A 57671-nucleotide genomic window follows, 5' to 3' on the forward strand; every position below is an offset into this window, starting at 1 on the left:
AACGCCTGCCACTGCTCATCAGTCAGCTCATGCCTGCGCACCACGGCACAAGATCAAAGCACGTCAGACGAACCAGCTTTGAGGACGGGCCCTAGCGCCGAGCCGCGGGGGAGCGCATCGTCAGCTTTCGCGCGCGGCCCGCGGTGAAGCTTCGCGACCATGGGGGCGATCCAGGCGGGATCGGAGTCGTATGCCACGTCGGACTCCGGCTCCTGGCGTGTTGCCTGCTCAACAGGAATTACCGACACTGGCCCGGGCTACAGGCTGGCTGGCGGGTCAAGACAGAATTGACGCATGGCCGGGTTCGACGTGATCTTCGAGTTCCGCTCACCGGACGAGCCTTTGGTGCAGGCGTGGATGGCTGCCGCTCGCCGCCGAGCCAAGCAGCTGGGCATCTGGCGCTTCAGGTCGGAGATCTCTACCGACAGCAGCACCTGCTATCTCGCACTCGATGGTCAGACCTACGGACTGGACATCTATCTGGATCGCCTGCGCCGAGATTTGCCAACGATTGGCGAGGCCACACCGTGTGCTCGAACTCCAGGCCATCGCCGTCGGCTTGCGATGGGACTAATCGACATCCTGACCCGAGCTCGTCTGGGGATGTACGACCGCTACGGGGAGGGGTGGCGGCCGACGCTGAGAGCACGCTCCGAACCCGCCTACCTTCGGCCGCACGAGCTCTACGCTGACAAGGCACCTCGTCTGCAAGCGCGCTTGGACGTCACGATGGGGTTGATGGCCGACTGGCACTTCGGAGAGGTTGCACCGGAGACACTTCTCGAAGAGCTCCACGCTGCGGTCGAACTGATCTTGGAGTCGACCGTCAACCGACGGTCCAAGCGCCTGAGCTTCGCGCAACTGGTTGAAAAGGCATACGAGGACGGCGTGCTGAACCCGCTCGCGCGGTATCCGGAGATGCAACGACTGCACGAGTCGTCCGAGTACTGGAGCGAGTACCGGGACAAGGCGCGAGAGCTGCTGCTGGCGCTCAAGGACACACGTAAGAACGTCCGCCATCGAGGAGCGGATGGTGCAAGGGCCTGGCTCAATGAGAACTTTTGGGGAATGGCGGAAGTGCTTGAAAGCCTTGCCCCCTTGGCGCTTGACCCAGATGAGGCACCAGACAACGCTCCACCGAGCATCACTTCGGTGAGACGGTTGTCGTAGGGGTCGGTGGCACGCAGACGGCGAACGTCCGCTCGGCGCGCAAGTCCACCTTCGTGAAGTTCTCCGCGAACTTGTGCGGTGCGTGCAACAACACCCGAAGCCAGCCCTTCGACATGGCGTACGACAGGTTCGCTTCGTATGTGTGGGAGCACCTGGACAGCCTGTGGAGGCGGCGCTACCTGGACCTGTCCAAGGTGTACGGCGCTCAGTGGGAGGACGGGGCGACGAATCTCGCCCGCTACGTCGCCAAGCACATGGGATGCCGCATGGCCCACGAGAACTATCGCGTTCCGACGGTGCTCAAGCCGTTCCTGGACGGTGGTTCGAAGGCGGACAGTGTGCACATGGTTCTGTACAAGCATCCCGCGCTGAGGGCACTCCGCCAGCTGGGTAAGCGCGACGGTGTCGACGCGACGGGACTGTGGATCGAGCCGGCCACAGGCACGGCCAGCCGAAGTCGAAACCGACTCACCAGGTACACCAGCGGACTCACGATCGGCACCATCGGCGTGATGTACGTCTGGGACGACGACGTCGTCGACACCGACCCGTTCTACGTGTACCGGCGCGCCCGGCTGCACCGCCGCGACGACCTCCCGTCGGCGTAGCACCGAGCTGCCGATCAACCGCCAGGCGTCTGCGAGGCGCGGTTTCGGGTGGCGACGAGGCTCCTGAAGATCACTTCACAGGAGTTGCGTGCGTGCGTGGGAACGGCTTACCGGACGGCCACTGCGCTGGAAGACCGATCACGGTGTGAGCTTTCGCCGCGGCGGGTTCGCGCTCGATCCGGCCGTCCACCATCCGCACCGAATCCCAGGTCGGGAGCACCGGCGTGCTGATCGAGTTCGGGCTCGCGCTGTGCCACAGAGTCGGGGTGTTGGTCGCCCACGTCCAGGGCGCAGGGTTATCGACGATGAGGACGCCGCTCACCCGCTCATGGCCGTGGTCGTGGTCGTGTGGAAGCGTCCAATAGCCGTCCCGCAACCGGCCATAGGTAGACGCCTTGCCTCGCTCGACATACTCCACAGTGGTTCCGTACAGCGCGGTCTCGACGTCCTCGTTGCGGGGGAAGAAGACTGCGAACCCGACCGCCACGACGAACGGCAAGTCGAGGTCGCCGTACCTGCTGCCCTTCTTCTTGACGGCGCTGTGCATCAAGTCGCTCTCACCGCCGAACCACGGCAACGCCGGGTAGAAGCCGATTGTCGACGCGGAGAGACCTCGGTTGCCGAGACTTCTGAGGATGGCCTGGAACGAGAAAGACCAGTCGCCCTCCTCCCAGGTGTGACTGAACTTCGCCGGGTTGTCCTGAGCGCCGTCAAACTCGTCCGGATCCAGGCCTTCGAGCCAACGCACCAGACCTGCCTTGAGCCGCTTCTCAGACGGTTTCGCCGTGCCGGTCTTGTTGATCGTGACGGCCAGGCTGAAGTTCGGGCTGGGGACCGCGTTGATCGCATCGAACAGTGACAGGGTCAACGTGCTGTAGGCGGTGCCTTTCAAGCGCTGCGCCGTCCAGATCGCCTCCAGGACGAACTGCCCTTCCGCATGACTCACAAGGAAGTCCGGGCGCTTGCCTCGGTCGCCGGCAGCTTGCTCGATCTCGACGGTGCAGCCGGAGCCGATCAGCATCTCGTGCAGGTACAACTCCCACAACGTCGAGCTGACGTTCGTGTCGGAGTTTCGGTCTCGAAGCCGACTGCGGAAGCCCGGCTGCACGTCCGCAGGAAGGTGCGACCACCACTCGTTGATCACCTCGCGCACCTGATCCCAGTACGGCCCGGCGACCCGGTCATAGAACTCGGCCCTGGATTCGCTCTCACGCTGGAAAGACGAGTCCGTCCGGCCTTGGTCCGCGTAGATCGCCATGAACTGATGTTAGGCGTGGGAGAAAATCGGGATCGATCGTGTCTTCGGCGAGGTATCGCTTCGATCCTCGCGCACTGCCCGGCCGGGATGATCGACGGACTTGGCCTGACACCGATCACCCCGCGGTCGCCAGCCACCCGCGAACAGCTCGATGAAGACCTGCGCGAGATCCGCGCTATCGGGCGCGCGATCGCTGAGAGCGATGCGCATCCGGACGCCTACGCATCGCCCCCTACCTCACCGGTGACAAGATGGCGGGATCGCTCACCATCACCATCCCGCGGTTCCGATCGGCAGAGGTCAATGTGCCCGCACTCCCTGGACCGACTTGATCAGGCTCGTTGGTGTGTCAGGCGTTTCGGTCAGCTTGTGATTGAGTCTCATCGGCGCCGGGGTCGGTGTTCTTCTGGGTGTGGAGCACGTCTGGTTCGAGGTAGATGACACGTGCGATCGGGACGGCGGTCCGCACTCGTTGTTCGGCGGCGTCGATCGCCGTCGCGATGTCGGCTCCGGTGGCCGATTCGGGCAGCTCGGCTTCTCGTTCCGCGGCGCGGACGTCGAGGCCGGCCGCATCCACGGCGTGCACCAGGAGCTCGGCTTCTACCAGGAGATCGAGTTCTTCCCGCCCGCCCAGTACGCGGGCAGGATCAGCCAGGTCGAACTGACCTTCGTCGCCAGCCCGCACGAGCTCTACGTGGTGCTCGAGGCCGACAAGCGCGGCGGCATGTTCTCCTCCGGCGGCGATGCGTTCGGCCACTTCCGGGTGTCGCACCAGGAAGCTCAAGCCACCGACTGGGCCTCGGCGATCAACGGCTGGCTCGCCCAGATCGCCGAGCGCGGCCACGCCAACCCGGCCTTCGGCGGCCAGCCCGCGTACGGCCAGCCCATGCACGGTCATCATGGCTACGACCAGCACAGGCATCACGGTCACCGCAGCGGTCCGGGCATCGGCGGCATGGTTGCCGCAGGCGCGGCAGGCGTCGTCGGCGGCATGATCATTGGCGAAGTCGTGGAAGACGTCTTCGAGGACGACGGTGGCGACTTCGCGTTCGAAGAGTGACGTCCTGTTGATCACCTGAAAGCCGACGCGGCAGCAGGTAGCCACTCCCAAAGCACGGCCCGCCGCGCCACCCTCGGAAACCTCAAGCGTCTCCCGAATGAGCTGTGCGGACGGTTACACCGTCCCTGACCTTGGTACATGAGGCTGTTGCTGTGGTTCATGCTGGCGTGCATGTGCGCGCTCAGCTGTGACCACTTGCTCGCCGTCGTCACAGCAACGTTGCTCGTCGCGTGCGCGACTGATTGCGCTACTGAGGGCTTCCAGTGCGCCCACAGCGGCATCGGGACGTCATCATCTCGAGCCACAGCCGCCGGAACTTGAACGCATTCAGAGGCTTGCGACCAAGTAGTACAGCGCCGTGAGCGTGAGTGCGACGGCGATGACGATCGCCGTCGCTCTTATCCACCGCTGGCTCACGTCCGCCTCCGTCTTCAGTCGTGGTCGGGCCTGCTCATCAGGTGATGATCGCCGCGTTGACCGACTCGAACAAGTGCCTGTGCTCTGGGTTCTTCCTGCGAACGGATCGCGCCGCCAGGACAGGCTTAGGCCGAGAGCGAGGTTCCAGGCGGTGCTCTCGTTGAACAGGTGGCTGCTGTCGACACCGGTGGTGTGGGAGCCGTGCGTGGACGTGCCGGTGCCCAGTACCTGGGCGAGACCGAGGGGGCAGCTGGGCGATCGCGACACCGCCCAGCAACGTCCGGGGCAGCCAGCCTCGGGGCGAGGTCGGGGTGCCGCGTCGAGGATGGCCGCGGTCAGATCCGGCACCGGGCCGGTCGCGTTGTTCGCGGTGCAACGTCGAACCCGGATTTGCCGAGAGCGTTGTGCTCAACGAGATGGTCTGCTCGTTCGACCACGAGCGGCGCACGGCGTTCGTCCTCACTCAGTCGCTCGGTCTGTCCTACGCCGACGCCGCCCAGGTGCGCGACTGCCCGGTCGGTGCCATCCGGTCACGCGTGGCGCGAGCGCGCGAGGACCTGGTGGCCATGGTGCGCGATGGCACGCAGTCGGGCGGGTTTCCTAGTCGGTGAGGGCGGACAGCGCCTGACGGCACTGGTCCGCACAACGCCGGGCCGCCTTCGAGCTGTGCGCTGCTCCTGGAATGGTCAGCCGGCAAGGATGAACGACAAGAAGAAGCCCCCCGCTGTGGCGAACGCGTTGAGCGGCCGGCCGTGCTCGAACGCCTCGGGCATCAGTGTGTCGGCCAGCGACGCGATCACCGCCCCACCGGCGAAGGACAGCGCCACAGCCAGTACGGCATCGCTCAGCCCGCCCGCGACCAGCCTGCCGAGCACCACCGCACCTGCCAGCAGCAGCGCACACGTCGCCCACGTCGTGATCACGGTTCGCCTGCTTTGCCCCGACTCGCGCATCGCGACGGCGCCGACCAGCGACTCCGGAAGATTGGAGAAGAAGATCGCCACGAGCAAGGTCAACGACACCCCGCTGGCCAAGGACACCCCGAGTGCGAGGTTCTCCGGTATCCCGTCCAGGGTCACCGCGGCAAGCAGCGCGAAGCCGACGCCGCCGCGTGCACCGGCCTTCGCCACCTCCCGCTGCTCGGGCCCGGGGTGGCCGGCGATATAGCGGTCCAGAGCGGAGTCCACCAACACGAACGTGGCCGCCCCTGCCAGCAGACCAAGCCCGGACCGCACCGCGCCGCCGAGGTGAAACGCCTCCTCGAACAGCTCGAAGGCCAGGGCTGAGATCAGTGCCCCACTGGCGAAGGCCAGTAGCACTCCGGTAAGCCATCGCGGCGGCCGCCACAGCGAGCCGGCGATGGAGCCGACCACCAGCGCGCTTGATGCGGCCAGGCCGTACAGCACCGCGGTCAGCATGCCGATCATTCTGACGTCAACGGGTCACCCGCGCCAGCCGACGTAGGCACAACAGCAGAGGCTCGCAGGCACCAAGCGGCACGGCAAGATCAGCGAGCACGATATCTCTCTTAAGCCGATCAGGACGTGGTGCCACGCCGACCGCGGATGCCGCGGTCGAAGATCATGTGAATGGGGATCACGGTGCCGTCGTCGTTGAACCGGCCAAGAGCCCATCCGCACAACCGCGCGGTGGCCTCGTCTTGGTGGTCGTTCACGGCATGCTGGAGCATCTCCCGCGAGCTCTTGTCGTCGTCCCGCGCGGTGACCGCGACGGTGTACGCGGCCGCTCGGCCGATGCGGGTCAACGACTCGTTGGTGCTGCTGAGTTCCAACAACTCGCGCAACATCGGGTCGAGGTGACGCCGAAGGCGGCGAGCGTCGGCCTCGCTGCCCACGGTGCCGTAGCAGTCGCCCACTGCGAAGAGCGCAGCGTGCATTTCTGCCGCGAGCGAGAGGGGCAGGTGCGGCGACTCGCGCAAGGCGAGGTCGACTTTCTTCTTGGCGCGTTCGCAGGCCTCGCGCATCACCCGCTCGACGTCGCGCGAACGTTCCTGCAGGAAGCTCAGAGCGAACAGAGCACGACACCGCAGCCAGGTGCGCGACTCCTCGTGCCGGAGCACGTGCTCAAGCGCCGGAACCAGCGGTGCGGTCCAGCTGCCTGAGGCCAAGGTGTCGACGGCATGGCGGCGGTGCACGCCCGCGTTCTGCAGCAAGGCGTGCCGGAACAGTTCCTGGGTCGCTGTGCGAATGTTCTCCGGCAGGGTCACCCGTTGCTCGATGATCACCTGGGCGGCTTCGTCCACGATCCGGAGTGCGGGGTCTCCGGTCTTGGGCCAGTTGTTGTCGCACACCGCGATGTTCCGGTCGAGGATGTGTTCCAGCGTGTCCGCAACCCAGCGCAATCCGCTGCCATGGTCGGTATCCGTCGCCTCGGCGCGGAATTTCTCGATGACCCCGCGCAGGTAGACCTCCGTCGCTTTGCGGTGCAGTTCGTTCTCCTGTGCACAGGCGCGCTCCCACAGCCCGGTGGCGGCGGTGCCGCGTTCACGTACCGAAGCCTTCGTGTTGTCGATACGGCGACGTAGAGCGTCGGCCGCCCAGTCTTCCTCGCCAGGTGGTGACCAGGACTCGGGGATGGCGATGGCCAGCTCGAGGTCCAGGCACCGTGCGGGGAACAGGCTGTCGATCCGCCGGTCCTCCGCAGCTTTGAGCTGGTCTTGCACCCACGGCCTGATCGAGTTCTCAGCCGCCGGGTCGGTCTCATTGAGCTTCACCACCGCCGTCACCGCCCGCCACACGCGGAACCCCAGCGGGTTCGCCTCCAGCGCTTCCTCCAGCTGCCCGTCGACCATCTCGAACGCGCTGGGCACCCCTGCCAGCGAACCCAGCAACAGCAGCGCTTCGACGTTGTGCGGAGTGGGTGGTGCCGCCCCGATGAGGATGAGACGGGCGATGATGTCGTGCAGCACGTCCCTGTTGCGGTCCAGCACGTGACGCGCGTTGTCGCGGACGGCGAGCATCTTCTGCACGATCTTCGCCGCAGCATTCAGAACGTCGACCTCGTCGCGCAGTTCGCGGCGGGTTATCTCCCTGCCCCATGCGGCCGGCAGTACCGGGATCAACGCCTCGGTCGGGCCTTTCCGTCGCAACCGGACGGCAAGCGCGGTCAGTCCACCGGTGCGGCCGAGGTCGGGGAGGAGGGAGAGGATGACGTTGTCGAGCAACGCGAGCAGGTTGTCCTTCGGGTCCTTCAGAGCCCTGTTGAGGCCGCCCTTCTTGTTGTACATCGGCATGTTGGCGGCGACACGCTGCTGCCGGTATCCAGTTGCCTCCTTTACCGCTTCCAACTGCGCAATCGCCGCGTAGCGGAGCAGTTGACGGGGGTCGTCGACGCCTGTGATGCGAACCACCTCTTGCATCAGACGATGCAACGTGATGGTCGGCACGCGGGTCAATCAACCGTTTGAGTGCAACAGATCGATTAATTGCCGCAGGTAGAAGCGTTGCAGGGAACGACGTCGGATTTGAGTTGATGTCACAACACCTGGTGGTTGTCGCAGGAGCGCAGAAATGGGCACTCCACTGCGCGAATTAGGTTGCGCTCAGCTGTCGCCAGAGGAAGGTGAACATCACCCGAAAGAGCTTCATGATGCTTCTGAGCTGCGAATACACATGAACGACTAGGGAAAAACCTGCGTAACGTTGGAGCTTGAAATAAGTCAGGGCCGAACCGTTGCACCGGTCGGCCCTGATCGTTCACCGACTTCGTGCCCGGGAGCTCCGAATGTCGACACCTGAGGGTAGCCAAATGAACGTGCCACGTCACGAGTTCAGTGTCTTGCAGACCTGGGTTGCCACCTCGGGATGTTGGACGGCGGCAAGTGTGCTGCTGCCGGACGAGCGACTGGCGGTGTACGCCGCGCCGGTGCTCGGCGTGCTGCTCGTCGTCGCCACGATGCTTGCGCATCGCAGGCTGAACGTGCCGGAGAGGCAGCGGCCGACGCTGCTCACGTTCGTCAGCACCTTCCCCACGTTGTTCGGTCTGGCGGCGGCCGCCGTCGCCACCCACGGGGCGGTCTCGCAGGGCATGCCGCTGGAGGCCGTTGTCAGCTCGCTGCTCGACCTGTACGCGGACAAGCTGCTGATCATCAAGCTGTTCCTCGCGGCCTACCTGGCGGAGCAGAGCATTCCACTGCTCAAGCTGCTGGGACGCAAGGTGAAGCGCTGGTTCATTGCGGCCGGACGCTGCTGGCTTCGCGCCCTCAAACCGGAACTTGAGGATCTCGTGGATGCCCTGAACGAGGGCGACCAGCCGCCGGGATCAAAGAAGCGGTAGCTGCGGCCAGGAGGCGAGCTGCGTGCAGCTGGAACCAGTCGAGTGGCCCGACCCCGCGTTCGAGCGCAGGGTCGGGCCACTCGACCTTGCGGCTAGCCACGCCCTGTACGAGCTGTTCTACCGCCTGTGCGTCGAAGGTGGCGTCGACTTGGGCATCGGAACGATCGCTGCCCGCGGATGCTGGTGGACCTGGCTCGCCACCACACCCAGCGATCCACACGTTGCCGAAGTCGTCGCCCGCCTTGCGTTGCGCACGCTGACACCGGCCGAGGAGGAGCATGCCGTTGTTGCGGTCATGCGGGAGATGACCAGCTCCCACATAGAACACGTGGCTGGCGTTGTGGTCGCGCGCCGCTACGGCTTGCGGTATGCGGTGCCGCTGGAGAGGTTCTACGTTCTCGGCACGATGATCTCCTGCGCGATAGATGTGTTGGAACGGCAAGGACATTGAGGACGTTGGCCAGCTTCTCCCCTTGTGCTGCTGTGCGGCGGCGCCGCTTGACGAGGTCGTCATAACCAGCGGATCTGGGGTCGCATTGGCCAGCTTCCGGTTGCGCTACAAGACTCTCGATGGCGCATCGAAGGATTGATCTTTGATGGCGGCGGTTACAGCGGCCTGGGCTCTTACTCATCAGCTTGAAGTGGCCGTAAGCTTGGATCGTTCGGCGCACTCCCGCGTCACTGAACTCCGGAAACGTGGTGCCTTGGGGACATCGCCTTAGCTCTCAAGCGCGAGTAGGTACTTGGTCACGAAACCTAAGCACTCAGGGGCTCGACCGGAGGTAGGACGCCGATGCTCCGCCGACCTTTGGAAGCACGACTTCCGCAGTCAGTGAAGCTCCGTTCAGGTCCATTGAGGACTGTTCTGGCACATTCAGGGCGCCGTGCTGCTCTCCGTTTGCTCTCAGAGCGTGCCCCGCAGCCGCAGGCCGCGGCGTAGACGATCAAGCTTCCGGCTGGTGCAACATCCGTTGCCATCGGATTCTCACCGCTTCGGGGCACGCTTGAGTGGGCAGGCGATGAGTTTGAATCGCCTGCCCACTCAGGATCAGTCCGTGGTGCTGTGCCGCCTGCGACGCCTCGTCGTCACGAACAACAAGACACCGCAGCCAAGCAGAACGGAGCCGAGGCCGATCATCGCGCCGAGCCCAGCGATTCCGGTCAAGGCGAGACCGCCGGTCGCCGGGGGATTCGGTGCCGGTGCCGGGGTGGAGGACGGCCCCGGCGTCGGTGACTGGGGAGTGCTCGGCCCCATGCTCGGAGCCGGTTCGCCGTAGTGCAGCGACTCCAGGGCACGGACATCGATGTCCACCAGGGCCTCGGACGAACGGCCGCGGCTGTCGGTCACGACCAGTCGTGCTTTCACGCCACCGGTCGCCGTGTAGGTGTGCGCCACGGTCGCGTCAGAGCCGGTCAGATCGATCGTGCCGTCGGTGTCGAAGTCGAACGCGAAGGTGGCGTCGCCGACATAGCTGGAAGCGAGGCCGCTGAGCGTTGTCTTGTTGCCGGCGAGCACGGTGCCCGCCGCCTTGAGCCGCGCTGTCGGCGCGGTGCTCGCGTCCTCGACTGCACGCACGACGCTCTTGGTCACCTCGTCCGGAGAACCGATCGGGAACGTGGAGCCACCGGTGGCGGTCGTGATCGGAACCATCTGCGCGCTGAGCTCGTCGTTGGCGGACAACGCGTAAATGGGCACCGCGGGAATCTTCTCACCGGGTGTGGCGGCGATCTTGGCCTCAGGAACGGCGGTCTGCGTCTCCTCCTCACGTTCCTGGGCGGGAGCGTCGGGTTCGGCAGCAGTGCGTGCGACAGCGGTACCGACGGTTGGCGGCAGGGCTGGCATCGGAGCGACGCCCTTGGCGATGTCGGTCACCGCCGCGGCGGTCAGTCCTGTCACCGGCTCGGGGTCGTGTGCGCGAGCGTCGCCGAGCACGATGAGCGCACGCGTGGCGGATCGGTTCCAGTCCGCGCCGAGTGCCGTGACGAGCCCGGTGTAGACGGCCTCAGGCGTGTCACCGCCGCCGGCCGCGCCAAGACCACGCAGACCGGACTCGAAGGCGGCGAAGTCCTCCGTCAACGGCACGACGGTGCGCGCCACATAGCTGTCGCCGTGGTCTCGGTACTCGACCAACCCGACCCTGGCCTTCGAGCTCACCGCGTGCAGCGCGTCGGCGGTGCTCTTGGCGCTCGCGACTGCGGCGGTGAGATAGGGCGACATGGATCCGGTCGTGTCGATCGCGAACATCAGGTCCGCGGGTCCGGTGCCGGAACCGTCCGGGGGTGCAGGAGTGGTCTCCGCGGCCTCGGCCATGCCACGCAGTTGGCCGGCGAGTTCGCCGAGCTCCGCGTCCGTGCCGCCGTAGTTGCTGTGCGGTCCGAAGTCCGCCGGGGGCCACCAGAACCTGAGGGTGATGTCGCAAACTGGGTCGTTGTCGTGGCAGAACAGGAAAGTCGGCACCAACAGGTCGTAGAACGAGTCGCTACTCGCCGTGCCGTCGTCCTTCTCAATCAGCTTCCGGTATATCCCGGTGCCGTTCGCGCCACCGCCGGTGACACCACGGGCGTTGGCCTTCTGCGCGGGATCTCCCAACCCGAAGACCCCGGCGATCCAGCTCTCCGGAACGTCCTGGGCGACCTCGCGCGCGGCGATGACACCCTGCGAATACCCGGCGAGAATGAATCGCGTCCCGGTCGACTCGCATTCCTTGTGACGCTTCTGCAGGTATCCGCTGCCGAACAGGCGACCGTACTCGATCGAGTCGAAGAGGTCCTGGTCCTTTTCGTTGTACTCCTCGGCCGGAATGGCGGGGTAGGGCACGCCGTAGACCTTGACGTCGGCCAAGGTGTAGCCGGTCGCCGATGGGAGTGTGCGAGCCTTGTCGATGATCTTTTGCAGCGTCGGGCCGGAAAGTCCGTTCGACCGGTCTCCGTCGTCGACGCTGTTCTCACCGCTGCCGCGGAACGTTACGACCTCGACTTTCCCGCATGCAGTGGACTGCGCCTGAGCCGTCGGTGCGCTCACAGCGGCAGGTGCCAGTGCGAGGAAAGCGACCAGCAGGGCGGAAGCGAGCCGATTCGGTCCGGTCATCGAAGATCTTCGTCTGGGCGGCGTCATGCACGGCACATAGCTCGCGTGGCGCCGGTTGTTACAAGTCCGCCATTCGCATCTTCGATGCTGGTTCTATTCCACGTCGACTGGCGCCTCTGACGTGCTGACACACCTGCGCCTGGACCTCGGAGAACTGCAATTCGACCTCCACGCCGTCCCGGAACCAGAATCATCCCGCTGAAGAGAGTCGAGATCTTTCCGCTCGGCAGCAACGCACGGGTCATCAACTGCTGCACGACGACCTCGCCCGTGCCGCCACGCAGGGACTCGGACAGCGTGTCGTCGGCGTACAAGGCTGAACAGCCGGAATGACAGCTGCGCTGTAGTCCCGTTGACCGGCCTCGCACATGCGTTCGGTTGAGCGTGTGCGGCGGTTGCCGTTAACCCGGCAGAGCGGCAGGAACTGATCTCGTCGGGCTCGCTGCCTCGAACGCATCCCACAACAGGTTGAGCGGATGGTCTGCGGCGTAGCGGTCACGCTCGCCGCGGCGGGCGAAGATTCCGGTGACGATTTCAAGTGCGGGCTTGTAGTCGTTGGCGAGGTCGATCTTGCGTAGGGCGCGGCCGGGCAGGCGTCCTTCCAGGACGGCGTCGGCGACTCGTTCCGTGGTGAGCATGCATCCGTGCATCAGCTCGGTGTTGAGCAGGTTGAGGCCGTAGTTGAGTGAGTCGATGTCGGCAATGACGTCGAGCGTGCCGCGGTAGTCGGGGCCGTACCAGCGGCCGAGGAACTGGGCGAGCAGGCCGGCGGTCGGTGCGAGCAGCGGCAGGCTAGGCAGCTTGGCTGAGGTCACCGGGGTGTCCGGCAGTTCGCGGGTGGTGAGGTTGGTGAGCAGTGCAACGCGTTCGCGATGCCATTCCAGGAAGTCGTAGTCGAGTTCGGGCGGCCGGCCTGGCTGGGCGGCGAAACTGCCGCAGACCATGTCGACCTTTTTGGCGTCGAGTTTGCGCCATAGGTCGCGGGTGCGGACGTGCTCGATGTTGAGGTGGATGTCGCGACGCTCGAAGTCCTCACGCAGCGACGGCCAGACGGCGCCAAGGAACTCGACGGTGAACTCGGTGGTGCCGAAGGTGACGGTGGAGCCGAGTCGTCGCCGGCTGCGGTGCAGGCTGTCGGTCCACGAGCCCAAGGTCTGGATTGCCAGCGCGACGACCTCCTCGCCGGACGGGGTGAAGAGGAAGTCCTTGCCTCGTCCCTGTTTTAGTACCAGCGCCTCGCCGACGAGGCGGGTTGCGACCCGGTTGAGGTTGTCGAGCTGCTTCTGCACGCTGGACTGTTCACGGCCCAAGACGCGAGCCGCGCGCTGTGCGGTGCCCGCAGTGTGCACGACGGCGAGGGTGCGGAGCTGATCGAGGCTGACGTCGAGCATCTCCGGCGGGCAGCCCAGCAGGGTCGCCAGCAGTTCCTCCGCGTCAACCTCGTCTGCGATGCCGGGCACCGTCGCCTCCTAGTTCCAGCTTGTCGGCGGACACACCCTGACATGCGAGTTGTTCGCGTGGACAGTTGGGTTGTCGATGATCGCAGTTGTACCCGTACTGTCCGAAAGATGTCCACTCGGACATCTAAAGTCGCGCTACTGTACTTCCGAACATCTAGTCGGGGTGCTCGATCCGGCACTCGATCATCGGCGGCATCGGCGTCCTGCCTGTCGCGGACGGGGAGGCTCACGATGACCAGTGCTCGCAGCATCGCCGAAGAGGCGCTCGCAACCTCTTGCTACTTCCGGACCACAGTGGACACTCCATATCGCAAAGCTCTCGTGCAGATCAACGAGGACTGCAACCTGCGCTGCGCCCACTGCTTCGTGTCGGCCACCCGCATCGGTAGGCAGATGCCTCTGGCTGACATCGTCGGCAAGGTGATCCCGCGGCTGAGCGAGGCACGAGTTCGGCGGATCACCATCACCGGCGGCGAGCCCACGATCCACCCCGACTTCATGGCCATCGTGCGCGCCTTCCTCACGGCCGACATGGACGTCGGAATCTGCACGAACGCCACCAACTTGAGCGACCAGCAGATCGACGAACTTTCGAGTCTCGGCGTGCACTGCAACGTGTCGCTCGACGGTTTCGCCGCAGACTCGCACGGCAAGTTCCGCGGCGACCGGGTGAGTTTCGACGTCACGGTCGCCACGGTGAGGAAACTCGGCGCCGCCGGGATCTTGCAGGGCTTGTTGTGCACACCGAACTCGTTGGCGCAGAACGAGGAGTACGTCGAGCTGTGCACGTTCGCCCGTGATCACGGGGCGCGCTACGTGTTGCTCAACCCGCTGGGCAGCATGGGACGCGGAGTCAAGTCGCAGGGCCGGCTCGCGAAGACCACCCTGCACATGCAGGAGATCCACGCGTTGACCGCGCCCTTCGACGGGCCGGACCTCGACATCGCCCACATCCGCTTCCCCAACACCGTCGGCAAGCCGTTGTCCGGCTGCGAAGCGGGAACGATCATCTACGTGTTCACACCCGGCGATGTCACCGTCTGCCCGTACTTGGTGTTCGCCGCCCGCACGCCGGCATCCCAGCACGCCGACACCGAGTTCATCGTCGGGAACATCTTCACCGACACGGACATCGCGCAACGTCTGGACGACTACCGGTTCCACGACCGCTACCAAGTCGGCACCAACAGCACCTGCGGGTCCTGCTCGATGAGCACGGAATGTGGCAAGGGCTGCCCCGCCGCCGTGGTCGCGTCCGGCGGGCGGATCGGCGATGTCGACGCCGAGCAGTGCCCGATCACGACCGATCATGCCGCTGGAGAACGTCGGCTGCTGCCGCTGATGCCCGTATGACCGTCGTCTTCGACGAACCCCGACGTCTGCCGGGCACGCTGATCACGTTGGACGGCCCTGGCGGCGTCGGCAAGTCGACCGCGGCGAAGCTGGTCGCCGACACGTTGATCGCGGCGGGCGTGCCGGTGCTCGCGACAGCCCAGCCGTCCCGAGCGCCGCTGGGCGAGCTGGCACGGCACGGCACCGACACCTACAAAGGCATGGCCCTGGCGTGCCTGTGCGCAGCCGACCGACACCACCAGCTCGACGCCGAGATCAAACCCGCACTGCGCGAAGGCCAAGTGGTCATCTGCGACCGCTACGTTGCGTCCTCGCTCGTACTGCAGGGCCTTGATGGCCTGTCGGCCGAGACGGTGTGGCAGCTCAACCACGGCGTCTACCGACCAGACCTCTCTGTCATCCTCAACGGCGACCCCGCCGTAATCGACCACCGACTCCGCACACGCGGCGGGCACAGCCGTTTCGAACGCGCCGAGGACAACAGTGACATGGAGTCTGGGCTCTACGTCCACGTCGTGGCGGACCTGCAGAGCAAGGGTTGGCCGGTGGAAACGCTGGACTGCACCACCGACGACGACGCCACGAACGCCGCCGGGATCGTGTCGCTGATCCACCGAGTACTCGAGGAGAAGACGCCGGTATGCCACTGAGCCTGCTCACCGTCAACGTCGGCGCACCGTCGATCGACCGCGCTCGCCGGCAGCTGCGATGGCTCGCCGCTCGCCCGGAGCAAGTCCTGGTGCTGACCGAAACCAAGGCCACGGCGGGCAGCATGTTCCTGGCCGAGGCCTTCACGTCCGCCGGATACTCGGTCACCTACCCCGAGCACGCGCCGGGCGAGCTCGGCGTGATGATCGTCAGCAAGCTCGCCGCCACGATGGACCCCCTCGGCGCCGCCTTGGATTACCTGCATGCACGTGCTGCCGGCGTCGTGGTCGACACCGATGAAGGACCGCTTCGCGTTGTGGGCGTTTACGTGCCGTCCCGCGACTCCACCCTGGAGAAGACCGAGCGGAAGAAGACGTGGCTCGTCCGGTTTTCCGACGCCCTGAAGCGGACGGCTTCCGACGAGTCGTTGGTGGTGCTCGGCGACCTGAACGTGCTCGAGCCCAGCCACCAGCCCGCCCACCGCGGCCAGTTCGCCCAGTTCGAGTACGACTTCTACACCGGCTTGACCGAGCTGCACGATCTCACCGACCTGTTCCGGCACCTGCACCCCGAACTGGTCGAACACAGCTGGGCCCGCCGCCCAGAACTCGGCTACCGCTACGACCATGCCCACGGCTCACCGGCGGTCGTCCAGCGGCTCATGGCCTGCAAATACGTGCACGAGACCAGGGAACTCTCGCCGGACGGCTCGCGGCTCACCGATCATTCGGGACTCGCCGTCCGGTTGTCGCTAACCGCAAACCGGACGCTGCTAACGTCGGACCCCACCACGGCGGTCAACGCGCAAAACGAGCCGGAGCCGACTCTGTTCTGAACTCCGGCATCACTCGCGCAGGCTGCCGCCCAGTCCGCCGACCGCGAGGAACGCCCGCCGGATGTCCACCACCCTCACCCCACGCATCGGCGCTCGGGTGCTGCTGCTCGACGCCCACGACCGCGTGCTGCTCATCCACGCCTGCGATCCGCACGACCGCGGCCACGACTGGTGGGAGTTGCCCGGCGGAGGTTTGGACGAGGACGAGGAGCCGGTCGACGGCGCTCGCCGCGAAGTAGCGGAGGAGACCGGAATCGTTCTTCCCTCGCTGGGCCGCAAGCTGTGGATCCGGGAATCCCGCTTCCACTACAAGGGGCGCGACCATCACCGCATCGATCACGTCTTTCTGGCTCGTGCCACGGACACAGCTCCGAAGGTCGCGCTCAAGCCCACTGAGAACGAGAAGGCTGGGCTGATCGAACGGCGCTGGTGGTCAGCCGCCGAACTCCATCAGACGACGGCCAAACTCCTTCCCGCCAGTCTCCCCAGGTTGGTCGAGGACCTTCTGGCAGGCACGTTGAGCACGACGCCGCTCAACCTCTTCGATTGACCACACCGGTTCGCTGAGTCTGCTGGCGGTAGGTGCACGTGGTCGGCGCGACATCGCGTGTTGCGCTGGACACTCTGATCCAGGACGTGCTTGCCCGCGTCGGAAACCTCAAGCGGCGGTAGAAGCGGCAGCGGTCCCCTGCGGCGCCTGCCCGCCGGGGACCGCTGCGGTGAGCTCAGGAGCTGAAGGCGCCTGCCTTCACGGCTGCGATGAACCGAGGTAGGTCAACCTTGATCGCCGCCGTCGGGTTCTTGCTGTCGCGGGCTGCGCCGTGAGGTGCGAGCTCGACGCACTGGCCGTTGTTGTCACCGCTGCTGTAGCTGGACTTGCGCCATCGGGCGCGGGTGAGGTCGTGCATGCCTCAACCCCTCTCGTTACTGCTTCCACAGGTCGTTTCTCAGCGTAACGAGCAGGTCGCGTGACTTCTCCGGCGAGAGCGCCCGCTGCCGGATCTGTAGAAAACGCTTCTCGTAGAACGCTCGTCGTGCACGAATGTGGTAGGTCGCTGACTCGCCGTGCTGGGTGTATGCGTAGGTCTTGCCGGGCTGCGCGTCGAACCGCACAATCGTGAAGTCTTGCCCCATCAATGGGTAGGCGCCTGCCGAGCGCGGAATGATCTCGATCCGGTGCCTGTGGGACTCTTCGATGAGCCGGTCGATCTGCTCCCTCATGACCGCGGCACCACCGATGTTGCGCCGCAGAACGTCCTCGTCGTAGATCACGTTCAGACGGAGCGGGTTGTCACGCGCGAGGCACTTCTGCCGGTCCAGGCGGAGTGCCTCTGATCGGTCGAGATCGGCCTCGGTCAGCTCCGGGTCGACTTCGGCGCGGACGCTGCGGACGTAGCTCGCCACCTGATGCAGACCGAAGACGTACTTACCGTGGTAGACGTCGAGTTCCGACGCGCGTTGCTCATCGGCGAAGTAGTCGCTGGCGAAGCCGGGCACTGTGTCGCCATGGGTGACAAGGATGCTGTCACCGTCAGGCCTCTCGAGCTGCCGGACCAACTCGTCGATCTCGTGCTCAGCGACGCCGTACACCTGTCCGAGGTGGCGAATGTGGCGTGACGTGATCTCGCGATCAGCTTGTTCAAGCCGGCGATCCCGGCGGTGCGGGTAACGAGGCCGTCCTTCTCCCAGCGGGTGAGGATCTTGGGTGCGGTCGACTTGCCGATTCCGGCGGCGGTGGACAGGGCGGTGGCGGTGCTGCCGGGGTTGTCCCGGAGTGCCTGCCACAGCTTCTCCTCGGTCTCCGTGCGCGGCTTCGCCGTGTCGGTCGCCGGAGCTGGGACGGCTCGAAGGGTACGGTTGGTGGACATGACTACCTCGCAGTGGTGACGTTTCGGATTGGGTGGTCATGCCCCGGCCGGAGCTGGTGCGGCCCCTGGTGCGCATCCGGTGGTGTGTCGGGCCGCACGACTATGGACGCTTCCTTCGGCGCATGAAGTCAAGCGGTACATCGAAAAACCCCTTGTCTCCTGTGGACATACGCCGCTGTGACGACCAGCGATATCTGTCACTTGCCAGGGGTACTTGTCACCAGGGCGTTTCGCTGCGGTCGATGGCGGCGAGCTCGTCGGGCGAGGTTGTCGAGACGCTGCTGAACGGCGGTGTAGTGGTGACTGTGGTGCCCAAAGGGACATGCTGGACGGCACGTTGATTCGGAGGTGGCGCACCAGGTTGCGGGCTGGAATGCAGATCCATCGCCGCGAGACCTTTGCCCGGTCTGCGAGCACCGCTCCGCGCCCTGCTTGCCAGCGTTGGCCAGTTCGGTGAGCCCCCGTTGGGACGCGTTGCAGTGTCTTATGGTGGCGCTGGCGAACGTGCTCGGCGAGGAACTGCGGGTGGTCAGCACGCATGAGATCCGTCTTCCCGGTGCAAGCGCAGGACTCTTCCACCGCCGCAGCGGTCGTCTGATGTGGTCAGTCCACCGATGATGGCGAGCAGATCCTTCTCGACGGTGCAGTTCATCTCGACCAGGCGATGACGTCCGTTGTGGCCAACTTCTGCTGCAGCAAGAAGGCGGCGGGATTACTCCATTCGGACTCTATGGTGTGTGGTCAGTGTTAATTAGCGTTCCTTCGGGTACGCCGGGTAACTCTGCGATCACCGGGTGGTGATCATCGCTCGGCGGTGGGCTTGAGGGGGGTCATGCTGATGTCGCGCGCCAAGCAGCCGCTTCGCAGGTCGATGTTCACGTCGTTCTCGCCCGACTTGCCAACAGTGCGTTGTGCTGGCCTTCGCTGGTTATCCGTGACCTGCTGACAATCGAGGTTTCGTTGTTGGTGGGGGTTCACAGCGCAGTTGTTCCCCCGTACCGGCGCGCACCGCGGCACAGTGCGCTCTCAGGTTGACGCGGAGTTGTGCTGGTGACAGTTGCCGTGCCGATGGATTCCTGTTGTTCCTCGTTTCCCTGGGAGTGCGGATGAGTCTGCTTGGTGTCAGACGGACAAAGCGGCCATACAGACCTGGAGGTAGATCGCCGGTTGCCGCCATGCTCGTGGCGGCATTGGTCGCCTCCGTAGTACCGGCGGTACCGGCGGTCGCGGTCGCGACTTCACCTGCGGCGTATCACGATCCGCGTGAGTTGTCGTCGTGGCCGAATCCGAAGCAGGAGGGCCGCAAGCACGACTTGCCGAAGGCGGCGGGTGATTTCCGGCCGTTGATGGGCGCGGATGCCGGCAAGGCCGCATCGAAGTTCGATGCGAAGTCCTCGAAGGAGGTCGGCCGGGCGGAGAAGTCTGTCGATTACGTCAACTCGGACGGCACCAGGACGACGGTGTTGTCGAAGGTGCCGGTCAGTGTCCGTGATGACAAGGGCGCCTGGCGACCGGTCGATACCCGGCTGACCGAGGATCGCGGTTCCAAGCGCGCGAAGACCGGTCTGCACCAGTTGAAGCCGGAGTTCGCCGCGTCCGCTGAGGACCGTAGTCTGGTCACCCTGGGGCCGGTGAGCCTGGGTGAGTCGGGTCAGCGGATCTCGGTCGCGCTCGAGGGCGCGCGCCGGGTTGGCCGTCAGATCAAGGACTCGAAGGCGACCTACGTCAACGTGCTGCCGGACACCGATCTGGAGTACGAGGTCGAGCCGGGCAGTGTCAAGGAATCCATCATCCTCAAGAAGCCCACGCAGACGAGCAGCTGGGTGTTCCGGATGGACACCGGGTCGCTGACTCCGTCGCTCAAGGACGACAGTGTGCTGATCTCCGACGCCAAGGGCAAGGTCGTGGCGTCGTTGCCGCCGATCGTGACCTGGGACTCCTCGGGCAGTGCCAAGGACAACAAGGCTCCCGCGCAGACCGGTGGCACCTACGGGCTCAAGCAGGACGGCAAGACCTGGCTGCTGACTGTCTCGGTCGACCCCACGTGGCTGAACGACAAGGCGCGGGTGTTCCCGGTGATCGTGGACCCGACCTACACCTACGGGTTCAACAACGACGACGAGTCGAGGGCCTACAAGTCCGACGGCTACCAGTGCACCAACTGCGGTATCGCGGTCGGCAACTCGAAGTCCGGGCCCGGCGGCGGTGACTCGATCTGGCGCACGGCGTTCCGGCACGACTTCACGCCGTTGTTCGGCAAGAACATCATCGGCGCCCGCTACGACTTCTGGCGCAACGCCCAGACCGGGTCGAACTTGTCGTGGCAGTCGAACCTGCACCACGCGACCTCCTTGGACATCAACGGGATCGGCCAGCACCTGGCGTCGGGGCCGATCGGTGACCGGGGCTCGATCCAGTCCAAGACGCTGACCGACTTCATCGCGGGCAAGGTCAACGCGCGGGACAACAGCACCTGGTTCATGCTCACCGGTTCGGAGGGCAGCGACTGGTCGTACAAGAACATGCAGGTCAACCTCATCGTCGACCACGGCACCGCGCCGCCCGCGACGTCACTGGTGAGCCCGGCCGACGGCAGTGTGCTGACGAGCCTGACGCCGACGTTGTCGGTGAGTCCGGTGAGCAACCCGTCCGGGGACGGCACGCTCTACTGCTTCAAAGTCGCCACCGGCGCGGACGGCCAGTCCGGCATCGTCGTCGACTCCGGCTGCATCACCGGCAACACCTGGACAGTGCCGCAAGGTGTGCTCACCGACGGCACGAACTACACCTGGACAGTGCTGACCGCGCTCGCCGGTGGGGTGACCACGACGCATCCGGGATGGACAGGGCACTTCAAGGTCGACCAGCGCATCGGTGACACCGGCCCTGCACCGAAGGACACGGTGGGTCCGGTGACGGTGAACCTGGCCAACGGCAACGTCCACCTTGAGGACGCCGGGCCGACGTTCAACACGGTAGCCGGTTCGTCCGGGCTGACGTTCAGCTACAACTCCCAGGCTAGCGAACCCTTTGGGTTGCGCGCCTCGTACTTCAACGACTCCACCCGCTCCGGGACGCCTGATGCGAACCCGGTGCTGGTGCGCAACGAGCCTCAGGTCAACTCCGACTGGGGCACCGAGTCGGTGTTCGCGCCGGCGTTGGCGCAGGATTGGTTCGTGGGCCGCTGGGAGGGTTTCTTCCAGGTCCCGGTGACCGGCACGTACCACTTCGGTGGTGTGCACGCGAACGGCGCGAAGATCTGGGTCAACAACACGTTGGTGTACAACAACAAGAACGCCTCGGACGTCAACTTCGCACTGACGAGCCAGAACGGCCCCGTGACCGAGATCGCGCTGACGGCAGGCCAGCGAGTACCGATCAAGGCCGAGCTGTACCACTCCAGTGGTCCTGGCCGGATGAAGCTGTTCGTGCAGACCAACGAGGCCTCGAACAAGGCGGTGCCGCCGCAGATCATCCCGGCGTCGTGGCTGTACACCCAGGACCTGCCCGCATTGCCGTTCGGCTGGCAGCTGGGCGCCAACCTGACCGGTGACGGCTCCACCTACACCAAGGCCCAGGTACAGGACCAGACGATCGTCCTCACCGACGGAACCGGCACCAAGCACACCTGGACCAAGACCACGACCGGCACCTACACCCCGCCCGCGGGTCAGGACGGTGTCCTCGGCCTGGACACCGGCGGCAAGATCACGCTGCACGAGGGCGGCAACGTCTACAACTTCAACGCCGACGGCACTCTCGCCTCGGAGTCGTCTGTTCTGGACAGTCGCAAGCCCGCGGCGAACGCGATGAGCTGGAACGGCACCCCGTCCCGCCTGTCGCAGATCACCGACCCGGTCTCGCAGCGCTCGCACAAGTTGTTCTACAACCGGCCAGGGGACGACTGCTACGCCGGCCGCACACCCCCGCCAGAGGGGGACACGCTGCCGCCGTCGCAGATGCTGTGCCGCATCCAGTACTGGGACGGCTCGCAAACCTACCTGTGGTACCGGGGTGGCATGTTCTCGCGCATTGAGAACCCCGGTAACGACTTCACCGACTACGGCTTCAACGCCGACGGCACGATCGTCGCGACCCGCGACTCCAAGGCGGTGGACTGGGCTGCACAGGACCCGGCCACCCGCAACATCATCGAGACGTACACGGTCGTCAACTACGGCACGGTCGGCACCCGCAAGGGCGCCACCAGCGTGCAGACCCCGGTGCCCAACGGACAGGCCGGGCAGCCCGGTGGTGGGCGTCCCGCGCACGCCTACCGCTACGACCCTGCCAATCGGCAGACCTTCATGGATATCTCGTGGCACTACCCGGCGTCCGGCTACGCGATGAAGGTGACCTATGACGACGCCGACCGTCAGCTGACCTCGACCGATGCGACGGGCAAGACGACGTCGACGACGTGGAACAGTAAGGACAAACAGCTCACGTCGACTGATGCCGCAGGGCGGATGTCCTCGACGGTCTATGACCACAACGACCGGCCCATCGACCAGTGGGGGCCGGCACCGGCGAGCTGTTTCACCGGGCAGCACCCCACCGCGGCCTGCGCGGCGACGATGCCGCACACCCGCACCAACTACGACGAAGGCATGCAGGGCCTGGCCGTTTCGTGGTGGAACAACACCAGCATGACCGGCACCGTGAAGACGTACGTGACGGGCGGCCTGGGCGCTGGCGGTGCGGTCGACGCGCACTTCGACGGCACCACAGCACCAGCCGCCGGTCTGGGTGGCGCGGGATACTCAGCGCGCCTCACCGGCGAAATCACCTTCCCGGACGCGGGTCAGTACACCCTGAAGGTCGTGGGCGACGACGGGGTGCGGCTGTGGATCGACGACAGGCTTGTCGCCGACGGTTGGCGCGACCAGGGGCCAACCCCTTACACCGCCAGCTACACGCCGCCGGCCGCGGGCGCGATCAAGCGCATCCGCATCGACTACAACAACACCGGCGGCCCTGGCGATCTGCACCTGCACTGGACTCGACCCGGTGGTGCCGAACAGATCGTGCCCGGCACCTACCTGCGGCCCAGCTATGGCTTGGTGACCTCTACTGCGAAGGGCGAGTCCGCCGGCGTACCGGACAAGGTCAGCTCGACCAGCTACACCGACAACGGACTTGACGCCGCGTACGGCCTACCGACAAGCACGCTGAACGCGGGCATCACGGTGCGGAACAGCCACGAGCCGGTCGGCAGCGGATATCTGCGCAGGACAGGCAAAACCATGCCAACCGGTGCGCAGAGCACGGATGTCCACTACGGCGACACCGAGACGCGGGACAACCCGTGCACCACAGAGGTCGAGTCGATCAACCAGGGAGGCTTGGTCAAGCTCACCCGCCTGCCCGCCCCGGCATCCGGCACCGCCCGGGAGGACGAGCAGATCTACGACGCCTCTGGCCGGATTGTCGCCAAAGGCACCAGCGGAGCCTGGACCTGTACTACCTACGACGGCCGGGACCGGGTGACCTCGGTGAAGTACCCGGCCACCTCCTCGGCACCCGAACGCACCATCACCACCAACTACGCCGTGAACGGCGATCCGTTGATCACCTCGGTGTCGGACTCCAACGGAACCATCACCACCAAGACGGACCTGCTGGGCAAGGTCATCGAGTACACCGACACCCAAGGTGTACGAACGCAGACCACCTACAACCTGGCAGGCCGCATCACCTCGGAGACGGTGACCCCGCCCAACGCGGCCGACGCGGCGCAGACCACCACCTACACCTACGACGATGCTGGTCGTGTGCTGACGGTGTCCCTCGGTGCAACGGTGCTCGCGTCAGCCGCCTACGACGCGGCGGGCGAGGTGGCCTCGGTCAGCTACACCGGTGGCAGTGCCCTGGCGTCCGTCGGCAAGGACTCTGCGGGCCGGACCGTGTCGCACGCGTGGCGAACCAGCGACAACGTCCAGGTCGACTCGACCGTGGTCCGCACCCGTGCGGGCACGATCATCGACGAGACACTGGGCGGAGCCGACGCGCGGCCAGGTGGCTCGAACTACGTCTACGACGCGGCCGGCCGGTTGACCGAAGCGTGGGTGCCGGGTCACCACTACACCTACGACTTCACCTCCAACGCGCCAACAGGCTGCCCGACCGGCACTCAGGGGAACGCGGGCCTGAACACCAACAGGGTCCGGCTGCTGGATGAGACCTCGTCCGGCGTAGCGGAGACCGGCTACTGCTACGACGCGGCGGATCGGCTGCTGACCACCATCGGCGCCAACGGGGTGAGCGACGTCCGCTACGACAGCAGCGGCAGCACCACCCAGTACACGCAGGGTGCGACCACGACGTACCTGTCCTGGGATGGCGCGGACCGCAACATCGCGGTACGAGTCACCGGCGCCGATCCGGCGAACGTCTCCTACGTCCGCGACGCGACCGACCGCGTCGTGCGCAGAACGGCCACCCTGGGCGACACCAGCACCGACGTGCGCTACGGCCACACCGGCGACGGGGACACGGCCGATCTCGCCCTCGGCCCGGACAACAGGATGCTGTCGCGCAGCATCAGCCTTCCCGGTGGCGTGCTGTACACCTGGAAGCCGGACACGTTCACGTTCGATCACCCGACAGTGCGTGGTGACCTGGCGCTGACGACCGGCGCGGACGGCAAGCAGGTCGGCGGGTTGCGCACGTTCACGCCATTCGGTGAGCCACTGCGTACCGACGGCACCATCGACCCGGACAACGTCCCGGACAACATGCCTGGCCAGATGGACCACGGCTGGCTCGGACAGCACCAGCGCCCCTACGAGCACGCCGGAGCGCTGTCGATCGTGCAGATGGGAGCCCGGCCCTACAGCCCGCTGCTCGGCCGTTTCCTGTCCGTCGACCCGGTCGAGGGCGGCAGCGCCAACGACTACGACTACGTCAACGCCGACCCGATCAACATCATGGACCTGGACGGCAAGGTCGTCTGGTTCGTGGTGGTCATCGGCGTGCGAATCGGTGTGCAGGTCGCGGCTCGGCAGGCGGCGAAGAAGGCGGCGCAGGCAGCTGCCCGCCAGTTTGTTCAGCGTGCGGCAAACAACCGAGCGTTCGTTCCCCACGTCGGCACACGCGCCCCCAAGGGCGCTGTGCGGGAGAAGTGGCTCAAGGACAACAACTGGCGTTGCGCCACCTGCGGTGTCAAGATGAGGCCTGGCCAGAAGAGCGTCAAGGGTCAAAAGCATTATCACAACGAAGCCACGGCGGGGCATGTCTTTCCGAAGGCGCGTGGAGGCCCCCACGTCTACTTCCCGCAATGTCGGGGGTGTAATATGCAGTGGGGTGACCGTTATCGCGGGATAGTCGCGTTTTAGGTCACCAGCTCGACGACCTGGAAGAGGCATAGCATGGCGGACGACGCGAAGCCCGAGAAGACTCAGAAGCCCAAGCGGCTCAAGTGGTTCTTCAAACAGCCGCGGCGTACCTCCTGCTATGCCTCTTTCTCGGTTGCCATGGGCGAAGCCGAGGTGCGTGCCGTAGTGCGTCATTTTGACGGTGACTGGCACTTCCTCTCGGAAGCTTCCGTAAACGGGACAGGCGACAGCCTCGCCATGGCCGAGCTCGGTTTTATCGCCGACACCCACCCTGAAGTGGTTCCGCTATACGGAATGGAGCCGGGATGGGTGGCGACCTGGGATGCATCGACCAACTTTTGGGAAATTGTTGAAATGGATGAATCCTGGACAAAAATTGCCGAGCGTCCCAGGGATTAGCGACGCAACAGCTGGCTCGCCAGATGGCTCCAAGGTGGTAAGCCGATTCGGAATTCCGGGCGACAGTCCAAGGGGCCGATCAACTCTTGCCTGTTCGCCTGTGAATGAGGGCGGTGGCACTCTCGTCAGCCGCACTGCCGCCGACAGTCGACCCACAGGGCACCACTTGCAGCCGGCCAGACGCCGGGTCCCGGAATCCCTGATCATCGCACTGTTCTTTCCCTCCCCGGCCACGACGGCACCCCGACATCGATGGCGGCGGAGAGCGTGTCGGCGAAGGCGTCGAGGCGTTGCCGGAGAGCGGTGTAGTGGCCTGCGGGCTGGTCTGCGCTGATGAATGGCCATCTCGTGTGGACGTGCCGGATGAGTGGTCCGCCTGGTCGAGGCTGGTCGAGGTTGGGGCGGATGGCGGGGGCGAGGAGGTGTTCGCCGTGGGTGATGCGGACCCAGACCCAGACGGATGCGAGGAGGCGTTTGCTGTCGCCCCAGTCGATGTAGGGGCGGGTCGGGCCGGAGTGGGGTTGTTCGGGCAGGCCGGCGATCAGGGTTTCCCATTCGTCGGGCGAGAGCGACCAGGTTTTGAGCGCGTCGCGTCGTTTGCCGTAGTCGGTCCGGGTGACTGTGGTGTCGAGGCGCTGGGCGATGTTGTGGATGGCGCGGCCGAAGGCGTCGGAGGCGTGGTCTCGGAGCTTCTGTTTGACGACGGCGAGTGCGTTTTCGCTGGCGTAGTAGGGAATCCCGAGTAGTTCTGCGGCCTCGGTGGCGTGGCCGCCGACGCAGATTTGCGCGAGGCGGGCGGCAGCGGCGCGGCGCAGTAGTTGGGGTTTGACGTCGGTGATGTGTGCGAGGTGTTCGGCGTGCCATCCCGGCAGTAGGTGTTGTGGGATGTGCTGGACGCCGAACTGGACCGGTTGCGGGCGTGGGGATCGTGGTCGGCAGCGGACTCCGAGTTCTTTCATCACGTTGCGGGCTCTGATCTCGAGGCCGAGTGCGGTGCGCAAGCCGGGCGAGCAGTGTCCGTCGCCGGCGAGGAACTGCCGGGTCCAGTGCGAGGTGTTGGCAGGCGCGGGGATCACGAGCGTGCGCAGCAGTGTGCGGACCTCATCGACGGAGGTGGTGCTGGTGATCTGGTGGGCCAGGGCGAGCAGATGCGCGCCGGCAGCGGAGTCCAGGGGTGGCTTGTCGTAGAAGGCGATTTCCCGGACGGTCCGGCCGGATCGGCGGATGGTGTCGATCTGCTCGCGGGTGTTGCGGACGTGTTCGTCGATCGCCTGTGCGGCGGATGCGGCGGGTGTGAGGAGGTCGCGGGCCGCCGGCCAGGATGACGCGATGAGGCAGCAGATCAGGCGTAGGTCGACGAAGTAGCGTGCTGGGTCGGTGGGCTGTCCGACGCTGGTGATCGTCTCCGCTGTGCCCGCGAGGAGCAGGCTGAGCAGGCGCGATTGAAAACGGAGGAGCTCGCTGTCGTCGGGGAGAGCTGGTCGGTGGTGTGATGGATCGTCGAGTCGGGTTCGGCAGACGCGCCCGCGGGTGTGGTCGTTGTGCGTGGTCGCGATGACGTTGCGGCAGTGGACAGGATGCAGATCGGCGTTGGTGGGTTGCGTCAGCAGTTGGACCTGGCCGGTGGCGCGGTGGTGGGCGGGCTGGTCGCATCCTGGGCAGAAGTGCTGGAGCTGCCGCCGGTGCAGCGGGCAGGCGAACACGACGGGTAGCCGCCAGATGAGTTGCCAGGCTCCGCCGTGCTGGTCTTGGATCGGGCTGCCGTCTCCGGCCAGGCAGTCTGGGCAGTAGCGGCTGGAGCGGGAGAACACCCAGTTCTCCTTGACGAGAATTCCGTGGTTTTGGCGCTGGCGGCCGGAGAACGCGGGATTCACCGGCGGGTAGCGGTCGGCGAAGCTGATCAGGGTCAGCGCGGTGGCTTCCTCGGCGGACAGGTGTGTGGCGCGAGCGAACGCCTCGGCGTGCTCGGGTGAGAGGGAGTGCAGTCGGCCGGCGGGAATCGTGGGCAGAAGCGGATTGGTCAGTCCGGTGAGAGTGGCGACCCTGGCAGGTGAGAGATCGAGCCTGTGAGCCAGCCGCAGGAGATAGCCGGGCAGGGACTCGCCGGGCAGAGGGCTGAGGCTGCGGGGAAGCGGCCGGATTCCGGTCATCGTGCGGTTTTCCATGGCTGGTGGTCGGCGTCACCGGTGAGGTCGATGTGGCCAGCGAGGTCGCGGGTGTAGGTGTCGAGGAGCTGCCGCAGCGCGGTGTTGTGCGGGCGTGTGCGGGGCTGGCGCAAGCGGGCCCAGAACGCGTAGTCGCTGAGCCTCCAGGCGTCGTGCTGGTGTGCGGGTTGCTGGTCGCGTAGCGGGTGCGGGGCGAAGACGTGTTCGGTGCCGGTGACGCGGGCCCAGACGTAGATCGACGCGCTCTGCCGTTTCCGGTCACCGAGCTGCGGTGTGGGACCGGGAATCCCTTCTGCCGAGGGAAGTTGGCTGGTGAGCCAGCTCCAGGTCGTCGGGTCGATGCACCAGTCGCCGCGCAAGGCGGTCCGGCGCTGGCCGTAGTCGATCAGATGCGGGGTGGTGTCGAGTTGGTCGACCAGCCGGTGCAGGGCGGTGTCGAACTCGTGCGGATCGTCGCGGGCGCGGGCCCAGCGGTGCAGTGCCTTGGTGCTGGAGTAGCACCGGGTGTGTGTGGCCGGGGTGTCGGGGAGGCCGAGTCGCTGGGCGGCCTGTTTGATCGAGCCGCCGGCCGCGAGCTGACACAGGTGTAGCGCCGCGCCGCGGCGGAGGTGGACTTCGGCGATGCCGGTGAAGTGTCCGAAATGCTGGTCGTACCAGTCTTGTTGCAGGAACTGGGCGATCTGCGCGGGACCGAACGGCGTGCGGCGGATGGGCGCGTGCAGTCCGCGGGGTCGTCGGGCGCGGGTGTAGGTCTGCAGGACGGGAGCGACAGCCAGCCGCATGCCCGGCGAGCAGGCCGGCCGGTCCTCCAGGAAGGTCCTGCTCCAGGCGGCCCGGCCGGGGCGGCGGTCGTCGTGGGCCAGCAGGCGCCGCAACACGGTGCTCAGCTCTGGGGGCGAGCTCAGCGTCAGCAAGCTGTCCGCGGTGGCCAGCAGTGTGGCGCAGGCAACCGCGTCCAGTGGCGGTGACTTGTGACGGTGCTGGATACCTTGGCTGCGGCCTCTGCTGGTCGCATAGTGAGCGGTGGACTCGTGCTGTTCGATCAGGTCGGACAGGTGCTCGTCGAAGGCGTCACCGAGGTCGCGTGTGGGAACGAGGTCGCGGCCGTAGGGCCAGGAAACGCGGATCAGGTAGGCGAGCATCTGCAGGTCGACGAAGTAGTGGCGGGCGAGAGTCTCGTGGCCGAGCACGTCGATGCGATCCGGTCGGTCGGTGTCGAGCGCGGCCAGGATGCGGTGCTGCAGGCCGAGCATCGCGGCGCAGGGCGTACTGGCCGGCCGGTCGCGTGCGGCAAGCCAGGCGGCGCAGGCGTTGCGTTTCACCCCGCGTGCGACGAGGCCGACGGTGGACCGGCATTGCGTGGGGTGCAGCCTGGTGGTGGTCCATCGGGAATGGCCGGTGCCGCGCTTGACGTGGACGGGCTGGCGGCAGGCCGGGCAGTGGTGATCGAGGAAGCGATGGTGCTCGGTGCAGGCGAACACCACGGGCAGCCGCCAGGTTCGGCGCCAGGCGCCGCCCAGTTCCCGGCCGAGCTGGGTGTCGTCACCTGCCAGGCAGTCCGGGCAGTAGCGAGTGGAACGGGTGAACAGCCACCGGTCGAAGTAGGTGGTGCTGCCCCACCGGTTCGGGCCGCGTGTGGGTTTGGCGGCCGGGTAGCGGTCACCCAGCGCGCTGAGGAACAGGGTGTCGGTCTCGGCCGGGGTCAGCTTGGTGGCGTGCGCGAAGGCGTCGCGTGCGGCGGGAACGACGTGGACGGTCAGGCCCAGGGCGGCGGCGTTGTTGTGGTGTCCGGTGTTCAGGCCGGTGAGCGTGACCACACGGGCGGGTGTGAGGTCCAGCCTGTAGGCCAGGCGCAGCACGAAACCGACGATCGACTCGTCGGGCAGCGGGTCGAGGCTGCGGGGAAGTGGCCGGCGGTGCGCGGTCATGCTCCCCGGCCGCTGTGCTGACTGCCGCTGGCGGGGATTCCGGTGTCGTCGAACACGGTGTTGCGTGCCTTGCGGCGGCCTTTGGTGTCCGACTTGACCGCCGGAACCCGCGGGATCTCGCCGGCGGTGGCGTCGCGGGTGGGATCGTTGCCGAGGTTGATCAGGATGCTGTCCAGCAGGTCCGCGGTCAGCTTCTCGGCTCCGGTGTCGACCGCCTCGGTGCAGCCGTCCTCGATGAGGCGTTCCAGCAGTCCGATCACGCCGCCGGTGCGGCGGAACAGGTACTCGGGCATCGTGCCACCGGTGAGCATTCCGGCGTGGGCGTGGAACAGGCGCAGGTGTTGCTCCAGCCCGGCCAGATGGGCGGTCCAGGCGGCGATGCCTTCCGCGGTGTCGTAGCGGAATGGCTCCAGGTGAACCAAGTCGAAGCGCCGTTCGGTCTGGGTGGCCGGGTCATCCCCGGCAGACGCGCTGGCGGGTGGCGGGAAGACCCACTGGCCGGTGCGCGGGTCGTGGCGTCCTTCGCGCAGCAGCCCGGAGCCGGGGATATTGACGCCGATGAGCACGAGCGTGGTGTGCATGCTCATGAAGGCGCGCATCAGATCGAGGGTGTCCTGGTCGTCGGCGCGGTGCATCTTCAGCCGGGTGATGTCGTCCAGGAGCAGCACCCGGTTGCCGTGGTCGCGCAGCGAGGTGCGGACCGCGCGGGTCAGCTGCGGCAGGGTCATTCCTTTGTGGTCGGCGCCGAAGAAGTCCAGGATCGCCTGGCAGGTGCTCTTGGGTTTGGCGGTCACCGGGGTCTGGACGTAGGCGACCGGGGCGTGCAGGTCGCGGGTGCCGGGGATCGCGGTGGGGTTGAGCTGGTGGTGCAGGTCCAGCCAGGCGTCCTCGAACGCGGCGGCGATCTCGCAGGCGGTCTCGGTCTTGCCCTGGTAGCCCCCTCCCGTGATCATCAGTTCGGGACGGGTGGTCGGCTTGTGCTTGAGCGCGTTGGTTTGCAGCCGGGACCGCATCAGCCGGGCGACCGCGGCGCTCATCGGTGTTTCCTGCAGCGGCAGGTTGGCGTGGCTGGCGGCGCGGTGCAAGTCGTGCAAGGCCCGCTTGCGAGGACTCAGCGCGCGGTAGTCGGCCAAGTTCAGCAGGTGCGGGCTGGAAGGTGTGCCGCGTCAGCCGCCACTGCCGCCAGCCCTCGACGGTCTCGCGGTCGGCGACAGGTCCGGGCAGGACGAACGGGATGGCCGTCTGATCATCGGGATGCTGGGTCATGAGGCGCTTTCCGAGTGTTGCGCGGATGATGCAGATGCAGATGCGGATGGTTCGGTGTCGGTGAGCAGGAACAGCGAGCCGCGGCGGAACGTCTCTCCCAACGGCGGTGGCGGGCTGACAGGCCCGACGGCCACGGCCTCTTCACGGCGGCGGCGCCGATCAGCGTCCACAGCCTGCTGACTCGTGCGGGCGCGCGTGACCCAGCCCTGCTCCGCGTCGTCTCGAGCAGGCTTGCGTGCTCGTGCAGGCCGGGGCTGCGGTGGTGCCCGCTGCCGACGTGGGCGCGGAGTGTCGTGATGGACGATCAGCGAGATGATGAGTCGCTGTCGGTCGCCGTGCGGACCCGACGCTGCGACGGCGTGCTCGTCACGGTCGCCAGAAGCGACATCGACGACGAGGCTGGTCTGCTGTACGACGAGGTCCACGCTCAACTCGGCCGGCGTCCGCCGTTCCTGGTCCTGGATCTCCGCAGGGTCACGTTTCTGGGGTCGACCGGGCTCCACGCGCTGGTCAACAGTCGTGGCTGAAGCCGTGGAATCGGGAACTCGGCTGCTGGTTGTCGATGACCCCGTGCCGTGCTCTGGCCACTGACGATGACCAATCTGGATCGGCTCGTCGAGCTGGCCGACGGCACCGCTCAGCTCGCCACATCTCGGCCTGGCGCGTCGAGCCCTGGTTCGGATGCTCCGGCGTACCGGCGACGAAGCGCTCGTTTGCCCGAGAGCAAGCACTACGGGAACGCCTGCACGAGCGGCTCACCTCGGCGCTACCCGGCCGAGTCCACCTCAACGGCCCCGAGACGGCCCGGTTGCCCAACACGCTCAACATCAGCATCGACGGCATCACAGGACAGGAACTGCTCGACGCCACAACAAGTGCCGCCTCCACCGGCTCGGCCTGCCACAGCGGCCACCACCAGCCCTCGCCCGTGCTCGCCGCCATGGGCACGCCCGCAGATCGCGGCCTCAGCCCAGGCTGGCTCGCGGCATTGCCGAGCAGCGCATGATCGTTGGGCCGTCCAGCCGGTTGACGTGCCTGCCCACGCTCGCCCTGGGGCGTTCGACTCTCGCGAGGCTTCGCGGGCGGGGCCAACGGCAGCGCAGCTCGGGCCTACCCGCGCAGGCGTCGTACGTGGAATGGCACCAACTGGTCTGTCAGGTAGCGCTGGTCACGGCGGCCGTCCGAGCGGCGCGGCGAACTGGTGGCCGCAAGCGGTGAGCGCCGCGCGTTAGGACACCTCAGCACGTCTCCTGCAGTGCTGGCGGGCCCGATTGCTCTGACATCGATGCTCGCAATCGCGTGCATCAAGCCGTCCAGACCTTCGCGTGAACTGATCCACATGGACGGCGAGTTATCCACAAGCTGTGGACGGCTCGCCTTTGCGCTGACAGGTTCGTGCTTCGTTCTTCGGGGTCGCGGTGCCGTCGGCCTTGTCTCGCCATCATGCGTCGACGAGGCCGCGGAACGCGGGGATCGGAGACAGTGAGAGGATTGCGAGGGTGTCGGCAACTACCAGTGACACCGAGAAGGCAGCCGGGGTGCTCCGGGCCGGAGGCCTGGTGGCCTTCCCCACCGAGACCGTCTACGGTCTGGGCGCGAACGCCGAGGACCCCGGCGCCGTGGCGCGTGTCTTCGAGGTCAAGGGGCGCCCGCCCTCACACCCGCTGATCGTCCACATCGGTGGCGCCGAGCAGCTGGGCAACTCGGTCGAAGACGTGCCCGAGACCGCGCGCCTGCTGGCTGAACGCTTCTGGCCGGGGCCGCTGACGCTGGTCCTTCGGCGCGGCCGTCGGGTGCCGCTCGAAGCGACGGGTGGTCTGGAGACGGTGGCCGTGCGCGTGCCGGACCACCCCGTCGCGCTCGCCTTGCTGTCAGCTTTCGGCGGTGGTGTGGCGGCTCCGTCCGCCAACCGGTTCGGCTCGGTCAGCCCCACCACGGCGAGCCACGTTCGTGTGGAACTCGGCGATGCCGTTGACTTTGTGCTGGACGGAGGCCCCTGCGAGGTCGGTGTCGAGTCGACCATCGTCGACGCCACGGGTGACGTCCCGAGCGTCCTGCGGCCCGGCGGTGTGACGCGGGAGGATCTCGAGGCGGTGCTGGGCTTTCCGCTTGCGGTTCCTTCGACGAGCCGCGTCCGGGTGCCCGGCCAGCATCCGTCGCACTACGCGCCGCGGGCGCGGGTCGTTCTCGTCGAGCTCGAGAAGCTCGTCGTCGAAGCAGAGCTCGCACAAGAGCTGGGCCATCGGGTGGGCGTGTTTCTTCCCCCGGCCATCGGCGGCGCCTCGGTGAAGGTGCATGCCGCGGTGGAGATCCCCGACTCGATGGCCGCCTACGCACGCGGGCTGTACGGATTCCTGCGCGAGCTCGACCAGCGGGGATGTGACCTCATCTTCGCGTCTTTGCCGATGGAGGCCGGGCTGGGACTCGCGATCGCCAACCGGCTCCGCCGCGCTTCGGGACCCCGGCCCTCCGACTGACGTCGCCGACGGTTTGAGGCCGTACCCGGCGCTGGCCGTCACGATGCGGAGACGGAAGCATCCAGCCCGCGGGACGCAACCAGGTGCGCACCGCCGTCGGCCAGGCGGTAGCACAGGCCGACCACGGCGGCCTGGCCGGCAGCCACCCGCTCGGCGAGCAGCCGGGAGCGATCCAGCAGCAGGTCGACGGTCCGGCTGATGTGCTCGACGAGGATCTCGTCGGCCTGCAGGCGCCCGGCAGCGCGCGCCGCCAACACGCTGGGCGTGACGCGCTCGACGACATCCCGGATGTACCCGGCCGGCACCGTGCCTTCGTCGAGCGCGGCGCACGCCGCACCGACCGCGCCACACGCGTCGTGACCGAGGACCACCACCAGCGGGCAGTCCAGCACGCCCACCGCGTACTCGACGCTGCCCAGGACCTCCGTGCCGATGACGTGGCCAGCGGTGCGTACCACGAACAGATCTCCCAGGCCGCGGTCAAAGATGATCTCGGCAGCCAGCCGGGAGTCAGAACACCCGAACAGCACGGCGAACGGGCGCTGGGCCGGTGCGATCTCGGCTCGGCGTGTCGCGTCCTGGTTCGGGTGCTCCGGGGTACCGGCGACGAAGCGCTCGTTGCCCGAGCGCAGCAGCTCGAAGGCTTCCTTGGGAGTCGGGGACGTGAGGTCGGCCATGGCGGCAGCCTAAGTCAAGCCGTTGGCTGTCGCGGCTACTCGGTGTGGTCGCTACCAGTCGACGGGTGGCTTCTCTCCAAAATGGACGCCCTGATCTGGTTTCCCTGATGAGCGGTCTTCCGTGCTGTCAGCGGTGTGGAGATCGAGGCGGATGCAGTGCCGCACATGAAATGACCAGCGCGGCCAATACCAGGATGGTCGTGGCGAGGTCGAGGAGCATCCCGATCAGGTAGTGGAAGAACATGGTCAGTCCTGCGATGAGTGTGCGTGTGGGGTGGGGCGCCGGGTACGCAGGCTGGTCAGGCTGACCGTTTCCAGGACGGCGATGATGACGGCGGGCGAGACCGGTGTCGGAATCTGCGGTACGGCGTACAACGAGCCGGAGCCGACTTTGTTCTGAGCTCCGGCGGCACTCGTGCAGGCTGCCGCCCAGTCAGCCGACCACGAGGAACGCCCGCCGGATGTCCGCCGCCGTCACCACGCCACGCGTCGGCGCTCGGGTGTTGTTGCTCGACGCCCACGACCGCGTGCTGCTCATCCACGCCTGCGATCCGCTCGACCGCGGCCGCGACTGGTGGGAATTGCCGGGCGGCGGCCTGGACGAGGGCGAGGAGCCGGTCGACGCGGCTCGCCGCGAAGTAGCGGAGGAGACCGGGATGATCGTGCGGCGTCTCGAGTTTCCGGCATGGATTCAAGATCATCTATCCGAGCCGACAGCCACGCTCAGCTCGAGCTACATGACCGACGACCTCGCCTGGCGCGTCGCCGTGCAAGACCTCGAACGGCACCCGGTGTACGGCCCACGTCTGGCCGCCAAGGTCGCGGCGATCTGTGGTACCTCGCCCAGTCGTTGGAAGGCCTTGGCGGCGAACTCGACGATGTCACACTCCCAGTTGCTGGCCGCGACGTTGTTCAGCAGGCTCGAGGCGGCTGAGCGAACCGGTCGTCGTAGCGCGAAACAGAGGGCTTCTGAACTCGGCTACGGAGTCCGCGGCTCGGTGGTTGGATGGACCGCCACGCGTCCAGGTGCCGCGCTTCTGGATGGCGTTCTTCAGGAAGGGGTTCTGCGTGTCCGCGCTCACCGACGACATCCCGTTCGGTCCGTTCGAAGGAAGCCCAGTTCGCGCGTACACGACCGGCGGGAAGAACACCCGGCTCCATGCCCGTCGCACCTGTTCGTCGCTTCGCGGTTCTGAGGCCGTCGAGCTGACGGTGCCGCTCGAGGCCGCGACAGTTCGACGAATGTGCAGTGCATGCGCCGAATGGGGCGTGTGGGGCCGACCCGCGACAGCACTCGGCATCTTTCTCGACGCGCTGATGGGGACGGGCCTGCTCTACGAGCTGGACCAGTACACGCCGGACGACGTCGACGAGGACCTGGAGGGACGGGATGTCGCCAGGGCGGCGGAACTCTTGTCGGCCAGCGGTTGGCCTGACGATGACGAGCTGGGGGAGGAGTACGAGGACGCGCGGAAGCTGCGCGACGATCTGCTGCTGCCTGCGTGGCGTAGTGCGGCGGAGAGTCTTCACGCCGCGCACGAAGTGATCAACCGCTACTCGTGGCTGCGGGAATGGGCGCGTTCGCGGATGCAGGTGAAGGCGGGCTATGCCGAGGAGCTTCGGCGGTTGTTTGCGAGCGTGCTCGTTCCCGCGAACCTGGTCGACGCGGCCGCGGTGTCCCTGATGTCCCAGCCAGGCTCGGCCAGGAGTCTTGATGATCTCAAGGTTCTCGGCGACGTCGAGTCCGTGTTGAGGAAACTCTGGTGCGCGTGGCAGCGCGAAGCGGCGACAGACTGGTGTGGGCTCGAGGAACATCCGCTGCCCGTGTACCGGGTGCTCGAAAGCGTGATGGGCCGGAAACGCAAGGGCCGGGACGAGGCGGACCGTGCGCTCACCGGCCTCGTGGACCAGTGGATCGGTGTGGCGCGAGCGGCTCGCGATGACGACGGGGCCTCGGACCGATGGTTGATTGCCACTGTCCCCGGCGCGGGAGAGCGGAACGACCGCGCGGAACGCCGCCGAGGTTTCGAAGGCATGCTGTCACGGTGGGAGATCGGTGTCGTGGCTGTGCACGCCACGGCGATCGATTGGAGTAGCCGGGTCGCGCTGCTCCGTGTGCCGGAACTGATCGCTCGGCGCTTGCTCGACGGTGGCAGCCTGGACTGCGTGGAAGTCGACGAGCCAGCCACCACACCGGTCGAGACCCTCAACGCCTGGATCGAACAACACATCCCTGAACCCGATCCTGGCCTTCTGCCGGGTGTTCTCGACGACTGCCGGGTAGCCGAGCGGAAGCTGGTTGGGCCCGCTGCCGCTAACGCCCTTCGCGCGACTGATGCGGGAGAACAGCCCTACCTCGTCTACTCGGTGGAGGACGGCGTGGAGGTGCTGACCCTCGACACCGTGGCGGCCAGGTCGGCGAGCGGATGGCGTGGCGTGATCGTCGCGAGTGCGTCGGATCTACCGGAGAGCCTGATCGAGCCGTGGATCGACGAGATCATGTCCGCGACTGATGGGGACACCGACGAAGATGTGGGCGGCCCGCTCGGGATTCAGGCGGGAGAACGCCGCCTGGTGCTCCTCAGCCGCGGTGATCGCCGGCGAATCGAGCACAACCTGCGCATCCTGGCCGTCGTCAGGTCCGCTTCAGACCTGCGTACTCTTGACGACGGCGACGACACGCGACCGGTGCCACATGCCGTGTGGCAGGCCCTGCTCTCACCCCACCAACTCGACGTCACGCCGTTCCTGCCGCAAGACCATGAGGACCGGCGTCGGCGCGCAGGTCTCGGGCTTCCGTTGTCAGTGCTGGCCTCGGTGCAGCTCTACACGACGAACCTCGGCACCTTCTACGGCAAGGGACACTCGCCGTACTGCAGCCACTCACGTGGCCGGCAGTTCGTTGCCGCATCTCATGATCTCGTCACTTTCGCCGATCTGCTGCGGCTGCGCGGTCCCGACTGGTGCGGCGTGTGCGGCGGCTACGCGGTTCGCCGCCTGAACACCGCCCAGCTCGCCTACTACCGATCCGCGCAGGACTTGCTCGACATCAGCGAACAGCTCGACGGATGGCAGCGGACACGCGGATATCAGCCCCTGGATCGTGATCACGTTGCGAGGCTGATCTCCAAGCTCGACGTGCTGGCGGAGCGACAGCCAGGTGAACGAGCACCAGGATTCGACTCAGACAGCGAGGGCTGGAGGCAAGCGGTACGCGAGGTGAAGGAAAAGCCAGACGTCTGCTGAAGAACGGCGATACATGATCGATCTGGTCGACATGACGGGTGGCCTGGCGGCCGCGACTGGTTGCTGCCTCGTCCAGTACGCAACGCGGATGCCTGGATCACCCAGGCAAGATCTGATGCCCGCACCAACGTCGGTTCGAATCGAAGGTAGCTGGCGGGCACGCCGTCGCGCGTGGCGCGTTTCGGCGAGGATCGCAACCCCAATCCCCACCAGGTCGACCTCGACCTCGACTAGTAGCGTTGGGCCTCCGCACACGGCGAGGATCGCAACCTAGTCAACGCCATCGAGACGGTGGGGCCGCTGCTGCATCGCCGGGCGTTCATGCTCGGCGAGGATCGCAACTTAGCGCCGAATGCACCGCAGCGTCCGAGTAGCGCCGGGCGTCCGCGCCTAGCGAGGATCGAAACCTGCATGGCAACGGAACCCTGTATGCGGTGGGTGAAGCGCTGGGGGTTTTCGGGCCCAGCGAGGATCGCAACTCCAGCCGGAACTCGAACGAGATGGAGGTCTTCTCAGAAGCGCTGGGCCTCGCTGTCAACGGCGCGGATCGGAACCAGTGCAACAACGACGAAACCGAAGTCGCGGCCACGAGGCGCTGCGCCTCCGCGCCTAGCGAAGATCGTGACTACCTCGCGCAGCAGCACACCAACGGCTGGCTGCTGCGAAGCGCTTGGCGTCCGCGTCCAGCGAGGATCGCAACACCAAGACCGAAGCCGGAGCATGCACCGTCTGCGTCGCGAGGCGCTGGGCCTCGGCCCCAGGGAGGATCGCAACAGCCGGCGCCACCCACGGCGAGCAGGAAGGCGCCGCAGCGTCCGTCCCCGCGAGGATTGCAACGAGCAGTACCAGTACCGCATCCCGGCCGAACGCGCCGGAAGCGCCGGGCCTCCCTGCTCGGCGAGGATCGCAACAACCAGGACTTTGCAGCCGCGGCGGTCGACGCCACGGCAGCGCCGGGCGTTCGCGCTCGTCGAGAATCGCAACAAGGGTACCCACGACGACTTCCACGTGGGTGTGGTCCAGCAGCGCCGGGCGTTCGCGCTCGGCGAGGATCGCAATGACGTCACCAGTAACCGGCCTACTGGGCAGCATGGCGAACCACCGAGGCGTTCGGGCCCGGCGAGGACGCAAGCTCAGCAAGGCAGTGCCGGGTGTCCGTACTCGGTGGACGCAACGACACTATCGTCTCGTGGTACCTCAATGACGAGCCGGCAGCGCTGGGCATCCGTTCCCAGCGTGGATCGCAGCGAGAACACGGAAATTGAGGCCGATATCCCGCTGGAGCCCTGGGTGTTCGAGCCTGGCAAGGATCGCAACATTAGGTCAGCCTCGGTCGCTCCGTCCTCACCGGCGGCTGCGCCCGTCGAGGATCGCAATATCGGGTCATCACCATAACGGGAGAGTCCGACACGAAGCGCCGGGCTTCGGCGCCCAGCGAGGATCGCAACGGGTTCAGATACGCCTTGGTACGCAGGCGCTTGCCGTCGAAGCGCCGGGCGTCCGCGCTCAGTGCGGATCACAACAGCAAACGAGCCGACAAGCGAGGGAGGTCATCCAGGAAGCGTCGGGGGTCCGCCCCTCGGCGAGGATCGCAACGTGGGCAACGTCGGCACGCTCAGGTCCGGCAACAACGGAAGCGTCTGGCATCTCGCTCGACGAGGACCGCAGCACCGTGGGCGGGACCAGTTCGGCCCAGTCCGGGTTCTACAAGCGCTAGGCATCCGCGTCGGAGAGGATCGCAACACCGGTTGGGCTGTCGACCCGCGCCCGCGCGGCTTGAGTAGCGCCACACGTCCCGGCCCGGCGAGGATCGCAAACCCGCGACAGAGGAAGGCCCTGACTAGGGCAGCAGGATCGCAAGGACGTAGACGAAGACCAGGGCGGCCTGGAGCGCGTGCAGCGTTGGGTGTCCGCGCGCCAGCGAGGATCGCAACCCGGTCGTCGTGCGCGGGAGCGGCAGGGAGGATCGCAACGGCTTGGTCCTCGTGACCTCGTCGAGGCGTACACCTGGAAAGCGCCGGGCGTCCCCCGCTTGGCGAGGATCGCAACATACCCATGACCAGCACGTGAGTGGCGTTGCGCGCGAAGCGCCGGGTCGGGTGAGGCGTGGTGCCTATCGCAGCAGCGGCTGGTCTCGCTCGGCGAGGATCGCAACAACGTGGACAACGTGGTGGAGATCCACCAGGAGGCGAAGCGCCGGGAGTCTGCTCGCGGCGAGGATCGCGATCCCAACACGGCCGCCAGACAACGCCGTGACGGCCCGCGCCCTGCCGAATCAGACCGGCCGGGGCAGGTGGTTCCGTCAGATCCTATGGCGTTTGTTCGCGGCGGGGATCGCCACACTGGCCTGGTCGTGTCGAAGTACCTTGTAATGTCTATCAGCAGGAGGACGTCAACGAGTTCTCGGTGGAAGCGCCGGGTCTTCGCGCCTGCCCGGTGAGGATCGCAACGCGCCAATCAAGCTCGCCACGATCGTGACGGCGTCCGGAGCGTCGGGCATCAGCGCCCGGCGAGGATCGCAACGAGGATTGCAGCGACGAGACGAACCCGGTCATCCAGATGAAGCGCCGCGGCTGCGCCTGGCGAGGATCGCAACCTGCTCGAAGCAGAAGGCCGGTTCACTGAAGTCAGAGCGCCGGGAGTCCGTGCTCGGCGAGGATCGCAGAAAGACCAACGCGACATTGTGGGCGCCGTCAGCATGGAGCGTCGGCCGTTCGTGCCCGGCGAGGATCGCAACATCACCCCCGCCAAGTGGGAGCCGTTCCGTCTACTGAGGCGCTGGTCTCCTTGCCCTGCGAGGATCGCAGCGCCACCACGAACGCACCGCCGAACACAGCCTTGAGATGCGCTGGGATTCCGCGCGCAGAGAGGATCGCAACCTGATCGAGTAGTACCGCTACGATCCCACCGAACGAAGCGCTGGGACGCGGCGCCCAGCGAGGATCGCAATCGCCTTAGCCGAGCCCGCTGGATCCTCTGGATCGTCGAAGCGCCGGGCACTCGCGCTCGGTGAGGATCGCAATGCGGCGGACACGCGTACCATCTTCACGGTCGCCGGTGGAACCTCGGCGTTTCGCACCCGGCGAGGATCGCAACCACGGAGCGAACCACAACGCCTGGCCCGTGCGTGCAGCGCCGGGCGTCCGCGCCCAGCGAGCATCGCAGCTTCTTGTTGCCCTCGTACTCTCGCAGGATTCCGAAGGCAACGCCGACATCAGCGCTCTGCGAGGATCGCAACGACTGCGAGACGATAGAGCTAACGGAGGATGCCAAGTAGCGCTGAGCGTCTGTACTTGGCGAGGATCGCAACGGCTGCACGGCCTACATCGCGTGGGGCACCGAGACGAAGCGCTGGGGGGCTCTGTGTCCCTAGCGAGGATCGCAACACCGAGGCGCTTGGCCACTACGTCTCTCCAGTGACTCAAAGCAGCGCCAGGCGTCCCCGTTTGGCGAAGATCGCAACGGTCCCGAGTACCGACAGCCGGATGGCGACGTCTAACAGTGCTGGGCCCCGGTGCTCGGCAAGGATCGCAACGAGGATGAGCTCGCCAAGACGGGCGCGTCGTACGCAGCGCGCTGCCTCAGCAGGTCGGCGAGGACGCGACTGCTGCTCGTCTTACGTCGTCGAGCTTGCCAAGTCGTCGTCGGCCGCGCGCGCCGATGAGGACGAGCCTGTCGATATGAGCGTGAGCCGGACGGTGGTCTTCACTCGATCGTGTGAACGTTGGCCGAGTTGGCCCGCGATCGAGGGCACGAGGGCCAGTTTTTGTCGGTGCTCGCGTGTACGCCTTCGGGCGTGGAGTCGAACGAGAATGAGGACCTTTGCCTGTGGGCGCACAGCGAGAACGAGAAGGGGGACATGCATGGCCTGGTCGAGCACCTGAGGGCGGTCGCTGCTCTCGCGGCTGAGTTCGCTGGGGTGTTCGGTGCGGCGTCGCTGGCTTGGTGGCTGGGCATGGTTCACGACTTGGGAAAGGCGGCCGAGGGCTGGCAGGAGCGGCTCTTGGCGCTGTGCGGCACTCGTGGATCCGTTGGGATCGACCACAAAGCGGCCGGAGCCAGGTTCGCGGTTGAGCGGCTCGGCCTGTGGCGCTTTGCCATGGCCGTGCAGGGCCATCACGGCGGGTTGGAGAGTCCCGTTCTGCTGCACGGATTCCTGACCAGTCCTGATCGTGATCGGTCAGCCGAGGAGCAGTCCATCGGCCGGTTGTCGGCGCTGGTGCCGGAGTTGCGGGATCCGACGCCGCCGCAGTGGCCGGCGTGGGCCCGTTCCGATCCGTTGGCGGGGGAGATGTTGCTGCGCATGGTGTTCTCCGCGCTGGTGGATGCCGACTACCTCGACACGCAGGCGCATTTCCGGCCCGGTGAAGCTTCCGCGACGATGTCCGTGGGCATGCGGGAGTTGCTCTCCAGGTACGAGGACGCACGCGGGAAGCAGCTGGCCAACCGGCCCGCGTCGGCGATGGACGGGTTCCGCTCGCAGGTGTATGACGACTGCTTGCGAGCGGCGGAACTTCCGCCGGGTTTCTTCAGGCTGGCCGCGCCTACTGGTGTCGGCAAGACCATCGCCGCAGGCGGTTTCGCGTTGCATCACGCGGTGCGGCATGGCATGCGGCGTGTTGTTGTGGCGGTGCCGTTCTTGTCGGTGACGGACCAGAACGCGAAGGTGTACCGGGATTGGCTCGACGCCGACGGTTCAAGCCGTGTGGTGCTTGAACACCACACGGCGGTGAACGTCGAGTCGGGACCCGGTGGTCGGTGGCAGCGGCTGGCGGCGGAGAACTGGGATGCGGAGTTCATCGTCACGACCACGGTGCAGTTGTTCGAGTCGCTGCACTCCAGGACGCCGTCGCGGATGCGCAAGCTGCACCGGCTTGCGCGCTCGGTGATCGTGCTCGATGAGGTGCAGGCGATCCCGGTCCATGTGCTCGAGCCGGTGTTGCTGGCACTGCGGCAGCTGGTGGAGCACTTCGGCGTCACCGTGCTGCTGGCGTCGGCGACTCAGCCGGAGTTCTGGCACCTGCCTGTCGTGGACGGCATCGAACCGGTGCCCGTCGTTAGCGAGCCCGAGCGTTTGTACGACACGTTGAAACGAGTCCGCTATCGCTGGTGGACCACGCCGAAGCCCACTCTCGCCGAGGTCGCGGCTGAGGCGGCGGTGCGATCGAGGGCGCTCGTCGTCGTGAACACCACCGATCACGCGCGTGCGGTCCTGACCGGGTGGCAGGCATCGACGTCGTCGGCGGACGTGCGGCACCTTTCGACCCGAATGTGTTCGCGGCATCGTCTGGACACTCTCGACGAGATCCGCGCGCTGCTTGCCGGACCCGGTGACGTTCTGGTGGTGTCGACCCAGCTCGTGGAAGCCGGCGTCGACCTCGACTTCCCCGTCGTCTACCGCGCGATCGCCCCGGCCGAGTCGATGCTGCAGGCGGCGGGCCGCTGTAACCGGGAAGGCTGCCTGGGCCACGCTGGCGGGCTCGTCGTGTTGTTCGACCCGGTCGAGATCGGTTGCCCACCTTCGTATGCGGTGCCCCTGCACGAGACCCGAAAGGCCTTCGGTCCCTCAGCCGGCAAAGCGGAGCTGGACGACCTGAACGCATTCGCCACCTACTCCGCTGCCGTGTACTCGTCGTTGAACCCGACAGAACGCGGCCAGGCAGTGGTGGACGCGCGCCGTGAGTGGGACTGCCCGCGCGTCACAGACCTCTTCCGGATGATCGACGACCAGAGCGTCCCCGTTCTCGTCGACTACCGGCCGACCGGCGACCAGCAAGCACGGGATAGGGCGGATCGGGTGGTCGCGGCAATACGGCGCGGCCGGACGCCTCGCCCGCACGAACTGCGCCACCTGCAACCGTTCCTGGCGTCGATGCCGCGCACACGCGCGCTGCGCGACGACCGGGCCGTTCCGCTCATTGGCGACCTGCACGTCTGGAACGGCCGCTACGACCCGCACCACGGAATCGACCTTGACCCGAAGGAGCACTGAGAGAGTGGCCCGCAAGAACGCGACCACGGACGCGCCGATCGTGTTGGACGTTGTCGGCGACTTCGCCTGCTTCACCCGGCCTGATGCCAAGGCCGAGCGGATCAGCTATCCGATGATCACCCCGAGTGCGGCGCGCGGGGTGCTCGAAGCGGTGTTCTGGAAGCCGGAGTTCAGCTACCGCATCCGCAAGATCGAGCTGTTGCGGCCGATCAGCTGGTTCCGGATCCGCCGCAACGAGGTCTCCTCCGCCCCGGCGTTGTCCACGATCCGCAAACTCGGTGACGGTTTCCGCTTCGATGCTGCAGCTGATCGTGATCAGCGGTTCACCCTGGGGCTGCGGGACGTGGCTTACCGGATCCACGCTGACATCGAGCTGAAGCCGCACACCACGGACACCGTCGCCAAGTATGTCGCGCAAGCCCAGCGCCGCATCGACCGCGGTGCGTGCTTCGCCCAGCCGTACCTCGGCAGTCGTGAGTTCTCCGCCAGCGACTTCGGGCCGCCGGCGAGCGGTGTCGAGCGCGTGTCGCACGACGAGTACCTGGGGATCATGCTGCTCGACGTCGATCACAGTGTGAGCCCGGCGCGGTCGACCTGGTTCACCGCCTGGCTGCGCGATGGTGTGCTCGACGTTCCGCCGGAAGGCATCCACGACCCGGCCAGGGACGAACAGGGACGCGGTGAGCGATGTTCCTGAGTCGCTTGCGCGAGTTCGCGGACACCAGTGATGCCACTCCGCCGATGTTCTACACGTGGAGGAACATCCGCTGGATGCTCGAGCTGAACGCCGACGGTACACCAGCCGGTGAGCTCGTGGACCTGGCCGTGCCGGACGAGCAGGCGCGGCGTAACGGTCGCCGTGAACTGGTGCCGAACCTGCAACGGTCCGGCACGAAACCTCAGCCGATGCTGGGCTGCGACGACGTGAAGAACGCCCTCGGCTGGACCGACACGCCCCGCGCCGGGCAATCCGTTGCGGCCAAGGACCTTGCGCGAGCGCAGCGCTGCCACGACGACTTCGTCGCCATGGTCGAGGACTGGGCGCATGCGGAGCAGAACGACCGCGGCGCACAGGCCCTCCACGCATTCCTTCTCAGCGGCGAGCCCGACAAGATGAGCCGACCCCCCAAGTACGCGTCCAGCGATCTGGTCGCCTTCCGGGTCGACGGCGAGTTCGTGCACCTCTCACCCGGCGCGCAGCATTACTGGGCCCAGATAGCACTGCAGCGCAAGACCAGCGGTGCCAACGGCCTCTGTCTAGTCTGCGCCCAGCATGCTCAGTTGATCGACACGTTTCCGCAGCAGGTCACCGCCGGCCTGATACCGGCCATCGGCGTTGACCCGGATAACCGCAGCAAGAACAAGCCACAACCCAACCCGGTCACGCCCACGAGCATCAACAAGGAGTCGATGGGCTTCGAGCTGACCACCCAGCTCACACACTCACCTATCTGCGTGCACTGCGCCGAGGGGAGCGTCGCCGCTCTCGACCTGCTGCTCCGCGGTCGTGATCACAGCCGCCGTATCGGTGACACCGCGCTCGCCTGGTGGCTGCTCAACAGCGAACCCGGTGACATCGCACCGATCCAGCTCGTGTTCGAGCCGGACAACGCCGCGATTGACGCCCTGCTGGCCGACGTTCCCAACGCCCAGGCCCCGGAGCCCAGGCAACTGGTCAAGGCCGCGGGAACGATCATCGACAGCCCGCGGAGCGGCCGGCCTCCAGGCGAAGTCGACACCCGCGTGTTCTGCGCGGCGGCCCTGTCGGCGAACAAGACACGACTGATCCTGCGTGACTGGATCGACGTGCCACTCCCCGCCGCACAACAAGCTGTTGTGAAATGGTTCAAGCACTTGAGCGTGCAGGATCCGACCACCGGTTCGATCCGCAGATTCTCGCTATACCGGCTGGTGCTGGCCTGCGGCCGGTGGAGCCGCCAGACCAACAGCTATCTGCCCATGGGCGAACCGGCTGCAGACCGTCCACTGTGGGCACAACGTGACCTGCTGACCGCCGCCCTGCACGCGGGTCCACTACCGCCCAGCCTCGGGCAACACCTGCTCCGACGGCTACGCGCCGACCGCCGCCTCGACGGCCAGCGGCACGCACTACTCAAACTCCTGCTCGCCCGTACCTTCCATCCCGACAGGGAGATCCAGGTGACGCTCGACGACACCGACAACACCCCGGCGTACCTTTCCGGGCGCCTGTTCGCGGTTCTGGAGTCCCTCCAGTACACCGCCACCAGGCTCGACAACAAGGCCAAGAAGCTCAACTCGACGCTCGCGGACCGCTACCTCTCCGCGGCGTCTACGAGCCCTGCGCGGGTGATGCCGGAACTGCTCCGCGGTTCGCAGGCACACCTGAAGAAACTCCGCAGCCGCAACCGTGACGGTCTCGCGACCCACTACGTCAAGCAACGCGATGAGCTGAGCGGCCGCATCAAACCCGTGCCCATGGCACTCGGCCTGGCCGAGCAGTGCGCGTGGTTCAACGGCTATGCCGACCAGCGCAACCACTTCTTCGTCGCCGCAGTGGCGCGGGGACAACAGCAAGAGCCGGACAGCGAAGTACCGGAACTCCCCGACAACCCGACTGACACCACCAGCAACTGACCCGAGAGGCAACCGTGAGCAAGCACCACCTCGACCCGACTCGCCGCCACGACGCCGTGCTGCTGTTCGACGTCATCGACGGCAACCCCAATGGCGACCCCGACGCCGGCAATCAGCCCCGCACGGACATCGAGACCGGCTCCGGTCTCGTCACGGACGTCTGCCTCAAGCGCAAGATCCGCGACCAGATCCCTCTGCTGCACCCAGGCAAGCCGCGTTACAAGATCTTCGTCGAAGCTGACGTCGCGCTCAACGCCAACATCAAGCGCGCCTTCGAAGGCACTGGCACACCGCTGACGAAGAAGACCAGCCCGCAACAGCGCGGCGACGTCCAGCAGTGGCTGTGCAACGAGTTCTTCGACATCCGCATGTTCGGTGGTGTGGTCGGCACCGGTGACGGCAACGCCGGACGAATCCGGGGACCGCTGCAGCTGACGTTCTCGCGTAGCGTCAGCCCTGTCCTGACCCAGGCTCACTCGATCACGCGAGTCACCCAGACCACCGAGAAAGACATTGAAAGCGGTGAGTCCACCGAGATGGGCTCCAAGTGGACCGTCCACTACGGACTCTATCGAGCCTACATCCACTACAGCGCTTCGCGAGGCGTACAGACCGGCGTCACCGAGCAGGACCTCGAGACCCTGTGGAAGACACTGGAGAACCTCTTCGAGCACGACCGTGCCAGCGGCCGTGGCGAGATGGACGTCAAGGGTCTGTACGTCTTCAGCCACGACGACGCTTACGGCCGTGCGCGTGCCAGCGAGCTCTTCTCGCGCGTGAACGTTTCTCTGCTCGAAGGGGTGTCAGCGCCTCGTTCGATCGGCGATTACAAAGTGGACGTTGCCGACGACGCCTTGCCGAAGGGAGTCACATTGACCTCAGTGGTGAGCTGACGCACGTTGGCTTGTCGGAAGTATTGGGATCTTTGCAGGCAACGAAGCCCTTGACGACACTGTGATGGGGGGAGCGTCCAGCGCTGAGCGTTTGCGATCAGCGAGGATCGCAACAACAACGAGGCGTACAAGCTGCAGCTGAAGGCCGGGCGGCAGCGCAGGTTCCGCGCTCGGCGAGGATCGCAACTATTGCTGCGAGGAAACGAGGTACAAGGTTGGTCATACAGTGCCGGGTGTCCACGCCCAGCGAGGATCGCAACATGCTTCGGCTACCCATGCAGCTGCGCAAGCGCTGGAAGCGCTGGGTGTCCGCATCCCAACGAGAATCGCAACGCCCAGCACGGCGGCACAGTCAGCTGGGCCGCACGAAGCGCTGTGCGTCGGCGTCCAGCGAGGATCGCAACCACCACGAGGTCGGCACCGATCACTACTTGTCGTCGAAGCGCTGGTCGTGCACGCCCAGCGAGGATCGCAACCCCAACATCCAGGCCGCCCTCAAGACCAATCAGATCAGAGGCGCTGGGCGTCCGCGCTCAGCGATTCGCAACCACGTAGTCATGATCGCGAGCGCCTGGGTGATCAGAGGCAGCGTCGGGCATCTCCGTGCTCGGCGAGGATCGCAATGTCATCGTCGACCTGGACGCGGAAGAGGTGTTGATGCAGCGCCGCGCGTTTCGCGCATGGCGAGGATCGCAACAAGACCGGCGACGAGGCCGAGATCGGTCGATGCGAGGGAAGCGCGGCGCTACTCAGCCCAATGAGGAACGCAACTTGTGCGTGGTGCCGTCCAAGAACCGGAAGAGGAGTAGCACTGGACGTCCGTACTTAGTGGGGATTGCAACGAGCAGTAGCCTCCCAACCTGGTGCCCGAGGATCTGGGAAGCGCTGGACTTCCGTGTCCAGCGAAGATCGTAACTGCCATGCCGGCTACGACCGGCCGTCGGCTTTTAGAAGCGCTGGGCGTCCGCGCGCCCAGCAAGGATCGCAACAACAAGCCACTCAACGACTGTGGCGGGTTCGACGCCGAAGCGCTGGGCTTGAGCGCTAACTGGCCGCGCCCGTATTGTGTGGCGGACAGCGCTGGGCGACCGCGCTCGGCGACGATCGCAACGTCGGCCTGATCGTGTGGTCCGGCGGCCGCTTGGTCGAGCAGCGCTGGGCGTTTGCGCTCAGCGAGGATCGCAACATGGTGCTGACCGCCACGCTGGTGACGGTCTCGGGCAGCACTGGGCGTCCGCCCCAGCGAGGATCGCAACGTCATCGGTACCGTCCTTAACGACGGTTTCTTCGGCAGCGCTGGACGTCCGCGCTCAGTGAGAATAGCAACCTCGGCCCGTCTTCCTACGCGTTGCGCCGCCTTCTCGTAGCGCTCGGCGTTCGCGCTCAGCGAGGATTGCAGCAACCTGGTGGGCCGCAACGCCTCGAAGGCGCTGTTGAAAGTGTTGGGCGTTGGCGTTCGGCGGGGATCGCAATTTCAGCCAGTGCGCCGGGTTGTCCGTGTCAGTGGACGCAGCGCTGAGCGTCCGCGCTTGACAAGGATCGCAACAACCGCGGAGACGTGCACGGTGAGGCGACGAACCCGCGGCGCTGGGGTGTTCCGTGCTCAGCTTGGATCGCAACATCGCCGAACTCGACGCCGCTAACGGCTGCCAGTGGGCAGCGCTGGGCCCCGCGCTCAGCGAGGATCGCAACTTGAACGAGGACCGGGAGCCGTTCGAGCTGGACGGCGATCGCGGTGTTCTGTGCGGTGTGGCTGCGGTGATCGGTGCTCGGCGAGGAGCGCAAGACGGCAGTGAGGCTATGAACAGCCAAAACGCATCTGTATGCAGCGCTGAGCGTCCGCACCCAGCGAGGATCGCAACCGCTACCTGATGCTGATCACCGTGACGGCACCGAGGTAGCGCTGGGCGTCCGAGCTCAGCGAGGATCGCAACACCGCCGGATGGCAGGCCTCGGGCTTCACCTTGTCGGAGCGCTAGGCGTCCGCGCTCAGCGAAGATCGCAACATGATCGGAATGTCGCGGTAGATCGGGATATGCAGGGCAGCGCTGGGCGCTCGCGCTCAGCGAGGATCACAATACCGAGGACGCCGTGCGTGCCCGCACGAAGACCGTGCAGCGCTGGGCGTCCGCGCTCAGTGAGGATCGCAACCGAGACGATCGGTGGTACGGCACCTCCTATGGCGACGTGCAGCGTTGGGCGTTCGCGCTCAGAGAGGACTGCAATATGGCCTACATGGCCACCAACGGTGAGCTGGTGGAGCAGCGCTGGGCGCTCGCGTTCAGCGACGCTCGCAGTCGGTGTGGTGGCCGAGCGCATGCGCTCAGCGAGGATCGCAACAACACCATCGACTCGGATGGGGACGTTACGCTCCCTAGGCAGCGCTGCGCGTCTGAGCTCAGCGAGGATCGCAACTGGGCGGTGAGGATGCCGTTGGTGAGGCCGGCCGCGCAGCGCTGAGCGTCCGCGCGCAGCGAGGATCGCAACCCGTGGGACTACGTCATCGACCGGGCGCGGACAATCGCAGCGCTGGGCGTCTGCGCTCGGCGAGGATCGCAACGGATTGCCGCCGGACTCGCGGATGATCAGCGTGAGGCAGCGCTGGACGTCGGCGCTCAGCGAGGATCGCAACCCGTCCACGGTGGTCGACTGGCTCGACTCCTACGACGCAGCGCGGGGCGTCTGAGCTCAGTGAGGATCGCAGTCGCATGCTCGGGCCATATGAGATCGACCGTAGCTGGCGGCGCTGTGTGTCCACGTCGGCGAGGATCGCGACACCAGCGTTGGCGTCTGCATAGTGCTGATCGGCCTGAAGGAGTGGATCTTGGGAGGCTGTGCAATAGGCGGTTACGTACATACCCGTTCGTCAAGTACGCCGAACTGCGTTCAACGTACCTGTTTACGCAGGTCAGCGGCTCGTGAACCCGTCTGGGGGTCAAGGGGTCGCAGGTTCAAATCCTGTCGTCCCGACGGCCAATGACCAGCGGGTTTACCTTTCGAGGTAGACCCGCTGGTGTCATTTTGCCCGATTGTGGTCGCAACGTGGTCGCGCTATGCCGCTTCGGCTTCCTTCAACGCCGTCTCGATCGCTTTCACCGCATCGAGTGCGACGTGGCGGAGCAGGTGGCCGTAGATCTCCGTTGTCGTCGACAAGGTCGAGTGGCGCAGTGTCTTGGACGCCATGGCCAGCGGAACTTGCGAGCTGAGCATCGTGGTCGCGGCGAAATGCCGCAGGTCATGGACGCGGATCTTGGGTAGTCCGGCCTGCCCAGTGAGCTTGTGGAACCGATGTAGGACGTATTCAGGCCGCAGTGGGTGTCCGCCGCGTCGGGTGAGCACCAGCGCGCGGTCGGGTTGGCGCTCGGCTTGGTTCTAAAGCGCACTGGTGACCCGGTTGGAGAGTCCGACCCAGGCGAGGCTGCTTTTGGTCTTGGGGGTCGTGAAGATCGGCGTGGAGTTGTTGATGTTGGACAAGGTCTGGCGCACGAACAGCACGTGTTCGTCGAGGTGGACATCGGCCCAGTGCAGTGCGAGCGCCTCGCCTTTGCGCATGCCGGTGCCGATGATCAATTCGAAGAGGTTGGTCAACGGTTCGTTGTGATGGGCGCAGTGTTTGAGAAATAGTGCTGCCTCGGCTGGTGACCAGCACACCGGCTCGTACTTCGTTGGTCGGGTGACGGAGACGTATCTGGCCGCGTTGTAGGGCAAGCGGTGTGCCGCACGGCGTCACCGAGTGCGCTGGACAACGTTGCGAGGCAACGACGCAGCGTTGTGTGTCCGCGGCCGGCCTCCAGTTGGTTGCGGACATAGAGAACGACGTGTTGGTGGGAGAGATCTTCGAGTCTGATCAATCCGATGTGCGGGATCAGGTCTTTGTGGACGTATGCGTGGTAGTTCGCCATTGTGGTCGGCTTGAGCGTCGATGCCTTGGTGCGCTCGTACTTGAGCACCTTGCTCAGCGCGACTTGAGCGTCTGCCTTGGTCGCGAAGCCACTGCGGCGTCGTGTTCGACGCTTCCTGTCGAGCGTCGGTAGATCGACGGCGTAGGTCCAGGCTCCGTGCTTGCGGTTGGTCAGTTTCGGGCAACGGGCGCCAAGCTGGCGACCGTCGGCGCTGCGGCAAGCACAACGGCGGTAGACGCGACCGCGGTTCGGATTCTTCATGACGAGTTCCTCCGGTTCCCTGCTCATCTGCTCCTGGTGAGCAGCGCAAGACCGGAGCATGTGCCGGATGCGACCACCGTGCGACCACAGGTTGCGTCGTTGCTGGTCAGGCTGATGTCACTTGTGACCATGACAACCAAATGTGCTCGCTGAGTAGAAGCACGCATCTTCGGGCGAAGAGCGAGTGCATCCACCCCCTGTCATGATTTGCTCGCTGTGAGTGAGGGATGGAGATATGTACGGGAACCCGGACGAGCTGGACCGGATCGCGGGCGAGATCGAGAAACGCGCTGGCGGTGTTCGTGATCGTGCCAAGAAGCTTGACGACGACGCGCGGAAGATGGAGTGGCACTCGGTCGCGGCCGAGCGCTGTCGGGAGACGGTCGGTGGTGACCGGCGGCAGCTGGAGAAGGCCGCGGACGGATTGACCGAGGCGGCCGCGCTGCTGCGGCGGCATGCGCAGGAGGTCCGTGAGCTGATCGCGATGATCAAGAAGGTCTCCGAGGCCGTGGTGGGCTGGTTTACCAGCGCTATCGACAGGTTCAACCGCGCGGTCGACGCCTTCAACCAGGCGGTTCGGGATATCGCGAATGGTGTCGCGGATGCGCTGGGGTTCGGCGGTGGTCAGCCGCCGTCGCCTCCGCAGCCGCCGTGGACGGGCTGGAAGTGGGGTCCGGACAATCTGCCGCCCGCGGGTGACAAGGCGTGGCTTGAGGTCGGCGAGTATCTGCGCGGGCAGGGGGTGCCCGCGTGACCCCGGCACCGCACCGGTTGATGTTGACCGCCGGTGAGTTCGCGTATCTGGTCGAACGCGCAGGTGTCGAACTGCCGCCGGGCTGGATGCCGTCCGTTGACATCGGCCCGGCCGAATCCGGGCTGATCAAGAAGCGTGTGGTCGACGGGGTGGGCGGCGAGGTGCATCGGTCGGTGATCAAGAACCTGGAGATCCTGGCGTTGCCGATGGTCATGCTGGACACGGTCGCGGAGATTGACGGCGAGGGGCTGCACAGCGTGCACGCGATCTCCGGTCCGTTGGGTGCGTCGTTGTTCGAGCTGGGTGACGGCGCGGTGGAGATGTCGATGTTCGCGTCGGCGGATCTGGGCAAGGAGCTGATCCGGGCCGTTCCACCGGAGAGTCAGGACACCGACGCTGGGATCGAGTCGCGCCTGGGCGGAGGCGGGCCGGAGAAGACTCCGTTGCGTGGCCGGTTGCCGCTGGCTGCGTTGCAGGAGATGGGCGCCGCCCGGTTGTTTCGGGATGCCGACCCCGGTGGTCCAGCCGCCGTGGTGGCGAGGTTGAAACTGTCCGGCGGCGAGGCGGCGCTCGCTCAGCAGGTGGCGGCCGAGACGGACGGGGCGTTGCGGTGTCTCGTCATCGGCCGCAACGGGATGACGTCTCAGGTCAGCTGGGTGCACACCGATGGTGGCTGGAGCGGCCTCGAACCCGAACCGGACGGCTCCGGCCGTCGGATGGTGCGGTTGGAACCGGCTGCTCGTGAGGATCTGGGCACGTGGGTCGCCCCGGCAGTGGCAGGAGCGCTGTAATGCCTGAGGACATGACGGTCGGGATTGCTCCGGTTTCCGGTATCGAAGTCAGCGGTGGCGCCGGCGGGTTCCGGGCCAAGGGCGAGGACCTCGTGGCGATGAGTGCCCTCACTGACGAGGTTGCCGGTGACATGGTCAAGACCGCGTTGGCCGGGCACAAGTTCCTCGCTGAGCCCGACGTGCTTGCCTCAGCTCTGCTGAATCCGTCCGGCGTGGTGAAGTTCGAGGCGGCCATGGCCATGGCGCTCGACGGCCCCAACGGTCTCACAGCCACCTCCGCGGCCATCAGCTTGCGCGGGGACGCTCTGCGCGCCACGAAACTGGCGTACGAGGCCGCGGACGAGCTCGCGGCGAGAGGACTCGACGCATCCCGTTGGATGGCGGGTCTGGCGGTCGCATCTGCACCAGGTGGTGTTGTCGCCGCTGGACTCGCAGCAGGTACAGCCATCGCCGCAGATGTGTACGCCAACTACGACGGTGACTGGAACAAGTGGTTGGCCGACCACCCCGGCATGGTCGACACGTTGATCGGCATGTCACCCGGCATGCTGTCGTCGCTCGGCGTGCCTGTCGACCTGGCCACCACGTTGGACCTGCTGGCCGCGACGTACGCGGACGGCACGGCGGTCGTTACCTCTTTCGATCCTCTGCCGGACACCGGCCCGCATAGCTTGCGCGACATCATGCTGGGCCTCGATGAACGCAACAGGCCACGTGACGACGGCGACCAGAGCAATATCGATGTGCGGGTCATCAAGGACGCCAGCGGCAAGGTGACGGGCTATGTGGTGGACATTCCCGGCACCAAGGACTGGAACGCACCGTGGGATCCCAAGAGCGCCAACGACTCCGGTGTCAACATCGACGCGATGGCGGGCAACCGAACCGTGCTGCAGCAAGGCATCGAGAAGGCACTGCATGAGGCCGGTGCACAGGGCACCGGTGTCCCGGTGATGCTGGTCGGCCACAGCCAGGGCGGCATCGTGGCCGCCCAGTCGACCAACGACCTCGTCTCGGGTGGGTACAACGTGACGCACGTGATCACCGCCGGTTCCCCGGTGGGCCGGATCGACATTCCCGACAATGTGCAGATGCTGTCGCTGGAGAACAAGGGCGACATCGTTCCGCACCTCGATGCCACCGACAACCCGAACACCGCTAACCGCACGACGGTCACCTTCGAGAACCAGACCGGAAACTTCGGCGACAACCACAGCATTGGCGGTTACCGGTACGACGAGAATGATCTGAACAAGCCTCGAGTCGATCAGAACTACGTCGCCGTGGCCAAACAGCTGGACGAGGGATCGGATCCATCGGTGCGGCGGTTCATTGACAGCACTGGCGCATTCACTCAAGGTAGCGATGAGTCGCAGTTGCTGCGTTATCGAGTGGCGAGGGAGGGCGTGAAATGAGTGCGGCCACGAGGGCGGCGGCTCTGGTCGTGCTCCTGGTCGGGCTGCTGACCGGGTGCAACAGCGTCGTGCAGTACTACGAGGACGTCGACGACCTCGGCAAGAAGATCGTGGCGGACTGGAAGGAGTTGCCCGAAGTCACCGACGCCAGTTACCGCTACCAGCATGGCATCGACTCGGGGCAGCAGCTGGACTTCGAGGTTGTCATCCGTGCGGAGTCGGTCTCGGACGAGCTCATCGACAAGCTGAAGGACATCGGGAGCCGCGACTACTGGCAGAGCACGGCCTACGACCGCGGCAGCATGCCCTTGCGGTTCGCCGCTTATTCCTCTGACAACCCTCCGCCGACTCAATCAGGGCCTGATACGGCGATACACCGTGCCGGGCTCGGCGTTTCCAAGGAAGTCGGATTGGAGAAGTACGGGCCGAGGCCGACGAGGTGAGGGGACGATGACTCCGGACGAATGGCTGGCTGACTTCGAGGCCAAGACCGCGGAACTGCAGCGCAACGCGGTCGCGTTCCGTCGCAACCTGGAGGCGGCGGGGCAGACGGTCACTTCCGAGGACAAGGCGTTGACCGTGACGGTGGCGCCGAACGGTGCGCTGCTCGACCTCAAGATCGCACATAACCCGGACCTCGCCATGAGGCTCATGGAGTTGGTGCGGCAGGCAAGGGAAGGTGCTGCGGCCAACGTGCTCGGCGAGTTCCGGAACGCGGTCGGCGGACAGGCAGGACAGCTCGACACCGATGTGTCGGTGCCGGCGTTCGGTACTCCTGAACCGCGGAAGCCTATGCCGAGGCCGGTCGAGGACGACGACTTCAGTGACAACTCGATCTACCGGCGACCGTAACGATTGCGTGGCGGGCGTCCCAGTACCACCGCGAACCGCATGACGGTCACCTTCGGACCAGAGTCGATCAGAGTCACGCTGCGGACGCGGGACAGTTCGATCAGAGTTGGCTCCGTCTGCCTGTAGGTGCCGCGACCACACAGCGCTGTTGCTCAAGGCAATCGGGGTCGACGCCGACCTGTCACGTGAAACGGGAGGAGTGGAGTGAGCGCGATAAGACGTGTGGCCGGTGTGGTGGGCCTGGTTGTCATGCTGGTTGGGCTGCTGTCCGGGTGCAACGCGTTCGTGCAGTACTACGAGGATGTGGACGAGCTCTGCAAGAAGATCGTGGCGGACTGGAAGGCGCAGGCTGAGGTAGTCGACGCGAGTTACGTCTACGTGCACGGCATCGACTCGGGACAGCAGATCGATCTCGATGTCATCGTCCGTGCGGAGTCATTCACGGCCGAGGTCTGGGAGAGGCTGGAGGACATCGCGAACCGCGACTACTGGATGAGCACGGCGTACGACCGGGAGGACCGTATGTCATTTCAGTACGTCGTCTACTCCTCAGACAACCCGCCGGCAAAGGGTGAAGTGGGAGTGTCCAAGTCGATCGGCCAGGGCGATATTGGCGTGTCGCCGAAAGTCGGGTTGGAGAAGTACGGGCCGAGACCGACGACGAAGTGAGCGGACGGTAATCCCAGTCGAATGGTTGGTCGATTGAAAAGCCAAGACTGAGGAACTGCAGCGCAAAGCCGTCACCATTCGAAACGCGGTCGGCCGGCTGGTACCGGGCTTGGATGCGAGACGCCTCGGTGCCCACGCCCGGCAAGATCGAGCGGTTTCACGGCACGTTCCGCCGCGAACTGCTCGACGATCATGAGCAGTTCGCCTCGCTCGTTCACGCCCAGGCGGCGATCGACACCTGGATCACCGAATAAAACATCGACCGGCCCCGTCAGTCGCTGGACATGCGCATTCCGATCGACCGGTTCACTCCCGCGCCGGCCGACGAGAATCTGCCGCTGGTGCTGCCCACGGAACTCGATCTCATCGACGGCCAGGACGAACCCGAGCCGGAGGTCGAGGAAGCTCGGATGCGTTGAACCTGTTGCGGCTCAAAGAGATGGGGCCGTCCCCGCAGGCTGCGCCGATCACGGTCGAGCTGGACAAGGCCGTCCCGCCTCGGGCAACCTGCAAGTCAAAGGCCAGCAGGTCTGGCTCGGCCCAGACCGCGCCGGGGCACCGATCGTCCTGCGGATCTGCACCACCTACCTGCGGGTGTTCCTGGCCGGCGTCCTGATCAAGACCGTCGGCTCGAAGCTGGCGGCCTCGGACTTGCACGCGCTCGTGCACACCCAGCACGCCCGCGTCATCGCCACCGACCCGCCTGCTGAGCTGCCGGTCAGCCCGGTGATCGAGGTCGAGCGGACCGTCAACGCCGCAGGCTGCGCCGGCCTGGCGAACAAGGCGGTCAGCGTCGGGTTCCCGCTGGCCGGACGGCGCGCCATCCTGCGCTTCGACACCGGCCTGATGGCAGTGCTCGGCCCGACCGACCGAACCTTGCTCCGGTCAGTCCCGAGCCCGCTCACAACCAGGTCCGTCGCCTATCTCCGCAGCGCCCGACCAGCCGGTCCGCCACCCGTCCCACCAGCGGCAACACCGGTCACGGTTGAGCGGATCGTCTCCAGCAGCGGCGGCATCATGGTCGCCCGCCAACGCGTCCAGGTCGGCCGCAACCACGCCCGGAAGGTCCTGGCGGTGACGATCGACGAGACCACCATCCGGGTCCACGACGGCCCACACCTACTGGTCACAGCACCCCGCACGACCACCCTCGTCGTCACGCACAAGCGCGCACAGCACCACTAGATTGGCCAGGTCCGACGTCAAGGATCAGGTGAAGCCGAATCGTCAACCATCACCTGAAGCCCGACAAGCTCAAGCGCCGATCTTTACATCATGCGGAGGTGCCGACGGGCGTGACCACTAGCTCGAGACGTGACAGGCTCCGCCCTCGGAGCGGATCAGGCCGGGCGATTGTGAAACGAGTCTGGTGCCGCTGCACAGGTTGGTCTCCACCCGCCGGTCGCTGGAATCGCCGAACGCGAAGATCAGATACTGGGCACCCTTGGTCAGCTCGATGCCACACATGGCGCTTTGAACGGTGGTGATGACGTTCACATGCCGCAGAACTCCCCCCTTGTGCACCTCGTGGACGCGCACCGCATAGCGATGCAGATCGTCGAACGGATCGGCCTTGTGGCCACGCTCGACCGTCTTCTGGCGAACCGTTCCGGTGAACACATGATCCGCGCGCTGGTACTGTTCCGCTTCACTTTCGATCGCGCACGAACACGCGCTGGCCGGGCTGACGAACACGCCGACAAGTAGAGCCGCGGTCAGGACACCGACCGACGCAACATTTCCGAGCAAACGCAGACGTACCATTTCGTCTCCCTTGCACAGCCTGAGTTGGCCGGACCGCCCCAGCCAGAGCGTAAGCACCCTGTGCATCACTCAGCCAGAGCTCCGCTGAAGTACACCGAGTCGAGTGAATGGTGATCTTGTTCGTCCAGGTGGCGGTCGGCTGGACAAAACGAGCAAGGCCCATAGCCGCGTTCACGCTGGTCGAGGGTCTCTCCTTGCATTGGTCA

Annotated in this window: 43 protein-coding genes and 2 pseudogenes; 30 read left to right on the plus strand and 15 right to left on the minus strand. The window is 66.1% G+C overall.

Annotated features, from left to right (window positions below):
• The first annotated feature begins 294 nt into the window (after window positions 1-294).
• Window positions 295-1170, plus strand: a complete 876-nt coding sequence (locus C8D87_RS40030) for a hypothetical protein (protein ID WP_112231408.1) — start codon at window positions 295-297, stop codon at window positions 1168-1170.
• 113 nt (window positions 1171-1283) lie between these two features.
• A complete protein-coding gene (locus tag C8D87_RS40035) occupies window positions 1284-1778 on the plus strand; it encodes a hypothetical protein (RefSeq protein ID WP_146772012.1) in 495 nt (164 codons plus the stop codon).
• A 70-nt stretch (window positions 1779-1848) separates the two neighbouring features.
• Here the strand turns inward: C8D87_RS40035 and C8D87_RS40040 are convergent, their stop codons facing one another.
• Window positions 1849-3036, minus strand: coding sequence for a hypothetical protein (locus tag C8D87_RS40040; protein ID WP_215732621.1), 1188 nt, complete (start codon window positions 3034-3036; stop codon window positions 1849-1851).
• A gap of 520 nt (window positions 3037-3556) precedes the next feature.
• Between C8D87_RS40040 and C8D87_RS40050 the strand changes: the two are divergent.
• Window positions 3557-4096: pseudogene (locus C8D87_RS40050) on the plus strand (sporulation protein); the annotation flags it as partial.
• A gap of 821 nt (window positions 4097-4917) precedes the next feature.
• Window positions 4918-5124: a sigma factor-like helix-turn-helix DNA-binding protein gene (locus tag C8D87_RS40055; RefSeq protein WP_233442514.1), complete on the plus strand. Its 207-nt coding sequence runs from the start codon at window positions 4918-4920 to the stop codon at window positions 5122-5124.
• A 75-nt stretch (window positions 5125-5199) separates the two neighbouring features.
• Here C8D87_RS40055 and C8D87_RS40060 read toward each other — a convergent pair whose 3' ends face one another.
• Complete coding sequence (locus tag C8D87_RS40060; protein ID WP_112231719.1) at window positions 5200-5931, minus strand: ZIP family metal transporter; 732 nt, start codon at window positions 5929-5931, stop codon at window positions 5200-5202.
• A 119-nt stretch (window positions 5932-6050) separates the two neighbouring features.
• The gene (locus C8D87_RS40065; protein WP_146772013.1) at window positions 6051-7883 is read right to left on the minus strand and encodes a hypothetical protein; all 1833 of its coding nucleotides are present in this window, start codon (window positions 7881-7883) and stop codon (window positions 6051-6053) included.
• A 398-nt stretch (window positions 7884-8281) separates the two neighbouring features.
• On the opposite strand from C8D87_RS40065, the gene C8D87_RS40070 reads away from it, so the two are divergent.
• Both C8D87_RS40070 and C8D87_RS40075 read left to right on the plus strand, forming a co-directional pair.
• On the plus strand, window positions 8282-8809 hold the full coding sequence (locus tag C8D87_RS40070) for a hypothetical protein (protein WP_146772014.1): 528 nt from the start codon (window positions 8282-8284) through the stop codon (window positions 8807-8809).
• A gap of 148 nt (window positions 8810-8957) precedes the next feature.
• Entirely contained in the window at window positions 8958-9260 is a 303-nt protein-coding gene (locus tag C8D87_RS40075; RefSeq protein WP_170166751.1) for a hypothetical protein, read from the plus strand.
• A 597-nt stretch (window positions 9261-9857) separates the two neighbouring features.
• Here C8D87_RS40075 and C8D87_RS40080 read toward each other — a convergent pair.
• On the minus strand, window positions 9858-11897 hold the full coding sequence (locus tag C8D87_RS40080; protein ID WP_170166752.1) for a VWA domain-containing protein: 2040 nt from the start codon (window positions 11895-11897) through the stop codon (window positions 9858-9860).
• A gap of 401 nt (window positions 11898-12298) precedes the next feature.
• Entirely contained in the window at window positions 12299-13357 is a 1059-nt protein-coding gene (locus tag C8D87_RS40085; protein ID WP_233442515.1) for a LysR family transcriptional regulator, read from the minus strand.
• A gap of 231 nt (window positions 13358-13588) precedes the next feature.
• Between C8D87_RS40085 and C8D87_RS40090 the strand changes: the two genes are divergently transcribed.
• The 4 genes from C8D87_RS40090 to C8D87_RS40105 all read left to right on the plus strand — a co-directional run bounded on the left by C8D87_RS40090 (window position 13589) and on the right by C8D87_RS40105 (window position 16743).
• Complete coding sequence (locus C8D87_RS40090; protein WP_112231422.1) at window positions 13589-14710, plus strand: radical SAM protein; 1122 nt, start codon at window positions 13589-13591, stop codon at window positions 14708-14710.
• Window positions 14707-15360 carry a dTMP kinase gene (tmk, locus tag C8D87_RS40095; RefSeq protein ID WP_112231424.1) on the plus strand — a complete coding sequence of 218 codons (654 nt, stop codon included), beginning with the start codon at window positions 14707-14709 and terminating at the stop codon, window positions 15358-15360. Before C8D87_RS40090 ends, tmk begins: the two co-directional genes overlap by 4 nt.
• Window positions 15351-16193 (plus strand): endonuclease/exonuclease/phosphatase family protein, encoded by an 843-nt coding sequence (locus C8D87_RS40100; RefSeq protein WP_112231426.1) that lies wholly within the window; start codon window positions 15351-15353, stop codon window positions 16191-16193. The genes tmk and C8D87_RS40100 overlap by 10 nt, the downstream gene beginning before the upstream one ends.
• Window positions 16194-16254: 61 nt before the next feature.
• The gene (locus C8D87_RS40105; RefSeq protein WP_112231428.1) at window positions 16255-16743 is read left to right on the plus strand and encodes an NUDIX hydrolase; all 489 of its coding nucleotides are present in this window, start codon (window positions 16255-16257) and stop codon (window positions 16741-16743) included.
• A 175-nt stretch (window positions 16744-16918) separates the two neighbouring features.
• Here the strand turns inward: C8D87_RS40105 and C8D87_RS40110 are convergent, their stop codons facing one another.
• Window positions 16919-17101, minus strand: a complete 183-nt coding sequence (locus C8D87_RS40110; RefSeq protein WP_112231430.1) for a DUF397 domain-containing protein — start codon at window positions 17099-17101, stop codon at window positions 16919-16921.
• 16 nt (window positions 17102-17117) lie between these two features.
• Window positions 17118-17978 carry a DUF5753 domain-containing protein gene (locus C8D87_RS46510; RefSeq protein ID WP_170166753.1) on the minus strand — a complete coding sequence of 287 codons (861 nt, stop codon included), beginning with the start codon at window positions 17976-17978 and terminating at the stop codon, window positions 17118-17120.
• Between the two features lie 1258 nt (window positions 17979-19236).
• Between C8D87_RS46510 and C8D87_RS40125 the strand changes: the two genes are divergently transcribed.
• Complete coding sequence (locus C8D87_RS40125) at window positions 19237-25398, plus strand: PA14 domain-containing protein (protein WP_215732622.1); 6162 nt, start codon at window positions 19237-19239, stop codon at window positions 25396-25398.
• Between the two features lie 33 nt (window positions 25399-25431).
• Entirely contained in the window at window positions 25432-25797 is a 366-nt protein-coding gene (locus C8D87_RS40130; protein WP_112231436.1) for a hypothetical protein, read from the plus strand.
• Between the two features lie 203 nt (window positions 25798-26000).
• On the opposite strand, the gene C8D87_RS40135 is transcribed toward C8D87_RS40130, so the two are convergent.
• Genes C8D87_RS40135 through C8D87_RS40145 form a run of 3 tightly spaced genes read right to left on the minus strand, consistent with a single transcriptional unit; the run spans window position 26001 to window position 30927 of the window.
• Window positions 26001-27947 (minus strand): TniQ family protein, encoded by a 1947-nt coding sequence (locus C8D87_RS40135; protein WP_170166754.1) that lies wholly within the window; start codon window positions 27945-27947, stop codon window positions 26001-26003.
• A complete protein-coding gene (locus C8D87_RS40140; protein ID WP_112231440.1) occupies window positions 27944-29890 on the minus strand; it encodes a TniQ family protein in 1947 nt (648 codons plus the stop codon). The genes C8D87_RS40135 and C8D87_RS40140 overlap by 4 nt, the downstream gene beginning before the upstream one ends.
• Entirely contained in the window at window positions 29887-30927 is a 1041-nt protein-coding gene (locus C8D87_RS40145) for a TniB family NTP-binding protein (protein ID WP_215732623.1), read from the minus strand. The genes C8D87_RS40140 and C8D87_RS40145 overlap by 4 nt, the downstream gene beginning before the upstream one ends.
• Before the next feature lie 525 nt (window positions 30928-31452).
• Between C8D87_RS40145 and C8D87_RS46515 the strand changes: the two genes are divergently transcribed.
• From C8D87_RS46515 to C8D87_RS40160, 3 genes are all read left to right on the plus strand, one after another.
• The gene (locus tag C8D87_RS46515; protein WP_170166755.1) at window positions 31453-31683 is read left to right on the plus strand and encodes an STAS domain-containing protein; all 231 of its coding nucleotides are present in this window, start codon (window positions 31453-31455) and stop codon (window positions 31681-31683) included.
• Window positions 31684-31964: 281 nt separating this feature from the next.
• Window positions 31965-32162, plus strand: a complete 198-nt coding sequence (locus C8D87_RS40155) for a hypothetical protein (RefSeq protein ID WP_215732624.1) — start codon at window positions 31965-31967, stop codon at window positions 32160-32162.
• A gap of 493 nt (window positions 32163-32655) precedes the next feature.
• A complete protein-coding gene (locus C8D87_RS40160; RefSeq protein WP_112231445.1) occupies window positions 32656-33633 on the plus strand; it encodes an L-threonylcarbamoyladenylate synthase in 978 nt (325 codons plus the stop codon).
• Between the two features lie 38 nt (window positions 33634-33671).
• On the opposite strand, the gene C8D87_RS40165 is transcribed toward C8D87_RS40160, so the two are convergent.
• Window positions 33672-34310, minus strand: coding sequence for a carbonic anhydrase (locus C8D87_RS40165; RefSeq protein ID WP_112231447.1), 639 nt, complete (start codon window positions 34308-34310; stop codon window positions 33672-33674).
• A 461-nt stretch (window positions 34311-34771) separates the two neighbouring features.
• Between C8D87_RS40165 and C8D87_RS48770 the strand changes: the two genes are divergently transcribed.
• Window positions 34772-35506, plus strand: coding sequence for an NUDIX domain-containing protein (locus C8D87_RS48770; RefSeq protein WP_112231449.1), 735 nt, complete (start codon window positions 34772-34774; stop codon window positions 35504-35506).
• A 3890-nt stretch (window positions 35507-39396) separates the two neighbouring features.
• Here C8D87_RS48770 and C8D87_RS48775 read toward each other — a convergent pair.
• Window positions 39397-39528: a hypothetical protein gene (locus C8D87_RS48775; RefSeq protein ID WP_267899923.1), complete on the minus strand. Its 132-nt coding sequence runs from the start codon at window positions 39526-39528 to the stop codon at window positions 39397-39399.
• A gap of 1824 nt (window positions 39529-41352) precedes the next feature.
• Here C8D87_RS48775 and C8D87_RS40180 point away from each other — a divergent pair.
• From C8D87_RS40180 to C8D87_RS40205, 5 genes are all read left to right on the plus strand, one after another.
• Entirely contained in the window at window positions 41353-43548 is a 2196-nt protein-coding gene (locus C8D87_RS40180) for a CRISPR-associated endonuclease Cas3'' (RefSeq protein WP_112231453.1), read from the plus strand.
• A gap of 4 nt (window positions 43549-43552) precedes the next feature.
• Entirely contained in the window at window positions 43553-44245 is a 693-nt protein-coding gene (cas5c, locus tag C8D87_RS40185; RefSeq protein ID WP_215732625.1) for a type I-C CRISPR-associated protein Cas5c, read from the plus strand.
• Between the two features lie 5 nt (window positions 44246-44250).
• On the plus strand, window positions 44251-46164 hold the full coding sequence (gene cas8c, locus C8D87_RS40190; RefSeq protein WP_170166756.1) for a type I-C CRISPR-associated protein Cas8c/Csd1: 1914 nt from the start codon (window positions 44251-44253) through the stop codon (window positions 46162-46164).
• Between the two features lie 14 nt (window positions 46165-46178).
• The gene (cas7c, locus tag C8D87_RS40195; RefSeq protein ID WP_112231458.1) at window positions 46179-47057 is read left to right on the plus strand and encodes a type I-C CRISPR-associated protein Cas7/Csd2; all 879 of its coding nucleotides are present in this window, start codon (window positions 46179-46181) and stop codon (window positions 47055-47057) included.
• Window positions 47058-49148: 2091 nt separating this feature from the next.
• A complete protein-coding gene (locus C8D87_RS40205) occupies window positions 49149-49517 on the plus strand; it encodes a hypothetical protein (protein ID WP_112231463.1) in 369 nt (122 codons plus the stop codon).
• Between the two features lie 591 nt (window positions 49518-50108).
• On the opposite strand, the pseudogene C8D87_RS48335 reads toward C8D87_RS40205, so the two are convergent.
• Together C8D87_RS48335 and C8D87_RS40220 are read right to left on the minus strand one after the other, a co-directional pair.
• A pseudogene (locus C8D87_RS48335) lies at window positions 50109-50708 on the minus strand (site-specific integrase).
• Entirely contained in the window at window positions 50642-51220 is a 579-nt protein-coding gene (locus C8D87_RS40220; protein WP_170166759.1) for a tyrosine-type recombinase/integrase, read from the minus strand. Before C8D87_RS40220 ends, C8D87_RS48335 begins: the two are co-directional and overlap by 67 nt.
• Before the next feature lie 235 nt (window positions 51221-51455).
• On the opposite strand from C8D87_RS40220, the gene C8D87_RS40225 reads away from it, so the two are divergent.
• The 9 genes from C8D87_RS40225 (at window position 51456) to C8D87_RS40260 (ending at window position 56886) form a co-directional block, all read left to right on the plus strand.
• A complete protein-coding gene (locus C8D87_RS40225; protein WP_112231471.1) occupies window positions 51456-51974 on the plus strand; it encodes a WXG100 family type VII secretion target in 519 nt (172 codons plus the stop codon).
• Window positions 51971-52765 (plus strand): hypothetical protein, encoded by a 795-nt coding sequence (locus C8D87_RS40230; protein ID WP_112231473.1) that lies wholly within the window; start codon window positions 51971-51973, stop codon window positions 52763-52765. Before C8D87_RS40225 ends, C8D87_RS40230 begins: the two co-directional genes overlap by 4 nt.
• Window positions 52765-54180, plus strand: a complete 1416-nt coding sequence (locus C8D87_RS40235; protein ID WP_112231475.1) for a lipase family protein — start codon at window positions 52765-52767, stop codon at window positions 54178-54180. Before C8D87_RS40230 ends, C8D87_RS40235 begins: the two co-directional genes overlap by 1 nt.
• The gene (locus C8D87_RS40240) at window positions 54177-54623 is read left to right on the plus strand and encodes a hypothetical protein (RefSeq protein ID WP_086662367.1); all 447 of its coding nucleotides are present in this window, start codon (window positions 54177-54179) and stop codon (window positions 54621-54623) included. The genes C8D87_RS40235 and C8D87_RS40240 overlap by 4 nt, the downstream gene beginning before the upstream one ends.
• A 7-nt stretch (window positions 54624-54630) precedes the next feature.
• Window positions 54631-55032 carry a YbaB/EbfC family nucleoid-associated protein gene (locus tag C8D87_RS40245; RefSeq protein WP_112231477.1) on the plus strand — a complete coding sequence of 134 codons (402 nt, stop codon included), beginning with the start codon at window positions 54631-54633 and terminating at the stop codon, window positions 55030-55032.
• Window positions 55033-55236: 204 nt separating this feature from the next.
• A complete protein-coding gene (locus C8D87_RS40250; protein ID WP_146772018.1) occupies window positions 55237-55701 on the plus strand; it encodes a hypothetical protein in 465 nt (154 codons plus the stop codon).
• Window positions 55702-55814: 113 nt separating this feature from the next.
• Window positions 55815-55955, plus strand: coding sequence for an integrase core domain-containing protein (locus C8D87_RS40255; protein ID WP_112231481.1), 141 nt, complete (start codon window positions 55815-55817; stop codon window positions 55953-55955).
• Window positions 55956-55985: 30 nt separating this feature from the next.
• Complete coding sequence (locus tag C8D87_RS48780) at window positions 55986-56120, plus strand: hypothetical protein (RefSeq protein WP_267899924.1); 135 nt, start codon at window positions 55986-55988, stop codon at window positions 56118-56120.
• Window positions 56121-56295: 175 nt separating this feature from the next.
• Window positions 56296-56886 (plus strand): hypothetical protein, encoded by a 591-nt coding sequence (locus tag C8D87_RS40260; protein ID WP_112231483.1) that lies wholly within the window; start codon window positions 56296-56298, stop codon window positions 56884-56886.
• A gap of 117 nt (window positions 56887-57003) precedes the next feature.
• On the opposite strand, the gene C8D87_RS40265 is transcribed toward C8D87_RS40260, so the two are convergent.
• Window positions 57004-57465 (minus strand): hypothetical protein, encoded by a 462-nt coding sequence (locus C8D87_RS40265; RefSeq protein WP_170166760.1) that lies wholly within the window; start codon window positions 57463-57465, stop codon window positions 57004-57006.
• Window positions 57466-57671 lie beyond the last annotated feature (206 nt).

It is taken from the genome of Lentzea atacamensis, from assembly GCF_003269295.1.
GTDB lineage: Bacteria > Actinomycetota > Actinomycetes > Mycobacteriales > Pseudonocardiaceae > Lentzea > Lentzea atacamensis.

What these genes read in the sequence shown, in the direction of transcription:
- C8D87_RS40030 (WP_112231408.1), top strand. Translation starts at nt 295, where the DNA reads ATGGCCGGGTTCGACGTGATCTTCGAGTTCCGCTCACCGGACGAGCCT.
- C8D87_RS40035 (WP_146772012.1), top strand. Translation starts at nt 1,284, where the DNA reads ATGGCGTACGACAGGTTCGCTTCGTATGTGTGGGAGCACCTGGACAGC.
- C8D87_RS40040 (WP_215732621.1), bottom strand. Translation starts at nt 3,036, where the DNA reads ATGGCGATCTACGCGGACCAAGGCCGGACGGACTCGTCTTTCCAGCGT.
- C8D87_RS40060 (WP_112231719.1), bottom strand. Translation starts at nt 5,931, where the DNA reads ATGCTGACCGCGGTGCTGTACGGCCTGGCCGCATCAAGCGCGCTGGTG.
- C8D87_RS40070 (WP_146772014.1), top strand. Translation starts at nt 8,282, where the DNA reads ATGAACGTGCCACGTCACGAGTTCAGTGTCTTGCAGACCTGGGTTGCC.
- C8D87_RS40080 (WP_170166752.1), bottom strand. Translation starts at nt 11,897, where the DNA reads ATGACCGGACCGAATCGGCTCGCTTCCGCCCTGCTGGTCGCTTTCCTC.
- C8D87_RS40090 (WP_112231422.1), top strand. Translation starts at nt 13,589, where the DNA reads ATGACCAGTGCTCGCAGCATCGCCGAAGAGGCGCTCGCAACCTCTTGC.
- tmk (WP_112231424.1), top strand. Translation starts at nt 14,707, where the DNA reads ATGACCGTCGTCTTCGACGAACCCCGACGTCTGCCGGGCACGCTGATC.
- C8D87_RS40100 (WP_112231426.1), top strand. Translation starts at nt 15,351, where the DNA reads ATGCCACTGAGCCTGCTCACCGTCAACGTCGGCGCACCGTCGATCGAC.
- C8D87_RS40105 (WP_112231428.1), top strand. Translation starts at nt 16,255, where the DNA reads ATGTCCACCACCCTCACCCCACGCATCGGCGCTCGGGTGCTGCTGCTC.
- C8D87_RS40110 (WP_112231430.1), bottom strand. Translation starts at nt 17,101, where the DNA reads ATGCACGACCTCACCCGCGCCCGATGGCGCAAGTCCAGCTACAGCAGC.
- C8D87_RS40125 (WP_215732622.1), top strand. Translation starts at nt 19,237, where the DNA reads ATGCTCGTGGCGGCATTGGTCGCCTCCGTAGTACCGGCGGTACCGGCG.
- C8D87_RS40130 (WP_112231436.1), top strand. Translation starts at nt 25,432, where the DNA reads ATGGCGGACGACGCGAAGCCCGAGAAGACTCAGAAGCCCAAGCGGCTC.
- C8D87_RS40135 (WP_170166754.1), bottom strand. Translation starts at nt 27,947, where the DNA reads ATGACCGGAATCCGGCCGCTTCCCCGCAGCCTCAGCCCTCTGCCCGGC.
- C8D87_RS40140 (WP_112231440.1), bottom strand. Translation starts at nt 29,890, where the DNA reads ATGACCGCGCACCGCCGGCCACTTCCCCGCAGCCTCGACCCGCTGCCC.
- C8D87_RS40145 (WP_215732623.1), bottom strand. Translation starts at nt 30,927, where the DNA reads ATGAGCGCCGCGGTCGCCCGGCTGATGCGGTCCCGGCTGCAAACCAAC.
- C8D87_RS46515 (WP_170166755.1), top strand. Translation starts at nt 31,453, where the DNA reads ATGGACGATCAGCGAGATGATGAGTCGCTGTCGGTCGCCGTGCGGACC.
- C8D87_RS40165 (WP_112231447.1), bottom strand. Translation starts at nt 34,310, where the DNA reads ATGGCCGACCTCACGTCCCCGACTCCCAAGGAAGCCTTCGAGCTGCTG.
- C8D87_RS48770 (WP_112231449.1), top strand. Translation starts at nt 34,772, where the DNA reads ATGTCCGCCGCCGTCACCACGCCACGCGTCGGCGCTCGGGTGTTGTTG.
- C8D87_RS40220 (WP_170166759.1), bottom strand. Translation starts at nt 51,220, where the DNA reads ATGAAGAATCCGAACCGCGGTCGCGTCTACCGCCGTTGTGCTTGCCGC.
- C8D87_RS40225 (WP_112231471.1), top strand. Translation starts at nt 51,456, where the DNA reads ATGTACGGGAACCCGGACGAGCTGGACCGGATCGCGGGCGAGATCGAG.
- C8D87_RS40235 (WP_112231475.1), top strand. Translation starts at nt 52,765, where the DNA reads ATGCCTGAGGACATGACGGTCGGGATTGCTCCGGTTTCCGGTATCGAA.
- C8D87_RS40240 (WP_086662367.1), top strand. Translation starts at nt 54,177, where the DNA reads ATGAGTGCGGCCACGAGGGCGGCGGCTCTGGTCGTGCTCCTGGTCGGG.
- C8D87_RS40245 (WP_112231477.1), top strand. Translation starts at nt 54,631, where the DNA reads ATGACTCCGGACGAATGGCTGGCTGACTTCGAGGCCAAGACCGCGGAA.
- C8D87_RS40255 (WP_112231481.1), top strand. Translation starts at nt 55,815, where the DNA reads ATGCGAGACGCCTCGGTGCCCACGCCCGGCAAGATCGAGCGGTTTCAC.
- C8D87_RS48780 (WP_267899924.1), top strand. Translation starts at nt 55,986, where the DNA reads ATGCGCATTCCGATCGACCGGTTCACTCCCGCGCCGGCCGACGAGAAT.
- C8D87_RS40265 (WP_170166760.1), bottom strand. Translation starts at nt 57,465, where the DNA reads ATGGTACGTCTGCGTTTGCTCGGAAATGTTGCGTCGGTCGGTGTCCTG.